This window comes from Limnobacter sp., from assembly GCF_043511195.1.
Classification (GTDB): Bacteria; Pseudomonadota; Gammaproteobacteria; order Burkholderiales; family Burkholderiaceae_B; genus Limnobacter.
Window position 1 is genome coordinate 2869058 of sequence record NZ_CP121330.1, and the last position, 57671, is coordinate 2926728.

Sequence of the window (57671 nt, forward strand, 5' to 3'; positions counted from 1 at the left end):
ACTGGACCAGGTTGTTTCCTCACTGGAAACAACCAGCGCCAACTTGAGTTCTGCCCGTGGCCGAATCATGGACGCCGACTTCGCCAAGGAAACTGCAAACCTGACCCGTTCGCAGATTCTTCAGCAGGCTGGTACCGCCATGTTGGCCCAGGCCAACCAGCTGCCCAACAACGTGTTGAGCTTGCTGCGTTAATTAAAGGTTTACTCCGAGCGACCCCTGGTTTGAAGGTGCAACAAGCAGCAAGCACCGGACTAACCGGGGGAAGTTTTCAAAAAAGCCCCCAATTACGGCAGTAAGAAATAAAACTTTAGGGCTCATGAAAATTCTCTTGCAAAAGCGAATTTTTTTGTATTTTTTTCTAAAGTTCCAGTGTTTCCAAGCGTTAATGAATCATAAGGCGGCGCACAAGATGACGCAGCCAACTTGAAATCAACAAATTGCTTGGAGAAATATCATGCTAGGAATCAACACCAACGTAGCCTCACTGACCGCCCAAAAGAACCTGTCTGGTTCAGGCATGGGTTTGAATAACGCGATTGCCCGCCTGTCCTCAGGCCTTCGTGTAAACAGCGCCAAAGACGACGCAGCAGGCCTGGCCATTGCCGAGCGCATGCAAGCCCAAATCAAGGGCTACGATGTGGCCGCCCGCAACGCCAACGACGGTATTTCACTGTTGCAAGTGGCCGACGGCGCCATGGGCAAGATCAGCGACAACCTGCAACGGATGCGTGAACTCGCAGTGCAGGCCAAAAACGGCACCCTGAACGACACCGACCGTGTAAACCTGAACCGCGAATACGCGGAGCTGGCCAACGAAGTGGATCGCATTGTGACCGGCAGCACCTTCAACGGCAACAACATGTTTGATGCCGCCAACAAAACACTGAGCTTCCAGGTGGGCACCGGCAACGCGGTTTCCGACACCCTGGCACTGAATTTGACTGACGATGGTCTGGCTGCAGGCAATGACCTGAGCACCATCATGGCCAACGGCGCTGCAAGCATTCAGGCCAACCTCAATGGTGTGGACACGGTAGCGAACGCCACCACCGCGATCACCACGCTGGACGCCTCGATTGACGCCATCACCGGCATTCGTGCTGTGGTGGGTGCAGGCCAAAGCCGACTGGAGCAGGTGGCCTCGTTTGCCGACTTGTCCAGCACCAACTTGCAGGCCGCACGTGGACGGATCATGGATGCAGACTTTGCCAAGGAAACGGCAGCACTGACCCGCTCACAGATCTTGCAGCAGGCTGGCACCGCCATGCTCGCCCAGGCCAACCAGTTGCCCAACAACGTGCTGAGCCTGTTGCAGTAATGAAATAAAAAAACAGCCCATCATAATTAGCACCGGATTATCCTGCCTTTCTGGCAGGATAATCCTTTCGCATTTTAAACAGCATTAAAAATCATTTAAATTATTTAATTAATTTATTTAAGTTTGACTAAAAACCTCCGTTAATCGAATTGTCAGTAAAAGAAACTGCACAAGGGTTAATTAACCCAAAGCGACAAACCCCTTCACAAAGGATTTGTCAATTCAACCGCTAGGAGGTCCTAAATGTTAGGTATCAACACAAATACGCCATCACTTGGCGCACAAAACAATCTGAGCAAGTCTGCCAGTTCCCTTGAAACTTCAATTGCCCGTCTGTCATCCGGTTTGCGTGTTAACAGCGCCAAAGACGATGCTGCCGGCCTGGCCATTGCAGAACGCATGACCGCACAAATCCGCGGCTTTGATGTAGCTGCACGCAATGCCAACGATGGCGTTTCACTGTTGCAAGTGGCCGATGGCGCACTGGGCAAAATCGGTGACAACCTGCAGCGTATGCGTGAATTGGGTGTTCAAGCCAAAAACGGCACATTGAATGACACCGACCGCGCCAACCTGAACCGCGAATACACCGAACTGGCCAACGAAGTGGGTCGTGTTGCCACAGGCACCACATTCAACGGCAACAACGTGTTTGAAGCAGCCAACAAAACCGTGGACCTGCAAATTGGTTCGGGCAACGTGGCCTCCGACACCCTGAGCGTGAACCTGACCGACACCGGTACAGCCGCAGGCAATGATTTGCAAACCACCCTGGGTGGCGCAACTCAGGCTGCAATCGTGACCGCATTCGGTGGCGTGGACACCGTGGCCAACGCCACAACCGCGATTACGGAAATCGACACCGCAATCAACGACATCACCAACCTGCGTGCCACAACCGGTGCTGGCTTAAGCCGACTGGACCAGGTTGTTTCCTCACTGGAAACAACCAGCGCCAACTTGAGCTCTGCCCGTGGCCGAATCATGGACGCCGACTTCGCCAAGGAAACTGCAAACCTGACCCGTGCGCAGATTCTTCAGCAGGCTGGTACCGCCATGTTGGCCCAGGCCAACCAGCTGCCCAACAACGTGTTGAGCTTGCTGCGTTAATTCAGACCTAGTCTGACCACTGACCAGAATCCACCAAAAGTGGGTTCAAATCAAATAAAAAGCCCGGTGAACCAAGCTCACCGGGCTTTTTAACGCTAAAGAAAACCCCGAAACCTGCCGTTAATCAAGACATGGGGGCTTGTCTTGGCCTCGTAAAATTCGCAAAGGTGACGAAAATGAATATTTCAAACATGGTTGATTACGCAACAGCCCTGCAAAAACCGCAGGACGCAATGAACACCAAACCGGTTCAAAACACGGAGGTCAAGCCGCCAATGGGCGGGCAGGCCGAGCTAAGCGTGGGTGAATTGATTGAAGTGGTTCAGAAAGCAAATGCGGCCCTGGCGAGCAACCAGTCCAATCTGAAATTTCTTGTTGACAGCGACAATGGCAAACCGATCGTTCAAATCGTCGATCGGGAAACCCAGGAAATATTGAAACAAATTCCATCGGTTGAAATGCTTAAAATCGCAAAAGCCATCGAAAAAATGCACGGCGTTTTAATGTCTCGCGAAGCATAGAACGCAATAAGGGGAACAAGTCATGGTTGGAATTTCATCCGCAGGTATCGGTTCGGGACTCGACATTGAGGGCATTATTCGCTCCCTGATGGCCGCCGAGCGAATTCCACTGACCAAGGTCACACAAGAACGCACAGCGATCAACACCAAAATTTCGATCTACGGCATCATCAAAAATTCGTTTGCAGATCTAAAAGCGTCCGCTGACAAACTAAGCAACTTGAGCAACCTGAATCCGCTGAAAACAACGTCAAGTGACGACAAAGTTGTTTCCGCCACCGCCAGTTCGTCCGCCGCCAAGGGCAGCTACAGCATCCAGGTCAGCCAGCTTGCCAAAGCACAAAGCGTGGCAGCACCCAGCGTGGCCACATCAGACAGCGTTGTAGGCACCGGCAGCCTTACCCTGACTTTGGGCAGCTACGATTCCGCCACAAACACCTTTACCGACAATGCCGCAAACACGCCGGTAACAATCAACATTGGTGAGGGTCAGCAAACGCTGGATGGCATCAAACAAGCAATTAACGATGCCAATGCGGGAGTGACCGCATCCATCGTCAATGACGGCACAGGGTCACGCTTGGTGTTAACCAGTAAAGAGACTGGCGCAGTCAATGGCTTCAAGCTGGAAGTGAGCGATGCCGACGGCACCAACACCGACGCCGCTGGCTTGTCCATGCTGGCCTATGACCCAACCGCCGCAGCGGGTGCTGGCAAGAATGCAGAATCATTGCAAGTGGCGCAGAACGCCAACTTCACGATCAACAACCTGGCTGTGAGCAAGGCCAGCAACACAGTGACCGATGCGGTAGCAGGCCTGACACTGAACCTGAAAGCAATCACCACCGCCCCTGTGAACATTGAAGTGGCCCTGGACGATGGTGCCCTGAAAACCACGCTCGACGGCTTTGTTGCTGCTTACAATAAAATTCGCGGCAATCTGAAAGACCAGCAACAAAAAGACGCCACCCTGTCGAAAGAAACCACACCATCGACACTGGAACGCGGCATGCGAAACATTCTGCGTGAACAGGTGGCCCAATACGGAATCGGCTTGAGCGACATTGGTTTGAACTTCGACAAAGACGGCGTGCTGTCGTTGGACAAAACCAAACTTGACGCAGCCGTGGCGGCCAATCCATCCATTCTGGAAAAAGTATTTACCAACACGGCCACAACAACGGATGCACGGATCAAATTTGTAGGGGCCAATACAAAAACACTGGAAGGCACCTACGCCATCAACATCAGCACCGCATACGATGGGAGCAACACCGTGGCGGGCACCATCAACGGCGTAGCGGGCACAGGCATCGGTAACTTGCTGACGGGTGCCACCGGTGAAGCCAGCGAGGGCTTGCAATTCTCGGTGGCACAAGGTGCCACCGGCGACATGGGCACAATTACATTCAGCAAGGGCTTGGCCGAAAGGTTAAGCGACTGGATCGGCAGCCTGTCCGATGAAGGCGGCGCACTGGTTTCCCGCACCGACGGCTTGAACAGCCGAAAAAAGCGTCTCGACACTCAGGAAGACCGAATCAATCTTCGGCTTGAACAGGTTGAAAAGCGCTACCGCGCGCAATTTACAGCACTGGACACCATGCTGGCCAGCATGCAGCAAACCAGTGCTTACCTAAGCCAGCAACTGGCTGCACTTGCACAACAGCGGTAAGCGAGGAACTGTGCCCTAAAACCCCTGTTTTTAGTCAGATCAAACAGGGGGCACAGACCCTACTATTTGTTTAAGACAAATTACCAAGTGAACGCACCATGATGTACGGCGCAAAAGCATACGCACAAGTAGGACTGGAAACCGGCATCAACAGTGCCTCTCCACACGGCCTCATTGTAATGCTTTACGAAGGAGCCATCGAGGCTATTCGAAAGGCCAAAATTTATCTGGAAATGCAAAACATCGAGATGAAAACCAAATCGGTGGACAAAGCCCTGCGCATCATCAAAGACGGATTGACTGCCTCGCTAGACGTCAATGCCGGCGGTGCGTTGGCTGAGCAACTGCTTTCACTGTACGACTACATTGGCAAAGAACTGATTCTGGCAAACGTTCAGAACAGCCCGGAACGCATGGACACCTGCATTGCGTTGCTCGACGACCTGCGCAGTGCCTGGCTGGAAATCGGCCAAACTGCCTCCAAACCATAACAACCTACTTAGGACCGCTCTCGACCATGATCTTTGCGACAGACAACAACGGTGCAATCATGAAGCTGTACGCCGCCATCGCGAATCAAAGCCAAATCATGCTTGATTCAGCCAAGGCGGGCGATTGGGATGAATTGTGTGCTGCTGAAGAGCAGTGCTCAAGGCTGATCCATGAGCTACAAGTCATCAAGGAAGCACAACAAACCGAATTGAATGAAAAAGAACGCAGTCAGCACATTGGCTATCTGAAAAAGATTCTGGCCGACGACGCGGCAATTCGCGACATCACTGAACCCCGCCTTAAGCAGTTGGAAGAATTTCTTCGCGCAGCCAACAACTCGCAGAAACTCAGCAACTCTTACGGATCCAACTAAGCCATTGCGCTAAAGCAACGGGTGTGAGACATGACATTAACCCCGGTTAAATCGGCTCCACCCAACGTCAACTCCCTTCTCCAATCCAACCCGGGTGACCGGGTCAGTTCTGGCAAAGGCGAGATTGCGCCTGTGGTTGCCATACTGACCCGCCAGCTTCCCCTGCCCCAGGCCCAACAACTGGCCGGTCAAACCGCCCTGGTTCGTGTGGTCAAAGGTGGCCCCGGCAACTAGGCGGAACTTGAGTTTGCAGGGCAAAACATTCAAGTGAAGTTGCCACCGGGGCGTTCACTGACTGCTGGCGAAATGGTCACAGTCGCCTTTGCCTTGTCCAACAAAGGCGACGATTTATCGGCAGGTGGCACCAGTGGCGGCAAAAAAATAGCCGATGCCCGCAACCTGCTGACTACACTGCCAGCAACGGCAGACGATGGCGAGGCACAAGACTCACCCAGTTTTGTGGACCGGCTTTCAGGCACAGCACGATTGATTGGTTTGCTTGAACGATTGGGGCAAGGTTCGCCCACGCAAGTCTCTACCGCGGTGATGACCAGCCTGAAGCAGTTAAGCACCCAGTTTCCAACACAGACCACCATTGTGCCTGGCGCCTTGCTGGCCGAACCTGACAATGCAACGCCCAATACCCGTGCGCTGATTCCGAGTACAACCCAAGGCACAGTTCAGGGCGCAGCTCAGCCCCCCGCTCAACAAGCCCAAGCGGTGAACGCGGCAAACAACCTGAACAACAGCCTGGCTGGCGTGTTGGCCAAACAGGTCAGTGCTGCAGTTGAAAACAGCGGGCTGTTTTATGAATCGCATTTGCAGCAGTGGGCCAACGGGCAGCGCAGCACCGATCAAATTGCAAAAGAACCCCAGGCCCGGTTTGGACAAGACCAGGTCATTTCCGAAAAAGGCTTGAACCTGGCCGCAGTTGATCAATCCGTGAAACTGGTGACCGCACAACTTGCGGCACTCGAAAGCAACCGGATTTCATTGGCGCTGAGCGGTTTGCTGGGGCACCCGGTTCAAATTGACATTGAACCCGACACCGAGGAAGCGCCCGACAAAGACGAGCAAAGCAGCGAGGAAGCAGCCCGCCCCTGGGTTGCACGCCTGAAACTGGACATGGCTCATTTGGGTGAGCTGAATGTTCGGGTGCGCATGATAGGTTCACAATGCGATGTACAAATTACCGGGCCCGCACACAGCAAACAGGCGATTGATCCCCACTGGCAAACCTTCCGGCGCGCCATGGATGACAAAGGTTTGAAACTGGTTCACGGTCAGTTCATGGTACCCACGGGGCTCGAAATTGGCGAATAAACTGAGCCCCCAGCAGGCTGTTGCATTGGCCTACCTCGAACACTCTGGCGCACCCAAAGTGGTGGCCAAAGGCCAAGGCTTGATTGCAGAACAAATTATCCAGAAAGCGAAAGAATCGGGGGTTTTTGTTCATGAAAGCCGAGAACTGGTCTCGCTGTTAATGAATGTCGACCTGGATCAACAAATTCCTCCCGGCCTGTACCAGGCCATTGCAGAATTATTGGCCTGGGTGTATCAAATAGAAAACAAAGAATTTAGTACAGAGGGAAAGCCATGAGTCAAAACACCAGCATTGCACCAGAACGCGATCAAAAACTGCTTGAAGAATTCAGTTTGAGTGCAGAACCCACACTGCGAAAACTCCTCAACACCATTGAGGAGGACGAACATGAACTGTACGTTTACCTGCAATCAGATCACACACAGTTTGTCACCGAAATATTGAACATCGACTGGTCGGCTGGCCTGATCTGGTTGGGCACTCCGTATGAAAAATCACTCAGCGCCAATTGCAACGCGTCTACGGCTTATGTCATGGTCAGCTTTCCCGATGGCGTCAAAGGGCAGTTTGCCGGCATGGGAATTTTGCAAAGCCAGTATCAAGGTGCCGATGACTTGCGAATTGCCATACCCAAAACAATCGTTCGACTGCAACGTCGCAATTACTTCCGGGTGATGGCTGACGAAGAACTGAACGCACAAGTGAAACTTGAAATACCGGCAGTTGCTGGCCATGTCAGCCTGATCGACATCAGCCTGGCAGGCTGCGGCGTGTGCCTGCAAACAGCACCCAGCCTGCATCAGGCCGGAGATGTGATGAACGATGTTCGCCTGACCCTGCCCGATGGCCAAGGCAGCATGCTGGTGGACTTGGTGGTACGCAACATCAAGCCTTTGGCAGATCACCCCGAGATGGTGCAACTTGGATGTGAAATGAAAACCCTTGAGCGGGGCGCCGAGCGTCGCCTGCAACGGTTTCTATTGGCAACCGAACGCAGACAACGCGCGAACTTGCATTCGATCGACTAAACAATCAAGCACCGATCAACGGCGCTTGCTGCCCCCCAACAGGGAACCCAGAATACCGCGCATCAGCTCACGGCCTACCTGTGAACCGATGCTGCGGGCAGCACTCTTGGCCATGCTCTCAGCCACGCTTTGGCGCTTTCGCCCACCTGCGCCACTGGTGCCAAACAACATGTCACCCAAACCACTCAGCGTGCTTTTTTCCTCGGCGGTCTGAGTGCCTTTGGCAGCAGGTGTTTCAGCTGCATCCTGAGCTGCCATTGCTGTTTCTGTGCGCGCTTTCAGCATCTCAAATGCTGACTCACGATCAACTGTTTTTTCATACACACCCGCCACCAGTGAATTGGCAATCAATTCCTTGCACTGCTCCGGGCTGGCCGGGCCAAACTTGCTGGCGGGTGGATAAACCCAAGCGCGGCAAGTGGGGCTGGGGGTGCCCTTCGGGTCGAGAAAACTGACCAGCGCCTCGCCCACACCCAATTCGGTAATGGCAGCCTCAATGTCCAAACCTGCATTCGGGCGCATGGTTTCAGCGGCCACTTTCACTGCCTTTTGATCGCGCGGTGTGAATGCCCTCAAGGCATGCTGAACCCGGTTGCCCAGTTGCCCCAACACAGAATCGGGAACATCCAATGGATTTTGTGTCACGAAATAAACGCCCACGCCTTTGGAACGAATCAGGCGAACCACCAGCTCCACTTTCTCAATCAAGGGCTTGGGTGCGTCGGTAAACAGCAGGTGCGCCTCGTCAAAGAAAAACACCATTTTGGGTTTCTCGACATCACCCACTTCCGGCAAATTCTCAAACAACTCAGACAACAACCACAGCAAAAAGGTGGCGTACAACTTCGGTGAATTCATCAACTGATTGGCCGCCAGAATATTGATGATGCCGCGTCCATTCGAATCGGTTTGCATCAAGTCATCAATGTTCAGCATGGGTTCACCGAAAAACTTGTCGGCACCCTGCCCTTCCAGGGCCAGCAAGCCACGTTGAATCGCCCCCACAGAGGCTGAAGAAACATTGCCGTACTCCGTGGTGAACTGCTTGGCGTTTTCGCCCACGTACTGAAGCATGGCGCGCAGGTCTTTCAGATCAAGCAACAACATGCCGTTGTCGTCGCCATTTTTGAAAACCAGGTTCAGCACGCCTTCCTGAGTGTCATTCAAACCCAGCAAACGACCCAACAACAAAGGTCCCATGTCGGAAATGGTGGCCCGCACCGGGTGGCCCTGTTCGCCAAATACATCCCACAATGTCACGGGGCTGCCTGCAAACTCCGGCACGGGAATACCGGTCATTTTCATGCGTTCTTCGAATTTCGGAGAGGTTTTTCCAGGCTGGGAAATGCCGGTAAGGTCACCCTTCACATCGGCCATAAACACAGGTGTGCCAACGCGTGAAAACGCTTCAGCCAGCACCTGCAAGGTCACTGTTTTACCCGTACCGGTTGCACCTGTAATCAAACCATGCCGGTTGGCCAACTGAGGCAGCATGACCAGGTCGGCTGCTGTTTCAGCACGGTTGTCGCGGGCAATCGGAAAAGGTGAAATCATGGGCCGGGCTCCAATTCATGTGAGGATTCAATGAATTGGATTGTGCCACAGCCTGTCTGGAATTCAGAACATTACACAGGCATGTTCATGATGTCGTTGTAGGCTTGCAGAATTTTATTGCGGGTCTGAACCACCGCTGTGAACTGCAGCGATGACATATTCGATGCAATCACGGATTCTTCAATCGACGCAGTGGGGTCATCCATCTGCAAACGCTTGCCCAGTTCAGCCGCCTTGTCTGCTGACAGGCTCGCGCTTTCCAGGGCCTTGGCAATGGCATCAGCAAACGAGGCCTGATCCAGCGCCTGCGGCTTATTGGTCAGCGACGGGCTTTTGATCGCATCGGTTACCGCACTGCTTAACAGGCCACTTACGGCCCCCATTTTCTCGATCATGAAATACTCCAACGCGGAATTATTGTTTGTACCCTCTATTTGTACAGGCAAGTGGGGCAAGCCATTGCCGCGAACAGGGGGCAAAACCCCCCTTATTTTTTAAACACCACCCTCAAGTTTTTGAAATAGGTGCCGTTAAAGGCCCCTTTTTACCGAATTGCTTGCGCACCGGCCCAAGCACAATGCATGGGTAGAACAATATTTAACCCACATGCAGGTATTACATGGCAGAAGCTCTCAGCAGCCCCGAAGTGATCGGCCCGGTTGGCAACAACCCGATTACCAATATGCAGCAACGTTTCGCAACACTGCCCCAGAAAAACAAAATGGGTGTGCTGATCGGCGTGCCCCTGTTGATCGCGGTGCTGGCCTCGCTGCTGATGTGGGCCAACCAGAGCAGCTACCGCGTGCTGTTCAGTGGCCTGAACGACCAGGACGGTGGTGCCATAGTTGAAGCGCTGACCCAAATGAAGGTGCCCTACGAGTTCAACACGGCAGGTACCGCCATTCTGGTGCCTTCTGACAAGGTGTACGACACCCGCCTGGCCCTGGCCAGCCAAGGCCTGCCCAAAGGCAGCGTGAGCGGCTTCGAAGCCATGGACAACCAAAAGCTGGGTATCACCCAGTTTCAGGAACAAGTCAATTACCAACGCGCGCTGGAAGGCGAACTGGTTCGCTCCATTCAATCCATTTCAGCGGTGCAAAGTGCACGCGTGCATTTGGCCATTCCCAAGCCGTCTATTTTCATTCGTGAAAAACAAACCCCCAGCGCATCCATTGTGCTGAACTTGTTTGGCAGTCGCACCCTGTCTGAGCCCCAAATCAACGGCATTGTTCACCTGGTGGCCTCCAGCCTGCCCGGCATGAACCCGGAAGATGTCAGCATTGTTGACCAGTCAGGTCGCTTGCTAACCGGCAAAACACAACTTGAAAGCGGCTTGAACCCCACACAACTGGCCTACACCAACCAAATTGAACAAAGCCTGACCAGTCGAATTGTTGACATTTTGACCCCTGTATTCGGCAGCGAAAACGTACGCGCCACCGTAACCGCCAACATGGATTACTCCACGTCCGAGCGCACCGACGAAATTTACAAACCCAACGGCGATACCACGCAAGCCACCATTCGCAGCCAGCAAATCAGCGAGTCCAATGACGGCAGCAGCAACGCCAACCCGCAGGGCATTCCCGGCGTAATGGCAAACACCCCACCCGGGGAAGCCGCCGCCAATATTGGTCAGAACCCGCAACAAGCACTGGCCAATGGCAACAATGCACCAGCGCAAACCAACAACAGCAGCCGCAAAGACTCCACAGTGAATTACGAAGTGGACAAGTCGGTTCAGTACACCAAATCGCAGGTGGGCAAAATTGAACGCCTGTCAGCCGCTGTGGTGGTGAACTTCAAAACAATCACCGATCCAAAAGGGGAAACACGCCAGGTGCCTTTGACACCTGAAGAAATCACCCAGCTGGACAGTTTGGTGAAGCAGGCCATTGGCTTTGATGAACAACGCGGCGATGCCGTGAATGTGGTGAACCAGGCCTTCACCAAGGTTGAAGAAGCAAGTATCCCCATGTGGGCACAACAGGAAACCATGGACCTGGCGAAATCACTGGGCATGCCAATTGGTATTGCACTGATTGCAGCCATCCTGGTGTTCGGCCTGTTCCGCCCCATGATGAAACCAGCCGATGTTGATTTGTTCGACGAAGGCCCTGAACTGCTGCCAGGCCAGCGCATGCCTTTGCTTGCCAACCAGGTGGGCGGCGACAACGACGCCGAACTTCTGGAGCAACTGCAACGCGAAGGTTCCCTGCCCGGCATGAATCGTCAGGAAAAAATGGAAAAGCTGCGCCAGTTGGCCAAAGAGCACCCACAGATTGTGGCCAGCATCGTGAAAAACTGGGTCAACGGCGAAACACAGAACGGCTAAGGCCCGCCTGCAGAAGCACTACAAGGAATCAACACCATGGCAGAAAGCGAACTCGGCATTCAGAAAGGCGCAATCCTGATGCTCAGCTTGGGCGAGGAAGAAGCAGCTGAAGTATTCAAATACCTGGGCCCCAAAGAAGTTCAAAAGCTGGGTCAACAAATGTCGAAAACCAAGGATGTACCCATCGACCGCATTGAAGAAATTGCGGGGGAAGTGGTGCAAATTGCGCAAAGTCAAAGTGCATTGGGCCTGGACTCGGATGCTTACATTCGTAGCGTGTTGACTCGTGCCCTGGGTGAAGACAAGGCTGGCTTTTTGCTAGACCGGATTTTGCAGGGCAGCGACACATCCGGCATTGAAGGCCTGAAGTGGATGGACCCGGGCACAGTGGCCGAACTAATTAAAAACGAACACCCTCAAATTATTGCCACCATTCTGGTTCACCTTGAACGCGATTTTGCCGCGGCCATTTTGAACCTGTTTGTCGATCGACTGCGCAGTGATGTGGTGCTGCGAATTGCCACCATTGATGGCATTCAACCCAATGCATTGCTTGAACTGAACGATGTGCTGTCCAAGGTGCTGGCAGGCGGCGACAAGCTGAAGAAAACAACCCTGGGTGGCGTGCGGGCTGCGGCCGAGATTCTGAACTTTGTGGGTACAACCTCCGAGAAAACAGTGCTCGACACCATCCGCGAATACGACAACGAACTCAGCCAGCGCATTCAGGATGAGATGTTCACCTTCGACAACCTGCTCGACATTGATGACCGTGGCATGCAAAGCATTCTGCGCGATGTTCAAAGTGATTTGCTGGTCATTGCACTGAAAGGTGCCGACGAAGCCATTCGCGAAAAAGTATTCAAGAACATGTCCAGCCGTGCGGCAGAAGCACTGCGCGACGATCTCGAAAGTCGTGGTCCGGTTCGCCTCTCCGAGGTGGAAGCTGCGCAGAAAGATGTCTTGAAAGTGGCTCGCAAGTTGGCCGACGCTGGCGAAGTGGTACTGGGTGGAGGCGGAGATGATGCGTTCATCTAACCGCATTATTCGCGGCCTCGATGCAGCCGAATTGCCCAACTGGTCAGTCGAATTGATTGGCTCACGCTATGAAAATCCGGTTGACCGCATGATGGCGGAAATCGACCGACACCAGAAGGAAATCAGCGTACCGCCACCGGCCCCTACCGAAGAAGAACTGCGTTTGAAGGAATGGGAAGCAGCGCTGGCTCGCCGCGAGAAACAGCTGGAAGAACTCGAGAAAGACACCCTGAAACAGGCGGAGGAACGTGGTCAGCAACTGGGCTACGAGGCTGGCTGGAACGCGGCACACAACGAACGTGTGGTGCTGGTTCAAGCTGCCACCACCATGGAAGAAGAGTTCGAGCGCTTTAAGAGCGAACTCTCAGAAAAGCTGCTTGACCTGGCCGTGCTGGTCAGCAAAAAAGTCATTGGCGACACACTTGCGTTGCACCCCGAACAAGCAGCCCAATTATTGAATCAGGTGTTGGAAAGCATGCAGTTGCACGGCAAAGCAGTCAGCCTGCGTGCTCACCCCAACACGATTCGCGTGCTTGAAGCGCAGTTTGGCGATCAGCAAATGCTGGGTAACCTGCGCATGATCGAAGACCCCAAACAATTGCAAGGTGGCTTCCTGCTTCAACACCCGGAAGGCGAAGTCGACGCCACACTGCAAACCCGCTGGCTACGTGCCATTGAGGCCTTGGGCCGCGACGATCCACTGACGCCTGAGGACACAGAATAAATGGCCGACCTGCTGGAATGGATAGACGAATGCAAGTTTCTGGTTGAACACAGCCAACCCCAAATTGCCACGGGCAAACTGACCCGTGTGGCTGGCTTGGTGATGGAAGCAGTGGGCTTGAAATTGCCGGTGGGCAGCGTGTGCACCGTGATGCAAAAAGGCGCCCCACCCCTTGAGGCTGAAGTGGTCGGCTTTAACGGCGACAAACTGTTTTTAATGCCTGCCACCGACGTACACGGGATGACACCCGGTGCCAAAGTCGTTGCACAGGAACCACCCCCCATCGCCCCCAAACTGGGTGTGAAAGCCCACCCTTGGCGCAGGCCTGAAGACAAAACCAAACACCTGCCTGTGGGCGACAGCTTGCTGGGCCGAGTGGTTGACAGCAATGGCCGCCCGCTTGATACCTTGGGCGAACTGAAATTCGAAAAACGCAGCCCGTTGGCGGCACGCCCAATCAACCCGCTGGAACGCGAACCCATTACCGAACCGATGGACGTGGGCGTGCGTGCAATCAACGCACTACTTACCGTAGGGCGTGGCCAGCGAATTGGCCTGATGGCCGGTTCCGGTGTGGGTAAATCGGTGTTGCTGGGCATGATGGCCCGCTACACCAAAGCCGACCGTGTGGTGGTTGGCCTGATCGGCGAACGTGGCCGTGAAGTAAAGGAATTCATTGAACAGATTCTGGGTGAAGAAGGCTTGAAACGCAGCGTGGTAATTGCTGCACCTGCCGATGTCAGCCCCCTGCTTCGCATGCAGGGCGCAGCCTACACCCAGGTGGTGGCCGAGCATTTCCGTGACCAAGGGCACAACGTGCTAATGATCATGGACTCACTAACCCGCTACGCCATGGCACAACGTGAAATTGCACTGGCCATTGGCGAACCCCCTGCCACCAAAGGCTACCCGCCCAGCGTATTTGCCAAACTGCCTACACTGGTTGAACGGGCAGGCAATGGTCGAAAAGGCGGCGGTTCCATTACCGCCTTTTACACAGTACTGACCGAAGGCGACGACCAGCAAGACCCGATTGCCGACGCGGCCCGAGCCATTCTGGACGGCCACATTGTGCTGTCGCGCCAACTGGCCGAAAGCGGCCACTACCCTGCCATCGACATTGAACAGTCCATTTCAAGGGCAATGCACAACATTGTGCCCGCAGGCCACCTGAACGCCGCCCGAGGGCTGAAAGCTGCCTTCTCGAAAGTGCAGCGCAACCGCGACCTGATCACCGTGGGCGCTTACGCTCCGGGGGCAGACCCGCAATTGGACCATTCTTTGGCCCTTTATCCAAAGATTGAAAACCTGCTGCAACAGTCAATGTTAGAGAGTGCAAGTTTCGATGAAGCGCTGGCAGGCCTTCAATCGTTATTTCCGAACGAATTTAAAAACGACAAACACTAAACCGCTTGGATGCCCATGAGCAATGTGCTGCAAATCCTGATTGAACAGGCCAGCGAAAAGGCCGACAACCTGGCCAGAAACATGGCCAACACCCAGCAAAAGCTGGTGCAGGGCCAAGACAAACTGAACATGCTGCAAACCTACCGCGACGAATGCGAGGGTGGCATGCACAACAAAGCCAGTACTGGCATGACAGGGCAACAATTGCGCAACCAATTGGCCTTTGTCGGAAAAATTGGTGAGGCCGTGGCCCAGCAAACCCGTGAAATCGAATTCCTGAACACCACCCTGGCCCACCAGCGCACCCAATGGCAAGAAGCCCTGGCCGAACAGCGCAAATTTGAAGCCTTGGTGGAACGTGAAAAAGTGAAACAGGCAAAACTTGAAAACAAACGTGATCAAAAAATGAATGACGAATTTGCTGCGCGAATTTACCGGGTTCACACCGCAGGGGAACCCTCATGACCACGAGCACTCAAGCCATGAACAATGTCAACAAGGTTCAAACCCCCACAGCGGGTAACAAGCCCAAGCAGGGCAAACAAGAATCCGAATTGAATTTCAACGACCTGTTCAGTTCAGCAATGGGCCAATCTGCGCCCAACGCCCAGCTAAACAGCATTGAAAACCAATTGCGGGAAAGTTTGTACAAACAGGACAAACCGAAAAAAAGCAGTGACAGCACGGCCAACGCAGAAGCAGCACAGGCCGCTCAGACAGCTGTGTGGGCACAGCGCAACTGGATGCAAACCACCCCGGTGCAACAAGCCGCACCGCCCGCTGCTGTTATGAACACTGAACCCGTGAAACAGGCTGCCGCACCTGAAAGCGCTCCGCGCGCGACAGAAAAAACAGCAGACAAAATCACAGAAAAAGTTACCGAAAACAAAACCGAAAGCAAGGCAAGCACCAGCGACACAACCAAGACAGCTGACGCACCCACAACAGCGCAGAACAGCACGGCCCCGGAAACAGCAAATGAAGCAGCGAATGAAGCGGCCAACAAAGCAGCTTCCGGCAGCAAGCAAGACACGCAAATCTCATTGGTCAGCAACACCATCCCGTCTGCTGCCCAGGAAAAGCCACTGGACGGAAAAACCGGCCTTGCCGCTGAACTGCCCTTAAGCACATCGACAGGCAGCAAGCCAGCCGATTTGCCAGCCACAACGCCTGGCACCGAGCAAAACACCTTGACTGAGCAAGCCGGCGCCGACAAAACACGCCCAGACATCAAAACCACAGCCCAGCTGAAAGCAGAGGCTGCGCTGTCCAACAGCACGGTACAAGTACGCAATGATTCTGCAGCCACGGCCAACGTCGCCGCCGCTACAGGCAACTCCAATGCGGTGGCTGCGCAACTTGCACCACAAATTGCACCCCAAATTGCCCAACAGGCACAAGCCATGGGCGAAGGCTTCGGGGACGAAGGCTTGAAAGTGGGCCAGAAAATTCTGGCGGCTGGCAGCTTGCAATCTTCGAACACAGGCACTGGCATTGCGGCAGGTACCAATGGGCTCACTAGCGCCACGGGTATTGCGCAGCAGGCCTTGATCAAAACACCCGTGAATCAGCCAGGCTTTGCCAAAGAACTTGGACAAACCGTGCAATGGGCCATTGGCAAAAACTTGTCAACCGTGGACATTCGCGTGAATCCCGAAAGTTTTGGGCCCATGAACATGCGCCTGGTGCAAAAAGGCCAGCAGGTTCAACTGGTCATTCGCACGCAAGATGAAGCATCGGCCAACCTGTTAACGCAAGCCCTGGGCGGACTGAAAGAAGTTTTGGCCCAAAACGGTTTGCAACTGAACCAGGTCCAGATCCAACATGGCAACACGCCAACCCCGCAAGGCCAAGGTAACCAAGGTCAAGCGCAATTTGAGCAAAACCGCCAGCAAGGCCAAAACAACGGCCAGCGCAGCGGTGGTGGCGACAATGAGCAACAAGATTCAGGGACACCTGCTGCTGCAAGCAGAAAACCTGAAGGCAAGCTCGACCTGTTTGCCTGACCAACAAAGCCTGATTAATGAATTGGGTCCAAACAACACGGCTTTTCGGGGGTTTGCTCGGAAACCTTTCAGACACAATAGAGTTTGAAAGTGACACACAACAGCATTTGAACTTACGGAGTTAAGCACATGGCCAGAGTCGCCCCGGCACCCGCTGCAGCAGCCCCTGAGGCTGCAGCGCCCGAAAAAGGATCCAAGAAAAAACTGATCCTGATTCTCGCAATCGTATTGACCCTGCTGGCCGCAGGCGGTGCAGCAGCATTCTTTCTGCTAAGTGGCAAAAGTGCTGACGGTGCCGCTGAAGAAAAAGTACAAGAACCCCTTGGCCCGCCCACTTTTGTCGTAATGGATCAGTTTGTCGTCAACCTGGCCGAACCAGACACCACACGCTATCTTCAAATTGGCATCACTTACGAAGTAAATGGCCCGGCGCAAGCCGAGGAAATCAAGAACTACACCCCGGTTATTCGCAGCCGAATCCTGTTGGTGTTGTCTGGCAAGAATGTTGGCAACCTGACTTCGATCGAGGGCAAACAACGGTTGATGGATGAGTTGGTGGATCTGGCCCGTGTCACGATCAAAGGCGATCCACAAGACCCCACCCGCGGCATTCGCGACGTGCATTTTTCCAGCTTTGTGATTCAGTAACAGGAAGCCTTGCGCCATGCCCGGAGAATTTCTTTCACAAGACGAAGTCGATGCCCTGCTCAGAGGTGTCAACGGCGAAGAAGAAACGAAAGACGCTTCTGAAACCCATGAAGGCGTTCGCCCTTACAACCTGGCCACGCAAGAACGGATCGTTCGCGGCCGCATGCCCACGCTTGAAATTATCAACGAGCGTTTTGCGCGTTTAATTCGAATCGGCTTGTTCAACTTCATGCGTCGCAGCCCGGAAATTTCTGTCGGCCCCGTGAAAGTATTGAAGTACAACGAATTCATTCGCAACCTGGTGGTACCCACCAACCTGAACATCATGGCCATGAAGCCTTTGCGCGGCAATGCCTTGTTCATTTTTGACCCCAGCCTGGTGTTTGCGTTGATCGACAACCTGTTTGGTGGCGACGGCCGTTTCCACACCCGTGTGGAAGGTCGCGATTTCACTCAAACCGAACAGCGGATCATTGCCCGCATGCTCGAGGTCATTCGGGAAGAATTTGTCAAAGCATGGGCACCGGTTTTTCCGTTAAAGCCTGAATACCTGCGCTCGGAAATGCACACGCAGTTTGCCAATATTGCAACGCCATCTGAAATTGTAGTGACCACCTCGTTTTCAATTGAACTGGGTGCCGGCGGCGGCTCGCTGCACATTTGTATTCCCTACTCCACCATGGAGCCGATTCGCGATCTGCTGTATTCCAGCATGCAAGGCGATCAGGCTGAGCCCGACAAACGTTGGGTCACCATGCTGAAAAAGCAGGTACAAATGGCTGAAGTGGATTTGGTCGCAGGTCTGGCCAGCACTCAGCTGACTGTGGCCGACATCATGGAACTGCGCATTGGCGATGTGATTCCGATCGAAATTGACAAAGTCATTGAAGCACGTGTGGACAATGTGCCCGTGTTCAATTGCAGCTACGGCACCAGTGGTGGCCAGTACGCACTCAAAGTTGAAGAAGTATTGGCGGTCAGTAATGAATCCCATGCCGACGCGCTGAACCTGGAGGCCTTGCTGAGCAAGGAAGCCAAGCAGCCTGAAAAAACACACGAATAGCGATCAAGATAAGGAACACACCATGTCTGAACAGCAAGTAGATACCATGACCGACGCCACCGACGCAGCCGACGACTGGGCCGCAGCACTGGCTGAACAAGCCAGTACCACCGCCACCAGCACCAGCGACACCGACAACCTGTTTGCGCAGGCCAGCGACGCAAAGCCTGCCTCTGGCCTGTTCCAGCCATTTGCCGGAAGTGTGGCTTCAGGCACGCAGAACGACATTGACATGATTCTCGACATCCCGGTTCAGTTGACTGTTGAGCTGGGTCGGACGAAGATACCGATTAAGCACATTCTGCAACTGGCTCAGGGCTCCGTGATTGAACTGGACGGCCTGGCTGGCGAACCCATGGATGTGCTGGTGAACGGCTACCTGATCGCACAGGGCGAAGTGGTCGTCGTGAATGACAAATTTGGTATCCGATTGACCGACATCATTACGCCATCTGAGCGTCTGAGATAGCTCAACCGTTGATATCCCTTTGCAGTACAAAGGCATGCAACTACAACAAAAAAACACAAATACGGTGGGAACATTGATCACAAGGCGCAACCCTTTTTCAAAAGGCATGCGCCTTTTGTTCTTGTCAGGGGCATGGCTGGTTCATGGCGCAGTCCGCGCACAAGAAGCAGCTCCTCCTGCAGCAACAAGCGCAGCCGACAACCCAATGACAGGCCACCTGCTGCAAACCACACTGGGCTTGCTGTTTGTGGTGGTCTTGTTGCTTGCGCTGGTTTGGTTATTGAAACGCATGGGCATTGGCAACCAGCAACGTCGTGGAGGCTTTTACAAGGTACTGGCCAGCTCAGCCTTGGGGCCACGCGAAAAAATTGTACTGGTCGAAATCGGCGACACCTGGCTGGTACTGGGCATGACCAGCAGCAGCATCAACACCTTGCACAGCATGCCTGCGGGCAGCATTGAACTGGATGAAATCCAGAACCCTGCAGCCAACTTTGCAAAAATGCTCGAACGTGTGAAATCAGGCAAGGTGAAATCACAATGAACACCTTCGCAGGTAAATTCACGGTCCTCGGTCTGCTGCTATTGCTGCTAGTCATGGCAATGCCCGAGGCGGCACAAGCCCAACAAGTACTGCCCGGCGTTACCGCAAGCCCAGGTGCCAACGGCACCACCAATTACAGTGTGCCCATTCAAACGCTGCTGTTCTTCACCTTCCTCAGCTTTCTGCCCGCATTGCTATTGATGATGACGGGCTTCACCCGCATTGTGATCGTCATGTCGCTGTTGCGCATGGCTTTGGGCACACAAAACTCGCCACCCAACCAAGTCATCATCGGCTTGAGCATGTTCCTGACCTTTTTCATCATGGCCCCGGTGTTTGACCGCGTGTATGAAAACGCCTACCTGCCGTTTTCCAACAATGAAATCGAGTTTCAGGAAATGACCGAGCGGGCCAGCGTGCCCATGAAAGACTTCATGCTCAAACAAACCCGCGAACCCGACCTGGCGCTTTTCATGCGCCTGGGCAAAGTGGAAAATGTAGAGAATCCCCAAGACGTGCCCTTGCGCGTATTGATCCCCGCCTTTGTCACCAGCGAATTGAAAACAGCCTTCCAAATTGGCTTCATGATCTTTCTGCCCTTTCTGGTCATCGACCTGATTGTCGCCAGTGTGCTGATGTCCATGGGTATGATGATGCTGTCGCCCATGTTGATTTCACTGCCTTTCAAAATCATGCTGTTTGTGCTGGTCGATGGATGGACCCTGCTGGTTGGCTCACTGGTGGCCAGCTTTGAAACCTGAACTGAATTGAGTGCACGCACATGAACAGTCAAACCGTATTGAATTTGGGACAGGCCGCACTGGAAACCATGCTGATGGTGTCGGGCCCCTTGTTGCTCGTGGCCCTGGTGGTGGGTTTGCTGGTCAGTATTTTGCAGGCTGCCACACAAATCATTGAAATGACCCTGTCATTCATTCCGAAAATTCTGGGTATTTTTGCCACGCTGTTGCTGCTCGGCCCCTGGATGCTGGCCACCCTGGTGGACTACACACAGCGTTTGATCATGAGCATACCCACCGTGATCGGCTAAACATGGTCCCCATCAACGGCGAACAACTTGAAATCTGGATCGCCAGTTTTTTGTGGCCATTTATTCGCATTCTGGCCATGCTGGCCACAGCCCCCGTGTTCGACAACCGCACTGTACAGCGCCGCACTCGCGTGGGGCTGGCCGCACTGATTGCCATTGTGATGATGCCCCTGTTGCCCGCACCACCGGTGTTGAGTTCGACGCAGGCCATTCCCGTTTTGATACAACAAATACTGATCGGTGTGGCCATGGGCTTTTCCATGCGCCTGGTGTTTGCAGCGTTCGAAATGGCAGGCGATTTGCTGGGCCTGCAAATGGGTTTGGCCTTTGCCCAATTCATTGACCCTGCCCGCGGCACACAAACGCCACTGATCGGCAGTTTTCTGGGCGTGCTGGCCAGTCTTGTATTTCTGGTCATTGATGGTCACCTGTTGGTGATCGCAGCGGTGGTTCAAAGCTTCGAGTTGATCCCGATCAGTGCAAACCTTTCGGTGGTCAACACCCAGAACATTGCCATGGCGGGCAGCATCATGTTCATGCTCGCGCTGCAAATTGCCCTGCCTGTGTTGGCGGCGGTGTTGATCAGCAACATTGTCATGGGCATTTTGGCGCGTGCTGCGCCTCAGTTGAACGTGATGTCGATCGGTTTCTCAATCACGATTGGTGTCGGCCTTTGGATACTGTGGGTCAGCCTGCCCTATTTCATTGCCGGAATCGACAGCGCCATTGGTCGCCTGTTGAGTATTTCTGTACTCAAAACGGGCTGATTATTCCAGAAAAAAGTCGCTGTCTACCGTGCAGTCTTTTCCTGCCAAAGTTCCTTTCTTGCGATCCACAGCGTTCGACAGGTGATACCGAATCACCTCCATCAACTGATCCACCTCAAAGGGTTTGATCAAGTAATCGTTGGCCCCCAAAGCAAACGCCTGCTGCAGATCGCTCGCATCACTTCGGGCACTCAACAACACAAAGGGAAGCTTCTTGAAATGCGAATCGCCTCGCACGGCCCGCAGCAAATCAAAGCCGTCCATATTGGGCATCATCAAGTCACTGACAATCATTCTGGGCAAAGCGGTATCGTGCACACGGCATTCCAGCAGCAAGCGAAGTGCCTCTTGCCCATCGTGTGCTTCCATGACATCGAGCCCGCTGAGTTGCAGCAACTGAGAGAGATTACTGAGAATGGTCAAGTCATCCTCTACGATCATGACACGCGGCATGCTTCCTCCTTCAGGGACGGCAAATCGACACACAAGTAATGACGATTACGCCGGTTTTTGATCATAATGCGGCCATTGATTAACCGTATCACCCGCTTGGTGAGCAACAAGGTGAATGGCAAATGCTCACCTTTGAAAGGCACCACAGTTTCTTCATCGTGCATGGGTTCAAGCTGTCCAGCCTTGACCATCCAGACAGGCCACTCCAGCAATTCTATGCACAGGTTCAGGGTATTCTCATTGGGCATTGTGATGGTCAATTTGCCAGCATGTGAGTCTTTGCCCTCAGCAAACGACAACATCTGCCTCATCGCCTGGGTGAACACGTACTCATCCGAATAAAAACAGAATTGATCAACACTGGGGTGCAACTCATATTCCAGCCAGTGTTGACCATGCCTGCGCCTTTGCTCAAACGAGGAAAACTGGCAAAACACTTTCCGGATATCCAGCTGTGCAATGTTCAAATGATTCCGCGTGAAACTTGCCCCCATAAACATCAATGTTTCATCGACCAGTGCCCGCAATGAACGCAAGGCACCGCCAATTTGATCGATGTAATGCAAGGCCGACTCCATGTTCACCGGCTCCTTTTGCAGCGAACTTTCCAGCAACGCTTTGGCTGAACCTATCACTGTCATCGGTGTTCGGATTTCATGTGACAGGTACGACACAAACTGGGACTTTCTGGAAGACAACAGCGACTCTTCATTCAATTCCTCCCGAATGGAAAGCTCAAGGTCCATTTCCTCGGTTCGGTCATGAATAATTCCCACCGCCTTGCTGGGCAAGCCATAGGCATTTTTAACCGCGACCAAGTGAATTTCAAGCTTCAACAACGAGCCATAGGCTGTTGCATAACGCACCTGCACAGCAGTGCTGGGCAAGATGGCTGTCAGGCAGGATTGCAGGGCTGCATCAAGCCCCTTGATGTCTTCACTCAAAATACCGGCACGCCATGCATTGGCTGATATGGTGGATTGTGCCTGCTCATCAAAGCCAAACAATCGACGCCAGGTTGAACTGAAGGCGACTGTTTCTTGCTCAATATCCCATTCAAAAACACCGTCTTCGAGTGTTGCTACAGCGGCCACCAAACTATCGACCGACATTTCATGGTCGTGCTGCACCAGTTCAATGGAACGCTCCAATTGCTCAATGCGGGTTCGTTCCAGTTCAAGTTTTTCTGATGCATTGGCCACTTGCGCCAAGGCATCTTGCTTCATCACCTGAAGTTTCTGATTGTCTGCGCGCAAGATTTGAACAGACTTGTCGAGCAGAACATAGACGTAACACATCAGCACAGAAATCATCAGCAAGGCAAAAAAGCTGACGAATATCTCGAACCCTGCCCAGCCAGTCCACAGTCCATACCAGGTGGTGTGTTCGGGGCCATCGGTCACATGCACAAAACCAATCAGGCTCAGCGCGATCATTTGGTTCAAACCCACAATGCCGAATATGTAGATCATCCGGCTTTGCAATGGCTTTGATTTACCCACCGAGGTTTCATGCGCAAAGCGGCTCAGCAAACCCATGCACACAAACAGGAACACATACATGGCGATCAGGCCGGGCCAACGCACCTGCACAACCTGGTAATTGTTGGGTATGAAAATAAAAGCCATGTGAATCAGGTATTGAATCAGAATACCCAAGGAAGTGAACAACAACATGAACAGCTTGGCAGCCGCTTTGGCCGACTGAACCAGATAATCCACATAAATAAACACTGCAATGCACACGAAAAACGTGAGCACCGTGCCTGAAATACTGAACAATGCCCCTTTGGCTGAGGGCAAGGTTAGCCCCACAAAGGCCGAGGCAAAAAACATGGAAATGACGTAGAGGGTAATGAGCACCCCCCGACGAATCAGGTAGTGACTGTTGGCAATCAAGGGGGGGTTTTTGATTCGGACTTCGACGCCCACTGTCATGGCCAAAAGAGAGGCGAAAAAACCAAATGCCAAGCCGGAAAGGTTGGCCTCTGAAATTGCAGCTGCTGCGAATGCAAAATCCTCCACTAGCCAATTCATGAATTGCACCGCCCCTGATTCGATTTATCCAGCTTGATGCTGATTTAATTATTGAGTATTGATACCTGACAAGAACTTGCAGGTCGTTTACACAATTTAACAACTTGGGGTGATACACCTATCCCCCCAATCGGGGTAGCTAGGGGTGAAACCGGCTGCGGATAGTACTTATTGCGAAAAAGGCGCCCAAAACAAAAGCACTGAACATGCCCACAGCACCTTCATACACGGTATTGGGAAAACCATAAAACTTCCAGACCACAGTAATCAACACACCCGTACTCGACATGCAAAGCATGGCCAGCGAGTTTAATTGGGCCCCCATGACCTGCCAAATCAGAATAGGTACAAACGCGGCGCCCAGGGTACCCCACGCCCACACCACCAGCGAGAACACGCTTTGCTCACTCCACAGGCCAATGCCCAAGGCGAACAAGGTGGTCAAGCCCGTGGCGGCTTTCAGAACCCACCTGTTTTCAGAAGGTCGGGACGGTAAATCCTGGGTCAGGGCTGACGAGCACGACAGCACCAGCGAATCGGCTGTGGACATGGTCGCGGCAAAAATACCCGCCAGCATGAGCCCGGCCAACCAGGGCGGCAGCAGGTCACGTGCCATAGTGGGCAAAGCCATTTCTGGATCGAAACCAGCACTTTCGCCAAAGTACAAGCGACTCAGCAAACCCACCGCCGTGGCAAAACAATAGAACAGCAGGTAGTAGCTGTAATACCACCAGCGTACCTGGTTCATTTGGCGGGTATTTTGCAAAGCTAGAAAACGGCTGACAATGTGTGGTTGCCCCAGCGCTGCCGCGCCGGCAAACATCCAGCCCACCACAAACGCAATTGGGCCAACAAAACCGGGAATGTCCAGATCGGTGGGGCTTGGATCCAGAAAACCTTCAATGGTACCGGCTTGCTGAAATACAGCCTGCAAACCACCCAGGTGAGTCACTGCAGCGAACAACAGCACCACCATGGAAACAACCATGAGCAGCGATTGCATGGCATCGGTCCAGATGGATGCGCGCATGCCGCCTGCAATGCTGTAGGCAATCACCACCACCGCCACCATGCCCATGCCAATGGCCATGGGGATATCCAGCATGCCTTCCAGTGCCTTGCCGCCAGCCGAAATTTGCGCGGCGGCATAGGTGCTCAAAAAAGCCACACTGACCAGCGCAGCCAATACTTGCCATGATCTGTTTCGGGTGCCGCCCCAGCGCGCCAACAAACTGATGATGCCGTTGGCATGCACACGCTCGGCCTCGTCGCGCATGCGTTCATGTGCAATTTTTGAGGCCATCAGGTCGCCCGCAATCCAGCCGACCATGAGCCAAACCGATTGAATGCCCACGGCATAGGTGTAGCCGATCAGGCCGATGAACATGTAACCTGAATTGTTGGTGGCCACTGCCGACAAGCCCACCAGCCACGGAGGCACGCTGCGGCTGGCTACGAAGTAATCAGCCGCACTGGCCTTGGCCTGCCTGGCTGAACTTAAGCCAACCAGCAGCACCAGGCCCAAGCAAATGAAAAAACTTGCGCCCAAATTAAGCAGGCACCTGCAGGGTCAAGGCCTCAACAGTGCGTGCGGCAAGAAACTCAGGCCTTGGCGCATCCGCAGCGTAAGGCGAATGCAGGGCGTTGCTGATTGCGTTGTACACATAAAACAGGTTGGCACGCAGGTGGTCACTGGTGTTTTTGCCTGCGCCGTGCATCACGTTGCAATCAAACAGCAACACTGAACCGGCCGGCGCCACCACTTCCTGAACTCCCCCGTTTTCCTCCAGCAAATCGAGAAACAGTGCAGGCGGTTTGCCCACGGCCTGCTTTTTGAATGCTTCACGATAGCCATCGGTGTCTGGTGTTTCGCCAGGACAGGCCACGAATGTTTTGTGGCTGCGCGGCATGAACTTCAAGGAACCATCGGCTGAAATTTCATCGGTCAGCAGCACCGTGGCGCTAATCGCGCGCATGCCGGGCATGCCGTCCTCGGCGTGCCAGGTTTCAAAGTCGCTGTGCCACTCGAACCCGCTGCCATACTGCGGGCTTTTGAAATTCAGGCGTGACTGGTGGATATACACCGCGTCGTTGAGCAGAAATTGCACCACTTCAAGCATGCGTGGGTTGCTGGCAGTCTCTTTCAACAAACCTTCCATGCCATGCACACCAAACAGGGTACGGAGCCGATCGCCATCGGCTTCCTTGATCAGCTGCCCTGCATGGGTTTGTGCGCAATTCTTGCTCACACGCTCGGCGGCAGCACGCAACTCGTCCAGCTCATGCGCTGAAAATACATCGGTCAATACCAGGTAACCGTCGCGTTCGAACTGTTCTACTTGCGCCTGGGTCAACGGCGAATCTTCGGTCCACTCACCGTGCACCACAGGTTCGGCGCGTCGAATCAAAGCGCCTTCAGATTTGTCACGTGTGGGGTATGGGTCTCTTACGGCTGAAACAATCATTGTGTTTTGCCTCCTGTTTTATTTATTCGGCCAACGCGGGATACGCGCCGGTTTCGTCGTGCACTTCCGCACCGGTTACGGGCGGATTAAACACGCAAGCCATGATCATGGGCTCGTCAAAGGCACGCAGAATATGCGGATCGTGCAAGTTCAAGGCGTACATGGTGCCCGCCTCAATTGGATACACCTTGCCATCGATCTTGCTTTCAATTTCGCCCTTGCCACTGACGCAATACACGCTCTCCAGGTGGTTCTTGTAGTGCATGTGCAATTCAGCCTTGGCATGAATGGTCGTGATGTGAAAGGAAAAGCCCATGTCGTCGTCGCGCAGCAGCATGCGAACACTGTCCCAACCTTTGGAATGAATGTGCTTTTCCGTGCCTTGTACTTCGCTGAGTTTTCGGACAATCATGCTTTCACCTTTTTGCTGTTGGCTTCCTTCTCAGCCTTGGCGCTTACTACGGCCACCGCTTTTTCCAGAAGGGTCAAACCTTTCTTCAAGTCTTCCATTTCAATGTTCAGGGCAGCGAACACCTTCACCACCTGGCCTTCATTTCCACAGGTCTCGATAATCATGTGGTGCTTGAAACATTCGGCCACCACTTCATCGGCCAGCGCACCGTTTTGCATTTCAATGCCCTGCATCATGCCGCGGCCTTTCACCTGCACCGTGATGTTGTCATTGGCTTTCAAAATGCGGTTCAAGCTTTGGTTCACCACGTCTGCACGCTGCGCAATGCCGCGCTCGAATGCAGGGTTGGCCCAATACTTTTCCAGCGAAGCTGCCGCGGTAATGAACGCATGGTTATTGCCTCGGAAGGTGCCGTTGTGCTCGCCCGGCTTCCAGAAATCAAGGTCGGGGCGAATCAGCGTAACGGCCATGGGCAAGCCCATGCCTGAAAGCGACTTGGACAGGCAGATCAGGTCGGGCTCAATACCGGCTTCTTCAAAACTGAAGAAAGAACCTGCACGGCCTACACCGGCCTGAATTTCATCAAGAATCAGCATGGCACCGGCTTTGCGGGTGATCTTGGCCAAATTTTTCAACCACTTCATCGACGCAGGGTTCAAACCACCCTCGCCTTGCACGCCTTCCACAATTACAGCGGCGGGTGCGTCTTGACCGCTTGATTTGTCGGTCAGCATTTTTTCAAGGTACTCGGTGGTGTCCACGCCCTCGCCCATGTAACCGTCGTAGGGGTAACGGTCCACGCCGCACAAAGTCGATGCCGAGGGGCTGCGGTGGTGGGTATTGGCTGTACACGCCAGTGCACCCTGGGTAACACCGTGAAAACCATTGGTGAAGGCAATAATCTGCTTGCGCCCGGTAATTTTGCGCGCCAGCTTGATGGCCGCTTCCACCGAGTTCGTACCGGTTGGGCCAGTGAACTGGATGCGGTACTGCATGCCGCGCGGCTTCAAGATATGACGATTGAACGCATCAATGAACTTGGCTTTTGCAGCGCTGTGCATGTCAAGGCTGTGGCCAATGCCGTCATCCGTAATGTAGTCAAGCAATGCCGATTTCATCTCTGGATCGTTGTGCCCGTACTTCACCGAGCCTGCCCCAGACAGGAAATCGAGATAATCCTGACCATTCATGTCGGTCATGTAGCTGCCCTTGGCGCGAACAAACAGGGTTGGAAAGCTGCGGCAGTAGCTGCGCGCTTCCGACTCGTTTTTCTGGAATGTGCGAATTTTGCTCAGGGTTTGAAAGTCGATTGACTTGCTTGAGTCACTCATTGTTGTACTCCTTGAGTTTGTAGGAATGTCGCCAGTGGCGTAGTTGGCAAAGCGATTTCCACCAATACTTCGGTGTTGTGCCGCCCGCCAAAATGAGACTGTTCTTCGAACCAGTCTTGTGAAGACAAATCGCTGCCCCAGTCGCGAGCCAGTGATTTGAAAAGCCCCCAAGACGCCGCGTTGTCAGGCGTAATGGATGTGTGAATTTTGTTGATGCCGTTTTGCTGTGCAAGCACCCAGTTGATCAAGTGCTTGCCCAAACCAAGACCGCGGGCTTTTTCGCCCACTGCCACCTGCCAAACAAAAAATGTGTCGGTTTGCTTGGGTGGAATGTAGCCCGATACCCAGGCAACCACCTCGCCATGCAAGGCGGCCACTACGCAGGTGGGCGCAAAATGGCTGCACTGCAATAAGTACAAATAATGGGAATTCAGGTCGAGAGGTTTGCAAGCGTCCACAAGATCAAAAACGGAAGTACCGTCTTCGAGCACGGGATGTCGCAAAACGACATCAGTGTTTGACATTTGGATGAGATGGCTCTGTTATTGGCAGACCCATTTGTTATTAACAAATTAACTACTTCTCATCCTTTCGTAAAAGCTCCTTAAATCAAATCAACAATTTAAAGAGTTTTTATGAAAGAACAAATCCATAATAGTTTATTTTATGAACGATTGCAAATCGTCTTGTACAAACCCCGAACAAACCCCGGATTGTTAAATTTGGTGGGATCGCTCTAAGCGCTGGAATTTTCAACTCACAGCGCCTGTTAATCACTACAATTCATCAAACTGAATTAAATCACCGGGTTAGCGCACATGGACAGCACCTTACAAAATTCACTCATTTCGCTCCGCCGAATCATTCGTGCCACCGAATCGGGCGCCCGCGAATTGGCCAAAAAAGCCGACATGGCAACCTCTGAACTACTGACTTTGCAATCCGTGGCAGACAACCCGGGTATATCACCAGGCGAACTGGCCAGATCGCTGAGCCTTTCTCCAGTCACTTCCACGGTCATTCTTCAAAAACTGGAAAGCCGGGGTTTGATCGAAAAAATTCGAAGCAAGGTGGACAAGCGCAGGCTTGAAGTGGTGCTGACCGAGAAGGGCAAACACGAGGTCAATGACGCCCCGTCCAGCCTTCAAACCCGCTTTGCCGAGCGCTTCGGTCAACTGCAAAGCTGGGAACAGCATTTGATTGCGTCGGTACTGGGCCGTGTTACCACACTGCTGGGCGCAGAGACCATTGACGCTTCGCCAATTCTTGATGTGGGCGAGATCGACAAACCAACGAAATAAGCTGAACAAGGCTGTCAAATAAGAATTGACTTATTGTTTATAATTTTTAATAATTGTCACGAATTTACAACAATTCACACTTTCGGGGTTTTACTGGTCTCCATGCTTGATTTAGGCGCATTTTTTAGACGCAACAGAAAAGTTCTGTGGTTCGCAATTGCAGCATTCATGGTGACCTTCGTATCAATACAGGTCAGCAAAGCCTTGGCCACTCGCGATTCCAACTACGGTGAAATTGCCGAATGCACTTATGTGCACCAAGCCCCCGAACTGCAAACCCCACTTAACCAGCAAGAACCGATAAGCAAGTACTGCGCCAAAAAGGGTTGAACCCAAGCGCTTAAAGTGTCGCAACCAGAACCTGGTCCTTTCCGGTTTTTTTGGCTTCGTACATGAGCTCGTCCGCCCGGGCCAACAGCTTCTCAAGGCTTGTCTCTTCAAACGTTGTAACCTGCAACACCCCAACACTGGCGGAAACCGGCAGATTCGGGCAGGTGTAGTCAATGGCCTCGGCAATGGCCGCCTTAATGCGTTGCCCCAAATTTTCTGCCATGTCTGGCCGAATGGTTCCCAAACTCAACACCACAAACTCATCGCCCGCCAAACGGTACACCTTGTCTTCGGATCGCAGGCGAACAGACAACTTGCTGCTGATACGCTTGAGCAACTTATCGCCCATGGCGTGACCCAGGCTGTCGTTGACCATCTTGAAATTGTCCAGATCGAGAAAGGACAAAACGAAAGGTTCTTTGGCATTCAGGGTCCGCCACACTGCGGCCTCAAGTGCCTTGCGATTCAAGCTGCGGGTCAGGGGGTCGGTCAGGTTTTCCTGACGCAAGGATTTTGAACTGGCCTGAATTTTTACACTGACCCCATAAAACTGAATGGGCAACACCAACAACAAAAACAGATTGGCATACACCAGTTCGGTGTTCGCCTGCCAATAAGGTACAAACGCGCCCAAACCCAATACGATCAGGATGCCCAAGCCAATGTGACACGCCAGCATGCAGGGGCCATAACGAATACCCCGAATCAGCGCGACCACAGCGATCAAGGGCGACAGGGGTGCCAGGTAGTCTGCAGAAACCACCAAGCCCCAACCAATCAATGGCAGATCAATACAATAACTGGGTAGTTCGATTTTTTCCCAATGGCGTTCGCGATTGGAGATGAGCCAGGCCTGCACCAAGGCAAAGAGAAAATAAAGGCCCACCACAACCATGAAGGCCATGCGGGCGCTGTTACCAGTGATCGCGCCTCCCGGCGCGAAAAAGAAAACGATCAGAAAGGAAAGCCCGGCAAAGGCCATTCGTTGCCGCGCGCGCGAGGCACTGTCTGAAATATCGAGAACGTATTTTAGTTTTAACATGCGGTTGAGATATCTCATGGTGCCCCACCGGGAGAATATCCCCCCAGTGGGTGTGTCAGCTCATGATCTCAGTGACGCATCACCGCCTGCCGGTTCCAAGTAATTGCTTTAAGCAAGTACGGCCGAAGCAACTTCCTCAAGGTTGGTTGGAATGTCGAAGTCAAGCAGGCGCTCAACGTTCAACACCAACACAAACTCTTCATCCACTTTGCCGATACCACGCAGGAAGTCTGTTCGCACACCCGCGCCAAACTGCGGAGGCGGTGCAATAAACTCGGCCCCAATGTCGACCACGGCGTTTACCGCATCGACCATGAAGCCAACCACCTGTGTTTCTTCGGCCATTTGACATTCAAGAATCACAATGCAGGTGCGTCGGTTGATTTCAGTTTTGCCCTGTCCAAACCTGGCACTCAAATCCACCACCGGCACCACGGAGCCCCGCAGGTTGATCACACCACTAATACATTGCTGCATCATTGGCACCACCGTAATACGCCCAAACTCGATGATCTCTTTGATCCGGAGAATTTCCACCGCCAGCTTTTGCCCATGTACCTGAAACGTCAGGTACTGGTGGCTGGCGCTGTCACTCTCCATGGCCTTGGCCAATTGCTCATTGATATTGCTCATGGTGAGTGCCCCTGTTAGAAGTCGTCAAAATTATCAAAACTGTCTGCACTGCCTTGGCTGCCAGCTTTGGGTGATGTCGGCTTGCGTTCAGCGTGGCTTGAGGCCCGAGCGCTTGAGCGACCAGTGCCGGTATCGAAGAAGCTCATGGCCGTGTTCAGCATGCTGGCCTGACCACTCATTTCTTCGGCAGTTGCCGCCAACTCTTCAGAAGCTGCAGCATTCTGCTGGGTTTGCTGGTTCAAGCTCATCATGGCCTGGTTGATTTGCGCCACGCCGTTGGTTTGCTCATTCGATGCAGCTGTAATTTCCTGAACCAGGTCGGATGTGCGGTTAATCGCCGGCACCATTTCTTGCAACAAGCTACCAGCACGCTCAGCCTGCTTCACGCTGCTGCTGGCCAGGTCACCAATTTCCTGAGCAGCCACCTGGCTGCGTTCGGCCAGTTTGCGCACCTCTGCTGCCACCACAGCGAAACCCTTGCCGTGTTCACCGGCGCGGGCTGCTTCAATTGCAGCGTTCAAGGCCAACAAATTGGTCTGATAAGCAATGTCGTCCACAATGCCGATTTTGTCGGCAATCGCCTTCATCGCGTTCACAGTTTCAGTCACAGCGCGACCACCCTCTTTCGCTTCTTCAGCGGCTTTGGTTGCGATCTGATCGGTCACGCGGCTGTTCTCACTGTTCTGCTTGATCGAACCCGCCATTTCTTCAATGCTGGCTGACACTTCTTCAACACCTGCGGCCTGGCTGCTTGCACCCTGCGACAGGCTTTGTGATGTTTTGGAAATTTCACGTGCCGCGTTGGTCAATGAATCTGCATTGCCACGCACTTCCCGAATCACATCGCTCAGGCGGTCAATGGTGGTGTTCACATCGTCTTTCACTTCACCAAACAGCCCGTTGTAGGTGGCTGTAATTTTCTGGGTCATGTTGCCGCTGGCCAGTAGTTTCAATACACGGCCCACGTCTTCTAGACCCACCGATGTGGTGGTCAACAAGCCGTTCACGTTCTGTGCCAATGTTTTCAGGAAACCTTCCTTGTCATCTTCACGAATGCGACTGCTGAAATCACCATCGGAGGCACGGCCCACAATGCCGGAAATCTCGTTTTCAATTGCAACTTCACCAGTGCGATCGCTCCACTCCACCACAGTACCCAAACGCTCACCCGCCTCGTTGATCACTGGTGAAGCGATCAAACGGAAGCTGAGGTCACCCACTTTAATTCCCGTCTTCAAAGGTGAATTCAGGGCAGACAGCATGCCGCGCTGGTGTGCCGGATTTTTGTGGAACACATCAATGTTTGCACCGATAAGTTTGCGCACGTTGAAGTTGGGCAGACTCTTGCGAATCATGTCCTCGTTGCGCGTCATCATGGTGTTCAAGGAGTTATTCAAGTAAGTGATGTGATTCTGGTTGTCAGCAATCATCACGTTGGTAGTCACAGAGTCCAAGGCAATGCGAATGGCCAGGTTCTCCAGCGCAGTTTTGCGCTCTTTCTCGGCACGCTCTTCTTCGCGCTTGGCCATGGCCACTTCGCCGGTGCGGTCTTTCCATTCCACCACAGTACCCACGCGGGTGCCCGAGGCATCAAACACGGGAGTCACCAACAAGTTGAAATGGCGCTCACCAATGGTCAGGTTGGTGCTGTATGAATCGCGCAGACGGGCCAACATGCCACGCTGGTGGCTGGGCACCTTGTGAAAGCTGTCAATGTTCGCACCCAGAATTTTGCGGGCATCAAATTGGGGCAGGTCTTTCTTGATGTCAGTTTCCGCTTCCACCAACATTTTCGACAGTGAGTTGTTCACGTACACAATGTTGTAATCAGCATCGGCAATCATCACGTTGGTGGCCACGCTTTCCAGCGCTTGTACCTGGCGTTGCGCAAACATGGCTTCCGCTTCCAGTTTTTTCATTGCGTCGCGAATCACCGCGGGCAACTCATCGGCAGCGCCTTTCAATGTTTCTTTTTTCCACAACTGGTGAATGCTGCGCACGGCAGTTTCTTCAATTCTGCGTGAACGCTCATTCACGTTGGCAATCATCTCGTTGATCTTGGTCACAACGGACAGAACGTCACCGCTCAGGTCTTTGGTGGGCAATGCCTGCAAAGGCTTTTCCAGGTTGGTTTTCAAGCCGGAAATTTCCACTTCAAGGTTATCAGCCACTGCTGCCAACTGACCGCTTTTCAAAAAATCAAATGCACCCATGTTCGTTTTCCTTTGTAAAATTACGCGTTGGCCTGCTCAAGGCTTTTGCTTGGAACTGCCGGTTGTTCAATGGCATGCCGGCTGAATTCCAGCTCCGCCGTTTTTGCTGTAATACTGCTGACTTCTGTAATCAATTTCGGCACATCAATGATCAAGGCCACATCACCGTTGCCCATAATGGTGGCACCGCTGATTGCCCGGTTTTGCTCAAACAGATTGCCCAGCGGTTTAATCACTGTTTGTGATTCGCCGTGGAGTTGATCGGCCACAATGCCGGCCTTCATGCCGCCAAAGCTGACCACAATGATGTTTTCGCGCTTGGGGCGCTTAGCATCGGGATGAAACACTTTGCGCAATCGCACTGCCGGCAGAAACTCGCCACGCAGGTCGTAATGAATGTCCATGCGATCGTCGGTGCCCAAAGCATCGACAGGCAGTTCAAGGCACTCGCGCACATAGGAAAGCGGGATCACATACACCGAACCACCGACACCAATCATGAATCCATCGATGATGGCCAGGGTCAGCGGCAGGCGAATCTCGAATGTGCAACCATTGCCCGGGCGTGAACGCACCTGAACAGAACCACGCAATGCTTCAATGTTGCGCTTCACCACGTCCATGCCCACACCGCGACCGGAAATGTCGGTCACCTTGTCAGCCGTAGAAAAACCTGGCGCAAAAATCAGCATGTTCACTTCGGCGTCGGTCAGCATTTGGTCGGGCGTTACGATGCCCTTCTCAATCGCTTTCTTCAGGATTTTTTCGCGTGCCAGCCCACGACCATCGTCATTGACCTCAATCACAATGTGCCCGCTGTCATGGTAGGCATTCAATTGCAAGCGACCCGTAGCAGGCTTTCCGGCAGCCACGCGTTCTTCCGGAGTTTCCAGACCATGGTCCAACGCATTGCGCACCAGGTGCATCAAAGGATCACCAATTTTTTCAACCACCGACTTGTCAAGCTCGGTGTCTTCGCCTGAAATTTCAAGCTGAATCTGTTTGCCCAGGCCCATGGCGGTGTCACGCACCACGCGCTGAAAGCGTTGAAATGTTTCGCCAATTTGCACCATGCGCAAACCCAGTGCGCCGTCTCGAATTTCCTCGATCAGACCTGCCACTGCGCTGGTCGATTCCAGCATGGCGGTGTGGTTCAAATGTTTGGCCTGCTCCACCGTGCCTGCATTGGCAATGACCAGTTCGCCCACCAAGTTGATCAGTGCATCCAGTTTGTCGGAAGGCACGCGAATAAATGAACTGGTCGGTGTGGCTTTGCCTGCGGCTTTGACTTTGCCCGGTGCCGCACTCACAACGCTGCCCTGAACTTCTAGCTCCTCGGGCAACTCTTCCTCGACTGGTCTGCGAAAGCCCGCTTCGTGCAACAACTCGGTGGCGCGCACAGCACCTTCCGGCAGCGCATTGACCAAGTCGTCCCACTGCTCGGGTGTGCAGTTGTGGGCGAGTATTCGAACCTTGCTTTCCTCGGTCAAAAACTCAAAGGCATCCTCAATACCGGCCTGGCCTTTGTCAGTGACAAAACGCAGCTCGAACCCCAGGTAGCAGGTCTCGGAATCCAGGTCTGCAAAACTGGGCAGTGCATCCAGCACTGGCATCACAGCCTGCAATTCGCCGAAGCTTTCCATGTACGAAAAAATGGGAGCCGGGTCAAATCCATCGCACAATGTACTGCGACCCAAGCGCACCGACACATGCCAGGTTTGCTGCCCTTGATCGGCCTCAACACCCTTGCCTGGCCTGCTGGGTGCAGGTTGGTCTTCCTGCAGCAAGTAAGCTTTTAGCCGGGCAGTCAGGCCAGCCTGCCCACCTGCCATTTCGGGGCTAACACTTTCCGCATCGCCACCAGCCTCAATGCAATCCACCAAATCTGAAATGTGGTCACGGCATTCAAGCACCAAGGTGCTCATATTCGCGTCAAAGCCGATTTCAGAATTGCGCACACGATCCAGCACAGTTTCAAGGTTGTGCACAAAGTGTGTAATCACCATCAAACCAAAAACACCTGCACTGCCTTTGATGGTGTGCGCCGCGCGAAAGGCGGCATTCAGTACTTCGGTGTCGTTGGGGTTTTGCTCCAGCTGCAGCACATAGCTTTCCACTTCAGCCAGCAGTTGCCTGGCCTCGGTGAAAAATATGCCGCGCGAAGCATCAAGATCCAGTTCAAAGGCCATGCCTTAGTTCTCCAGAAAACCAGCGTTGATCCAGGACTGCACACCCAGGCGTGCGGCTTTCATGGCCACCACTTCCGAGGGCTTGCTCCAGTGCACGCGAAGGTTCACAGCAGGGTCGTTTTGAATGGTCACCAGCAGTTGCATGCCCGCCGTGTCCACTTCATGACAGTGAGTCAAATCAAGCACCACTGAAATCCCCTGACTCAAAGACTGACGAATCACTTCAACCAGCCCTGCGCAATCCGCAATCGTCAGGGTGTCCAATGCCACTTGGGTGTGCCTGGTGGATGCAATACTGTTTTCCATTTCGTTTTCAAGGTCTTCTTGCATAATCAGTTCGCTGTGCATGTGCATCCTCCCTGTGGCGTTAAGCCACCAATTTGTTCACTGCTGCAATCATTTGTTCAGGCTTGAATGGCTTGACCATCCACGCTTTCAGGCCCGCAGCCTGCCCTTCGCTTTTCAGTTTGTCGTCCGATTCCGTGGTCAGCATGATGATGGGAACAAACTTGTACGCTGCCATTTTTTTGACTTCACGCACAAAGGTGAGTCCGTCCATGTTCGGCATGTTCAAGTCACTCACGATCAGGTTGATTTTTCGGCCATCCAGTTTGGTTAGTGCGTCCTTGCCATCGCAACCTTCCACCACATCAAAGCCCTGGCTTTTCAGGGTCATCGACACCACTTGGCGCAAGGAGGTGGAGTCGTCCACGATCAATACGGTTTTGCTCATACAGGTTCTCGTTCCTGGTGTTTAGAAAAAGGTCAGTTCATCGCTGCTTGCACTGGGCTTGGCTACAGCATTGCCACCACTTTTACCGGTGTGGTTTACGCGCTCCTCAGCCATCGTGTACTTGCGTTCAAGTTCGTGCATCAAAGTGGCCACGTCCAAGGCCTCAAGGCCTGTGTGCAATTGACTTTTCATCTGGGTCAGGCTGTCTTGTACATGCCCAAGAATCTGCGACACCCGGTCCTGAAACTGAAAGTGAACTACCGCATTGTTCAAGCTCGAAGACACTTGATTGGTGTTGGCAATAATCTGCTCGCTGGCCTGGTGAAGTGGCCCGGTAACCTGCTCAAATTGATCGACCACACCACTTAAGGTTTCACTGGCCTGGCTCAATACTTTCTCGTCGCTGGTCTCCATGCGCGCGGCACCGTCACCAGCCTTTTTGGCGGCTGCGGCAATCAACTGAACCCGTTCGCGAATCTTGACGCCGGTTTCTGCAGAGAGCATCGAGAGCTTGCGCACCTCATCGGCCACAATCGAAAAACCGCGTCCTTCTTCGCCAGCGCGGGCTGCTTCAATGGCGGCATTCAGCGCCAGCAGATTGGTGCGTGCAGCAAGGTTTTCAACCGACACGGCCATCTTGGCCAACTCCTCTGTCGAGGAGATAAAGCCCTTCACCTCTTGCATGATCATGGCTTTTTCATCGAAGGAATTGCGAATGCTGCTCAACATGCCGTTGAGACTTTGCGCAACATGATCGGCCAATCCGTTACTGCCACCAGAGGTGTTGCCCAGCACTTGGGCTGCGCCAGTGGCCGCACTCACTGTGTCGTTCAATTTGCTGTGAATTTCTGAAAACGCTTCAGCCAAATTCACGATTCCCAATTCCATTTGCGAGTTGGCCGTACTCAACTGGCTATTCAGTGTGGGCACCCACAGGTCTGCCAACTGAACCAGCTCCACTTTCTCCGTGTCGGACTGACTCAGGTCATTCACAGTGCTCAGCAAGGAATCAATTTCTGCCTGCAAGGTCTGTTGGCGTTGTTTGCCGATTTCAAAAATTGCAAGGCCACACAAAACCACGGCAACAGCGCCCGCGGCAAATGGCCAAACGCTGCGCTGTGCCACAGCAACAAACACCAGAATGCCCACAGACGCAGCAATCATGACCAGTGGCAACCAGTTCCTGGTTTGTTGTGTATTTTTATTGTGTTTTTTCATGAACCGATATTCCTATCAATTGTTTGACTGGGCACACTGCAGTTTCAAGAGGAGCGGGGGCATGCTCAAAGGCCTCGTACCATCCATTGGAAAAAGCGCCATGAACCGTGAGGTAGCCCGTTGCTACCCAACGATGGAGAACTTGCAGAAATTCAATTGGAGTGCTGCGCATCAAGTCCCCCGTTGGACCACTTTGTTAAATGCAATGAATTTATATATTTTACGCTTAATGAAAGTTTGCGCTGATACCCATGTGCTCAATAGGGAGAAAAGAAATGGAAAAGGGGGCCAATATTGGGTTAATGCGTTTGGGGGAATGCAAGAGAAGGTTAACTGTGTGAACAAATGTAAAAAAACCCACTACTGGAGCGGGTTTCGGGGTAGTACAGACTCGAATTTATTTGCTTGTTTCGGGCTTTAAAGTCATGCCGAGAGGCCCTTTAATTGTCCCGTCCTCGTTGAGGTCATAAATGGTGGTTTCACCATCGCTGGTGATTTTCACTTTTTTGTCTTCCACCACATAGGCCGCTTCACGGGTTACACCCATGGTTGACACATACACCGTGCCATCACCCTGAAACTCATACTTTTGCAAACCCAGGTCGTCTTTGTAAACACCATCCAGCTTGTTACCGCATGCTGTCAACAAACCGAGCAAACCCAGCATGATGCATGCTTTACGAATATTCATGCTTCGAATCCCCTATCAAGATCAGGCCGTCCAAAACTCCTGCAGGGCCTTGGCCGTGCGGATCGGAATTTCAACCATGGGCAAGTGGCCCACGCCGTCAAAAAGTAACACATCCGCATGAGGAATGATGGCTTGGTAGGTGTAAGCGCCGGTGTAATGTACCAGTCGGTCTTCTTTGCCCCACATGATCAGGGTTGGAGCCTGTGTGGCGGACATGCCCGGACCATTCGGATTGGGCGCATTGACAAACATTTGATGAAACAGGTGCCGATTGACATGCCGGCGGCTGATCAGGTCTTGTGCCATCACCGGGGCAAGTGCCAAAGCAATTGCACGGTTGTGTACGGCCAGGCTCATAAGGGTGTGCGCGCCCGCAAGGCTTTCCACGATCATTGGGTTACGGCCTTCTTTCAGACCCGCTTCAAAACGGGTGTGGTCCCTGCCCTTTCCACCAGCCGGGTTCATCAGGCACAGTGTTTGTATCAAATGGCCATGCCGACCGGCCAACAAAGCCGACACCAAGCCACCCACGGAATTGCCCACCAAATGGGCTTTGCCCGGCACATGGTTTTCAATCCAGGCTGCAACACGGGCCACCTGGTCATCCAGCCCATAAGGCACATTGGCATTGAACTGGCTTTCACCCCAACCGGGCAAATCCAGCACAAACAAACGATGCTGCTTCAACAAAAAAGGCACCAGCGACAACCAGTTTTCCTTGTTGGACGCAAAACCATGCAGCAGCACCACAGGCGTGCCTTCGGGATTGCCACCTTCAAGCCACACCAATTGGTGGTCAAGCACAGTGGCCTGATTGCGCTTCAGGCCTGAAAGGCCTGCATGCAATTTATTGATCAGGGGCACCGCGCTGCGGTTTTTCCATTGGCGAATCTTCAAGCCATGCGGCGGGCGGGCCAGGTTGAGGTAGTTCGGTGCAACATCGTCAAGAAATGCAAGCTCAAGATGATGCATGCTGGCTAATTCTGTGCCAGTGCTTACATTGCCCATGAATCATTACCTCCAGTGGAAATCAAACGTTTGTTTTTTTTATAGACTGTAACATCGCTTGATGTAACGGTATGGGCATGATGACTTGCTGTCAACGATAAAAATAGAGGGGTTTTTACTAATTCAGTCGCTAGCTCACTCGTCGTAAGGCTGTATGCCTGTGGCGGTCAGCAAATAGGCAGCGTCGCCCAATTCACTGCTGAACTTGCTGGCAGTGAGTTCTCCCCACACCCAGTACGCCTGCATGGCGCCCACGGCGGGTTGGGGTTCGCTGAGTTTGACATGAATGATTTGATTGGCGGGCGGTGGCGGTGTGTGAATACAGGCCCCGAAATACGGCACCAACAACAGCTCATCCACGCCCTTCTCGCTTTGTTCGATCGGAATTGCAAATCCGGGAATGCGTATTTTTTTCCCGGTGTAAGACATATTGACTGGCGCATCGTTCCAGGCTTTTCGCATTTTCTCCAACGCCTCTTGGGCTTTCGGATCGTTGTCCTGCAGTTCTGCGATATTCATGCCACGAAACGCAGCCATCGGGTCCCAATCGGCTGGCATCAAGTTGTCCCACTGCAACTCTGGAAATGCAGGATCGAACTCGGTTGCTTTCTTGGCGGGCTGGCCAGCCAAGCGATCACCTACTGCATACTCGCCATCGGTAGTTGCCGTTTCGCTTGAAAGTTGGGCCAGTGTTTGTTCCAGTTGGGTCGCGCCTTCTGCGTTTTGGGCAGGCTTGCCGAGAAACCAGGAGGCAAGGCCATAGCCCAGTACAGTAAGCACCACCACGGCCACAACCATCACGATTACTTTGCCAATTTTCATGAACAATACACCTGCACGTTACTTCACTGTTGAATCAATTTGTTTTGGGGTTTAAACCATCCTGCAACTGGTTTCGGTAGGCCTGAAATGCGGGCACCAGGCCCAGCAAGCTGCCAAATGCGGCAAAAGCGACCACCGCCAACAAGCCCGCGCCAAGTTCGCGCAGCCCCACCAGTTGTAAACCAAATTGTGCCTGAACCCAGGGCGCAAGTGCAGCACTGGCCAACACAAGCACTATCACACCCAGTGCAACACCGATCCACATCACCAGCGCGCTTTCAAGGAATAACAAGCCAAACACGGTGCGCGGCCCGGCGCCGGTTGAACGCAACACCGCCAGTTCTCGCCTGCGCTGCCCCAGCGTAACCAGCATGACGCTGGTCAACCCCAGCGCACTGACCACAGCCACCAGCGCAGCCACAAACAACAACACCCGCTCAACCACACCCACGGTTTGCCACAAAGTGCTTAAGGCCACACCGGGCAAAATTGCACTGAGTGCTGCATTGGGTCGGTTTTCAAGTTCACGCTGCATGCGAAAAACACCGGCCCGGTTGTTCAAACCCAGCAACACGGCAGTTACTGACTTGGGCTGTAAATTGAACTTGGTGACATATTCAGCAGGAATTTCCGCACCAGGCACCGGTACACCGGCGGCCCAGTCCACATGAATGGCCTCCATGCCCGCAAGGCTAATGTGTACGCTTTGGTCCACAGGGGTTCCTGTCGGCTCCAGAACACCCACCACAACAAAAGGTTTGTCCGCATGGCTGGGTTCGGTCTGCTGAATTTGCATGCCATGGCTCAGTGCGATTTTGTCGCCCACCTTGTGCTTCAGGCGCTTGGCCACTTCCGCGCCCAACACAGCTTCAAACAACACGGTTGCAGGTTTGCCAACACTGTAATCTTCGAAAGCGCGGCCATGTTTAAATTGCAGGTTTTGCCGTGCCCCGTACAAAAACTGCTCGAAATAAATTGCCTTGGTACCCACCACGGCAAAGCCTTGGTAGGAATCGCCAAGTGCAATGGGCAAGGCCGACTTCACGCGGGGGTCTTGTTCCAACCTCTCAAAGTCGGCATAGGGCACATTGCGCGTGGCCTGGCCAATTCGGAAAACGCTGTAGAGCAACAGGGAAACCGGGCTTGTTTGTGCACCGACAATTAAATCCGTACCCGCCACTGCATTGGAAAAACTGGCCTTGGCACTTTGCCGCGCCAAATCAATGCCCAACAACAGGCATGTGGAAGTGATCACACTGAGCAACAACAGCAACAGGCTGCCTTTGCGGCTCCAGGCACTTCGACTGGCCAACAAAAACAGGGTTTGGATCATGCCTGCCACTGCTCCATGCGCTGTCGCCTGTCACAGTGTGGTGCCAAGGCAGGGTCATGGCTGACCAGCAGCACAGCCGTGTTTTGCTGAGCGGCCTGTGCAAGCAACAATTGAACAAACTGGGCTTGGTGACCCGCATCGAGTGCAGAGGTGGGTTCGTCAGCAATGATCAAATCGGGCTGACCAATCAAAGCCCGGGCGGCGGCCACGCGCTGTTGCTGACCAACAGACAAGGTCGACACCGATTGATTCAGGAATTTGTCCATACCCAAAGCACCCAACAGTTGCTTTGCGGCCTGATTCACCGAACCAGAATGCTTCAATGCGTTTTGTTTGCGGCGCTTTGAAAACTTGCAGGGCAAGTTCACGTTATCAAGCACACTTAAATAACTGAGCAAATTGAATTGCTGAAACAAAAAGCCAATGTGATCGACCCGAAGTGCATCGCATTGGCTGGCCGACAAAGCGCTCAGGTTTTTCCCCATCAAACTGACATGGCCGCTTTGTGGCAACAAAACACCCGCCATCAAATTAAGCAAAGTGCTTTTGCCGCTGCCGCTGTCGCCTTCAAGAAATACCGTGTCCCCGGCTTGCATCGAGAACTCGGGGATTTTCAACTCAAATCCGCTGCTGGCGTATTTGAATGCAATGTTGTTGCAGTGAAGTACTGCTGCGGTCATTGAACCACCAAGGTGCTCTGTTTGGGCGTAAGGCTTGCACCAACCTGGCCCTTTGGAAACAAGGCCTGCACTTCAATTTTCTCGAAACCCGGAAACTGGCGAAACACGCGCACATCGATTACCTTGAGTTTTGCAGGCTCTGCACATTCAAACTCATAGGCAACACGAAAATCGGAATGCCCGCTTTCAGATTCATGGTGTTGATGATCATCACTGGGACCATGACTGTGCGGATTCAACACCTCGGAATACAGTTTGTAAGAAGTCCGTTTGCACTGCGCATCGGGCGAGAATGCAAACATGCCATTGGCCTGCAACAGTGATTTCACCCTGCGTGCCTTGACTTTTTCTGCGTCGGTTTTCGGACTGCGCTCAAACCCAAGCACGTTTTCCAAAGGCGAGTACAAACTGATGAAAAGGCCGTTGCCATCTTGCACCACCTCAAGCTCGCCAACTCCATGAACATGGGCCGCATCGTTGTGGCGGGAGTGGCTGTGACCGCCGGCTGCCAACACTGCGCCACCAAACAAACCGGAGCAGGTCAACAGGATCAGCTTGTTAAGCCAGGATTGATGCGCAAACTGTGTCATTGATGTCCCTTTGTTGTTTTTTGCATGGCTTGATAGACACCAACCCGTACCAAGAGGTTCCCTGGGGTAAGGGTCAGTTAAACCGGTCCAAATTCTCGCCAGAAACCTTTGTAAATTGCCTGTTCTGCATCGCCCCGCTTTTCCAGCGGGCAAGCCAGGCGAACAATCATTTTATGCGCCAGCTCATTGTAGGCCTGCCAGAACACCTCTGGCTTTGCGCCGGGTAAATCCACAAACTCCGACACTTCGATGCGATCGAAATACTGGTCCGCCTCCTCAAGCCAACTGGCAGAGACCGCATTGGCCACTTGCAAGGCCACTTCTTCAGCCCTCACGGTGTCGGCCTTGAAGGGCAAGATGATGTCAATGGTGTACAGGCTGAATTTGCCCAACATGGACATGTGTTTGATGGTTTGCGTCAACACCATGGCGTTGGGCACCGCCAGGCGCCGCCCGGTGTATTTGCCTGACATGCCGATTTCAAACAGCTTGGTACTGAGCAGATCAATACCGATCACCCGGCCATTTTGTGTACCAATTTCAATGTAGTCGCCAATCCGGAAGGGCTTGGACAGCGAAATATTGACATAACCCAACAGACTCAACACCACTTCCTTGCCGGTGATGATCATGGCACCCGCAATGGCCACCACACTGAGAAAAGCGCCGGTAATTTGCGAAGCCCACACCGAAATCAACAGGAAAAACACTGACATGCGCACCAGGTTTTTCAGAAAAACCAGTTGCGAGCGAGCCTTTTCAGGGTGGTAGGGATGAAGTTTGCGAAGCGACCAGGACAAGGCCCTGTTCACGAAGAACCCACTGGCCATCAACCCGAAGGTGATGGCCAGTTTGATCAAAAACAAGGTGGTGGGATCTTTGAGTAATTCCATGCCTGCTATGGTAACAGGGGAAGGCCTCCGATCAATGGCAATCCACCGCCCGAATTGCTGCCATCTTGGCAGGCATCGGCATTTTCATAGCTTGAATCAATCACCTGATCAATCCACTGATTGATCAACGCCACGCCTTCGGTGTGAACCACACTGCGGGCCAGTGGCGGCATTTTCGCTGCCAGTTCCACGGCTTCCGGCCCCATGCGGTACGGCACAATCGAATCGCCCGACACGGCTGGGTGAATGTCGTAAGTGCGAGTGCCCCGCCCTTCTGAACCACTGGCAGTCGGTTTTTTACAAATGCCGTAAGTGCTGTCCACGGCCCGGAATACGTCCACATAGAAACCTGTATTCGAGGCCTGTCCATTCACGTTGTGGCAATGGGCACAATTGACTTCCAGGTAAGCGCGGGCGCGGGCCTCGATATCGCCTTTTGAATTGGCAGCCATACCCGAGTCGCCCGGGCTATTGAACTTCGGAATGTGGTTCACATTGGTGGCCACCTGGCGCTGATCCAGATTAAAGCTGCTCGGGCAGCCATTCATCAAACCGGTTTCGCACATGAATTTCAACTGGTTTTTGCCGTTGACCGGGTGCTGTGCCTGCCCGGTGAACATGGGCGATTCATTCACATAGGCCCGGTTCAAATTGCGTGGCTTGGGACCAATCGGTGCCGAACCAGGATCCACATCGTTGTTGCTGTGGCAAATTGCACATTGGCTGGCATTGGGGAACATGTAGGCATTGGTGCTTCCGGTTTGACGCTTGCCGGAATCCACGTCCACGTAATCCCAAGACGCTGCTGCACTGCCGCCAAACTGGGTCAGCACGGCCTTGCGTTTGCCATTGCCTGCGTCTTGCCAAATGTACTCCAGCGCTTCCCAATAATTTTGACCATCGGTGCGTTGGCGCTTGATCAACAAGCGGGTTTCATAAGGTGTTTCACGCGCTGCAGGTTGATCAACAAACGAGAATGTTTTGGCGATAATGGTACCCACCGGGAACTCAATGGTGGAATTGACCCGGCTTGATTCATCTTCCAGGAAACGCGCCTGCTTGCTTTCAGGAATAAACATCACCCTGTGCTTGATCGAATAGTCACTGAATAACTTGCTGTTCAACACATAGGGCATGCCTTGCCCGTTGGGTCGGCTTGCCGGGTTTTGATCATCCGCAAACAGGTTGTACTGAGCCAGGTCCGGGCAGTTCACCACAGCGGCAGGCTGATTGACCACCCCGGCCTTCAAGGGCACTTCACACAAGGCTTTCACAGCTTCCGCAGTGGGCTCGGGTGCAAACTGGCCACTGGGCTCAAACGGCTCGAACTCGAAATCGGGCAGGCGTGGCAGGTCCGAACCGAAGCGCGCCACACAATCGTGCTTGCTCAAGTCAAATTCAGAGGGAAACAAGGGGATACCGCTGCCCACCGCCGTCAAATAATCCAGCGACAAATTGGCAGCCGGGTCATTGGTGTTCAAGTTAATCACCGCATCCAGACCACGGGTGCCGTGGAAATTGGCAAACGCCAGGCTGTCGGTTCCGAAATTGTTATTCGGATTGATACAACTGAACCACCAGGCTGGCACCTTGCGCTGACCATTGGACTCGAATTTGTATTTGTTGTAGCGGCAGCTTGGGTTGGGGTTTTGGTTGCCCTGAATGGGCTTGCCATCGGCATCCACCGCCACGGGGTTGCCATTGCGGTCTTTGGGCAATTCACAACTGCTGTTCAAGTTGTCGGTATACCCATCCCAAACAATGTGCGCTCCGCGATAACCACCGCCACCGGCTGCATTTTTCAAACCCACCACTGCGGGAAAGGCACTGGTTACTTGCCCACCCTGAGTCGCCAAAATGGTCGCAAAATCAGGTTGGGGCAAATCATTGCCGTTGTTAACGAAGGTGTTGTCGAAAATATTCACCGCTTCGGAATACACGTCCATGCGGCGGTCGCCGTTTTCACCCAGCAAATCGTAACTGGTCAAAATAATGCCGGCAGTGCCGTTGTTCTCGAACACGTTGTCGTAAATATCGATTTTGTCGTAGGCCAGCGTGATCAAGCCCGAACCACGCGGCACGTTGGCCACGATTGAACCGGGTACCGCAAAGTTGTAGGTGTTGTTGTTGCGGGAAATGTTGTTGAACACTCGCGAGCGCGAACCATATTGGGTCAGGTTGTCCAGGTCGTAAACCAGAAAACCACCCGAGTTACATTCAGCCAGATTTTCGGAGTATTCCCCATCCTGAACGTTCTCAATCTCGAAGCCGAACACATTGAATGCCGCGCGGCTTTTGCGGATTTTTGCAATATTGGTTTGGCCCACATAAATACCGGCATCCGAGGCACCAATACTTTCAGTTTCTTCCACCAGAATATTGCGGCTTTCAACCGGGTAAATGCCGTAACGCCCTGAGGCGGTACTCACCGTGTAGTCGGGCGAGGTGTTGTCGGTTTCCAGCGGATTGGGGTTGGCCGGGTTGTGGCGTGCGGGGTCGGTACAGGCCACCTTGATTTCATCGCGGAAATTGGCTGCAGTAATTGGGCGCTCCTCGGGCAGCTTGCGACCACTACTCCAAATGGCGCGCACCTTTTTCAAGGTGCCATGGTTCACGCCTTTCATTTTGAAGGCATCGCCGGGTGAGTCGCCAATGGTCAGGTTGCGTATGGTGACACCGCGCACATTCGAGGCCAGAAAACCCTCTTGCGAAGTACTGTCCCGAAAGGACAGGAACGTTTCATCCATGCCACAGCCTTCAATAATCACGTCCTCAGTGGTCGTAATCTGAATACCCGTTTTCAAATCGAAGAAACCGCAATCAAACCGCAAAATGTCCTTGGGCTTGAGTTGAACCATGGCCTTGACCATTTCCTCAGTCGCATTGGGCCCGGGCTGGATCAAAAACACCCGGCCGTTGGATTCGGCAGGATTGACCGCCGACCCGCCACCCGAAGTGCTTGTGGGGTCATCTCCGCCTGACGACAAACACGCGCCAAGTACCAGTGTGGACAGGGAAAGGAGTACTGCTTGCAGTGCATGTTTGGAGTGAGCCACGCCAACCTCGATCTTGTTATATGCGTATGAGAAAAAACTGCTTGCCTGTACCTGTTACCACGCTAGAATCAGATTGGATTTCGAATTGTGTCGGCTAATTGACACTGCATGCGTGATGATTCATATTCGATTCACAATGCTGGAGACAAGCATTCATACATACAAGAACTGGAGGGACAGCAATGACTGATTTGAAACAACACGCCACGCGCCTGCTGATGAGCATGGCCTTGGCTGGCAGCGGCCTGCTGCTGGGCACTGGCGCCCTAGCCAATGAACTGACACCCGAAAAGAAACTGCAAGCGGCCAGCCTGGCTGCCACCTGCGCGAATTGCCACGGCACCAACGGCGTGGGTGTGCAAGGCAGCGCAGTCACCGGGCTTGCCAACCTGAGTGTGGAATACATCAAAACCAACATGATCTGGTTTAAAACCGGGCAGCGCCCCGCCACTGTGATGCATCAACTTGCCAAGGGCTACACCGACGAGCAAATCGACATCATCGCCAACTACCTCGGCAAAAAAGACTAAGGAGCGCACCATGCAAAGACGACAATTTTTACAAACCAGCGCGCTGGCCTCTGCCCTGTTGGGCGGCATGCCCCTGTCTGCAACCGCAAAAAGTGCCAAAGGCAAAGTGGTCGTGATTGGTGGCGGTTACGGTGGCGCCACGGCAGCCAAATACCTGCGCATGCTTTCCGGTAACCAGCTCGATGTCACTTTGGTTGAACCCAATTCCACATTTATTTCTTGCCCCATGAGCAACCTGGTGGTGGGCGGTATTCGCCAAATCAGTGAAATCAGCACACCCTACACGGGCTTGAGCCGCAACCACGGCGTGAAAATGGTGAAAGACTGCGTGACTGCCATTGACGTTGAAAAACGCACCGTGAAATTGAAAAGCGGCAAAACCCTGCCCTACGACAAACTGGTGCTGTCACCTGGCATTGACTTGCAACTGGACAAAATCGAAGGCCTGGTTGCAGCCAATGCCAACGGGCAAATTTTTCACGCCTGGAAAGCCGGCCCTGAAACCGTGGGTTTGCGCAAGCAACTGGAAGCCATGCCCAATGGCGGCACCTACATTTTGAACGTGCCACTGGCCCCCTACCGCTGCCCCCCCGGGCCCTACGAGCGCGCCAGCATGGTGGCCAACTACTTCAAGCAGTACAAACCGAAATCGAAAGTGCTGCTGCTAGACGCCAATGCCGACGTAACATCGAAAGGCAAGCTGTTCAAAGGTGTGTGGGAAAGCGAGTACAAAGGCATTCTGGAATACCGCCCCAATATGAAAGTAACGGGTGTCGACGGCGCCACGAAAACGGTTCGCTTTGAATTTGAAGAGCCCATCAAGGGCGATGTGCTGAATATTTTGCCGGAGCAGCGCGCCGGCAAACTGGCAGTCGATTCCGGCATTGCCAACCTGAACAATCGGTGGGCCGAGGTGAACTACATGACCTTTGAGTCCACTGTGGCACCCAATGTGCACGTGATTGGCGACTCGGTACAAGGTGCACCGCAAATGCCAAAAAGTGGTCACATGGCCAACAGCCAGGCCAAAGTGGTGGCAGCAGCCATTGTTGCGCAGCTTAGCGGCTGGGAACCCAATGCCACACCATTGACCAACAACACCTGCTACAGCTATGTAACCACCAACAACGTGATTCACGTGGCCAGTGTGCATGTGTTCAACGCCGAGAAGAAAACCTTCTTGACCGTTGAGGGCTCGGGCGGCGTATCGGCAGCCCCCAACGAACTTGAAGGCACTTACGCCTGGAACTGGGCCCAGAATATTTGGGCTGACACCTTGGTGTAGCACGCGTTCAGGCGTCAGTTCAAATTGGAAAGGCCAGCAATTGCTGGCCTTTTTTTCATCGACTGAATCCCCGTGTTTACCCTGTGTAGTGTTCTATTTACTCAACAGGACACTTTTTTGACCGTTAATTGAATTGTAGTCAATGCGCATACAAGCGTAATTTAAACAAAACGAGCCAGCAATCCTGAAAGTGTTTTTAAAAGGGACAATAAAATGGCCAGTCAAACACCTGTCAATGGTCACCCAAAATTGGGCATGGCCGAAGTGGCCAAACTTGCAGCCCGCGAGGGTTATCTGTTTGGCTTAAGCTTTCTGTTTCGCCAACGTGTGGCGCAATTTGTTCCTGAATTCAGCCCCAACTTTCACAACCGCCAGTTGCCCATTGTGTTCATGGTGCCCGGCTACATGGAAAAACCCGGTTGTTTTGCCGCCCTGTATGAAGAACTGCTGTGGAGCGGCGTACGCGTGGCCCTGTATCAACCGCGCTATCTATTGGCCTCGGTACACGACATGGCGCACGATTTCGGGCATTACATGGACACGGTGCTTGGCCAGCCTGAATGCGAAGGTGCCAACACCTACCTGGTTGGACATTCCATGGGTGGGTTGATCGTGCGCAAAGCCATGAGCCAGCGCTGGCATAGTCATTCACAGGTGCAACACCTGTTCACCCTGGCTTCGCCCAACAATGGCACGCGCATGGCCCACCTTGGCGTTGGCGAGTGTGCCGCAGACATGCTGCCCAACAGTGACTTTTTGAATCAACTGAATGTGGAAGACGACTCGCATCGGCAAAAAATGAGCAGTGTGATTGCCATTCCCGATGCCTTGATATTGCATCATCGATACGCCCACTTGGAAGGTGCAGCCAACCACGTGATCGACCGCACTGGCCACATGGCCTTGCTGGATGAACCCCGGCTAATTGAACTGTTGAAACGAAAAATGCAGGGACAAAACCCGCATCAATTGTTGGGTGCCTGATTCACCAGGCTTTCAGTTGCGCTTGCTGACCGATTTGAAATACAGCTCGGACTGCATTTCACGCACATGCACACTGATTTGAGTCTGCAAGCCATCGGATTGAAGGCAAGTGCGTTCCAGTACCCTGAGCAACACTTGGCCCAAATGCTCTTGAATGGAAAATTCCCGCCCGCTGAGCAACTCCACCGTGGCCGCCACAAAGGCATGCGCTCCAGTTTCAGCGGCAGCCACCCCCATGCGATAAGCGCGCAAACAATGGATTCGGGTTTTGATGTCGGCGTCCATAAAAATACCCAAACCCATCAAGGCTTTATTGACCTGAAGCAGCACCCAGGACTCGTCCAGATCGCGCAGGTTGTCACTGTATTCAATCGTAATGTGGGGCATGAAGAAAGCCTGTGTATGTGACAAAGCCGTGAAAGTTCATGGTTTTGTCTAGTATAAATTACCTACAAATCTGCTTGCCGATCCGAAAGCTTAGCGCGAGAATGTTTACATTGAGTGCTGTAACAGTGCTCAACCTCATGTCTCCTCTTCTCCGCAAGTGAGAAAGGTTAAGCCGGCTTCCCAGGAAGTCGGCTTTTTTTTATCCTTTTTCAATGTGGCTTTCAATCAGCTGCGCCAAAACCTCGGGCTGATCGTGGTGAACCATGTGCCCGGCGTTGTCCACAATCACTGATTCCCACTTCGGGACACAATCAAACCGCGTACGGAACGCATCAAAATCCACCGGCTCGCCCGCTCGGCTCAACCACAGCCCAGCTTCGGTTTGTTTGGCCTCAACATGCAATACAGGTGCAGCAATATTGCGCCAACACGCTTGGGCTTCAGCCAGCCGGTAGCCAATCGGGTTCATGATTTTGTGTGCGGCATCGCCCAGCAAACTGTAACCGTCGTTGTCCACCTTGCTCCAGAATTGCGCCAGGTACATCGCCTTTTCATCGCTTAGCCTGTGGTTGGTTTTTTGCAAGCGCCTGGCCACCGCTTCCAGGCTGCCGTAGGTTCGCAATTGCTTCGGTACCTTGATCTCATCAAGCCAGTTGCCGTAACGTTTGGGCGCCTTTTCCGCCGAGGAGTCGAGCATGCCAAATCCCTCAAGATTGACCACGCTGCGAATGCGCTGTGGCCGAACACCGGCATACATCATGGCAATGTTGCCACCCATGCTGTGGCCCACCAGGTTGACAGGGTTGTTGGGCGAGAAATGGTCCAGCAAGGCGTCCAGGTCGGCCAGGTAATCCGGAAACCAATAGGAACGTATGCCGGGCGCACCGTCTGCAACGGGCCATTCGCTCAAACCAAACCCTCGCCAGTCGGGCGCCACAACCCGGTAATCATTTTTCAGGGCATCCACCACGAACTGGTAGCTGGCACCCACGTCCATCCAGCCATGCACCATCGCCAACAGTGGCGCATTTTCAGGACCCCAGCAATGCAAATGGGTGCGCAAACCACGCAAGTCGACAAAACACGATTCATGCTGCTTCAAAGGCTGATAAATATTCACTGCTTGCTCACTTTGCTGGCCAATGTTTGGTTGACCACGGTTTGTTTATGCTGAGTGAAAGTGTATGCGATCTGCACCCCTGCTGAATTTGACCCTGCCCTCTAAACGGGAAAGAAAAACTGTCGAATTTAAAAAATCAACTTATCATTCAGCAAAACCTAACAAAACAGGAGACAAGCATGCCCAAACTGGATGCCGCATTGATCGATGCATTGGGAGAACCAATGCCTGAGCTTGAACAGCTTAGCGCCGCCAACCAAAAGAAACTGGCCGCAGACCTGGCCGCTGCCCACCAGGCTCACGATGCTTTTTTAAAAGAAAGCATGGACAACGCGCTTGAACACATTCCACGCCTGTTGCGCGGCACTGTTAAAAAAATTCTGGGACTTTGAATCATGGACCGAAACACTGAACTGCGCCGCCTGGCGCAAGCCTTGCACAAGTCTGCCGACGATTTGGCTTATCTGGACAAACTCGACGCCCTAGCGCTGCAAAAGCTGCGCACCAATTTTCAAAACAGCCTGCTGAACAAATTTGGCCCCGTGTTTGAAAAAATTGCAGGCGCCGGCAAACTGGCCCCCGACTCAATTAGCGCAACCTTGTGCACCAAGGTTTTTGGCCCGGCGATTACGGCCAATATGTCGTACTTCACCCCCATGAGCAAAGCTGTAAGCCTGTGCAAACTGTTCGACGCAGACTTCATGGCTGAAGTCGCCCGCGAGCAAATTCCTGAGCGTGCCGTGAACATGCTGGCTGAATTGCCTGTTGAGCAGTTGAAAAAAGTAACGGCCAAGCTGGTTGAACATGGCGACTTTCATGTGCTGGGTGGCTTTACTGACTACATCCCCGAGAAAAAAGCCATCGAGATCATGGAAGTGATCAAGGACCCGGCAGCCAACCTGCACATTTCGTTTTATGCGCAGCGCAAAGACCGTATTGCGAAACTGGCCAATTTGCTGAGTGATGAAAAACTGCTTGAACTGATTGCCGCCGCCTTCACCGAGGACAACTTATTGGTTGGGGTGGGTTTAATCACCGCCGAAATGGACGAGAAAGCGCAGGTTCGAATGGCCAAACTAACGGACAAGGTGAACAAGACTTACCGGGCCAAGGCCAAGGCCAAAGCAGAAGAAATGGGTTATGCCAATCGTTTGACCGCCTTTTTTCAGGCCTGAAGCCCGACAAACTGACAACAATTGTAAACGGGATGATTTAACTATCTTAATCATTCGATACAAGCGGACGCTGGAAGACTACTCTTGGCCCAAACCAATGAGTCTTTCCAGCCATGCCTTTGTCGAAAACGCCTGCGAATAACAACGACCACCAGTCTTCCCTGGGTTTATTGCCTTGGCTGATCGGTATTGCCTTGTCTGCGTGCCTTCTCAGCCTGGCCCTGTTCAACTCCATACAGGTTGAAAGCGAAACCCAGCGTGTCAAGGCAGAAGTTCGCTACACCCTGGACCACTACGCCAACACGCTTGAAAAAATTATTGGCAAAGCCAGCGCCAGCCTTCATGCCATTGAAGTGTTCGTGCGGCAAACGCCCCAACTGGACCAATCCAGTTTTGAACAGTTCTCTACCCTGCTTGCTGTCGACAACCCCGCCATTCGCAGCTTGCAATATGCACCCGATGGCATCCTGCGGTTTTTAACCAACCCAGCCCTGAATCAAAGTGCGATCGGACTAAACCTTTACAAAGCGGAGCTCACCGCCCCTTTTCTTGAAGAAGCGGCACTGACCGGAAAAACCATCATGGAAGGCCCGCGCGAACTGCTGCAAGGTGGCCATGCATTGATTCTTCGCTATCCGGTTTTTCGGCAACGCAACCCGAACAACAATCAGGACCTGATGGGTTTTGCAGCGGTGCTGATCGACTTTGAACACCTCAAGCAAAAAGTAATTGAACCCTTGGAGCAACAAGGGCTGCTGGTGCACGTGCAACAAAAAAGCCCGATGGATGCCAACTGGCAAATCGTGCATGGAAACCCGGCTTCCACGCTGATCGACCCGATCTCATCCACTGTGTTTTTTCCTTACGGCGAATGGGCAATTGAAGTGGCTCCCAAACAGGGGTGGAGCAAACCCATGGGGCTGCATCCCTACCTGGTGCTGTTGGCCTTGATCACAATGACCATTGTGGTCTGGATGTCGCTGTACGAATACCGGTCACGCAGAGCCATACAGGCCGCTTTCGAATCAGCACGATCGGCCAATGAGTTAAAAGACAAACTGATTGCCAATGTGTCGCATGAAATTCGAACACCGCTGACTTCGATCAACAGCATCGCCATCTTGCTGGATGCGCCGGGCTACTCTGCCGAAGTTCAGGAACTGGGCAAAGCCATCAAACAATCCAGCGAATCAGTGCACGCCATTGTGAATGATCTGCTGGACCTGTCGAAAATACGCCAGGGTTTCTTTCGCCTCAACAACAATGATTTTAATATCGATGACTTGATCGACAACACGGCAAACATGCTTCAACAGCAATGGATTCAAAAACCAGGCATTGAACCCTTTTTGCTGGAACCCCAGTCAAGCCAGACGAGTTACTTCGGCGACAAGGGGCGAATTGAACAGGTCATTCAAAATCTGATTTCCAATGCATTCAAGTTCACCCTGTTTGGCCGCGTCACTGTGCGCATTCAGGTTGTGACCGAGAGCAGAGAGCGGGATCAACTGATTGTTGAAGTATCCGACACCGGCGTTGGCATACCAGAACAAGAGATAGAACGGGTGTTCGATGCGTTCTATCAAGTGGATTCATCGCTTCAGAAACGCTACAACGGCGCGGGGCTGGGCCTTGCGATTTGCAGGCAGATCATTGAAGTGATGGGCGGCACCATCCATGTGCGTAGCAAACTCAATATGGGAACCCAGTTTGAGTTTCGCCTGCCACTGTCGCATGGCAACTTGAACCAAGCTCGAACCAACCCAGTCGTCAATAAAAGCGGTCGGATTTTGCTGCAAATTGGTGAAACGGCTTTGGAGCCACGCCTTGTTCAAACACTGGAACCCGATTGGCAAGTTCAGTTTCTTCACCACAGCACCACCCACGAAAAAATATTGCCTGTTCACAACAATGCGCGGGTTCTGCTTGACCTGCCTGGCCCATTGACTGCGTCCAAAGCCGAGTGGCTCAGCCAGTTTCTCGACAAGCAAGCCAGTTTGGGACAAGACATTGTCTGGCTTGGCACTGATCTGCCTGCAATCGCCGAAAAACACAAGCTTCGCCTGTTGATGAAACCGCTGACTCGGGACCGCTTGAGCCGCGCCTACAAACACCGCAAGCAAGAATCGCCGGTTGCACCAGAGCAGTCTCAAGATGCCCCACTTCGCTTGTTGCTGGCCGAGGACAATGCCTTGAACGCCAAGGTGTTTAAAAAGCTCCTGGAGAACCGGGGCGTTTCAGTGAGTTGCGTGAGCAACGGGGCAGATGCACTTGCATTGCTGACCAGCGGCAATGCGCATTTCGATGCGGTGCTCATGGACCTGCAAATGCCCGTAATGGACGGGCTGGAGGCCACACGGTTGATACGCAAGCGCGAAGAACTTCAGAGCTTGCTGGTGTACGCCGTCTCGGGACATGTCAGCAACAGCATGAGAAACGAATGCATCAACATTGGTTTCACCAATTTCATTACCAAACCTTTTGATCCGGACCTGTTGATTGAAGACATTCAGGCTCGCCTAAAAGAACAGAGTCATACACACTGACATGCGAGAAATGGATCAATCATTTACAAATTGGGCTTATGCCACACTGGTGGGTGTACTCGGCGCAAGCCTGTGCATCGCAATGGGGTTGCACCTGCAAAGAAATGCCGAGGCCACTGAAGCCCTTGCATTTGAACACTTGCTGGACCGACGAACTGCGGACCTGCAACACACGATCAATGAATACAAGCAGAACCTTCAAAACACCGCCAGCCTGATCACTGCGTTTGGGCAAGACGAACTGACACCTGAACGATTCCGCAATTATGTGGACAGCCTGAATTTGCGAAAGGAGTTTCCTGGTGCTTTGGGGCTTGCATTTGCCAGAAAGGTTCCGCTGGACAAAGAGGCTGAATTTATTCAGGAAATGAGAATGAAGGGTCTGCGCGACTTTCAGATCCGCTTTATCAGCCCTTCCTCTCAAGACCGTTTTGTGATGCAGTACATTGAACCCATTGAGGAAAACCACTCCGCGCAGGGTCTGGATCTGGGCTCTGAAAACGTTCGACGTGAAAACTGCCTCAGCGCATTCTCGCGAGCTGGATTAGCTGTATCAAAGCCGATCACCATGATTCAGAATGCGCATGTTGGACGACTGGGTTTTACCATGCTGATGCCAGTGTTCAACAAGGCGGTGCCGTCCAGTGACCTGGGGGCTCGTTACGAAGAATTGGTGGGCTGGGTGTCCTTTCCCATCTCGATCGACCGGTTCCTGAAAGCCTGGCTGGCGCAAGATCAAACACTGCAACTTCGAATTTCAGTGCTTGAGGAAAAACAAACACCCGCTCTTTTTTTTGACAATGTCGAACCCCAAAATGTCACCCTGTACCCTCACGCCGCGGCGAGCCGGGATTTGCAGTTGGGTAACCGGCGCTGGCGTTTGGAATTCTGGCCAAGCCAACCTGACAACAACACGCCATTGAACCCCGTTTATTTGGCATTGACCCTGCTGGGTATTGCCTTGAGTGGATTGGCTGCTTACCAGGTCAAACGGATGCTGGATCGTCGTGACGAATTGAGACTGCACAAACAGTTGGTCAACAATTCCTCCGAGGCCTTGATTGCTGAGGACACCCGGGGCCGCATTCTGGTGTGGAACCATGCAGCAGAGGAATTATTTGGCCTGGACTCCGCCAGCGTTTTGTACGACCAAGAACAAAACCTCACCATACCGGACGAGTTGCTGAACTCTGAGAAAAGACTTCACGAACGGGCTGCGCAGGGCGAAACACTTAAAAACATTCAAACGCTGCGGATCAGCGATTCTGCCAAGCGCATTCACCTTCGCATGAATCTTGCGCCCATCTACAGTCACAATCGCAAACTGGTGGGCTACACCAAATCATTCAGGGATGAAACCGAAGCACGGATGGTCTGGAAAGACATTCACTCGCTGGAGGAATTGATCGCCCATGCGCCAGACGGTGTGATTACGATGGATCGATCGCGCAAAATAAAACTGGCCAATCCAGCGGCACTGCTGTTGCTTCAGGGGGCCAACGTCAAATCCACACTGATTGGTCAACAGCTCACCGAGTTGCTTGCACCCGACGTGCTGCTTGAGTTTGAAAACGAGGTATTGAATCCACTCTATAAAAACAGTCGTGTTCAGGTCGTGTTCAACTGGCCCGCTCCTGGCCATGTTGAACACATGCCCTTGTTTTTCAGGGGTTTTGCACTGACTTACCCAGAACTTGGGGAATCGATCTGGGCACTTCGTTTTGAAAAAACAAATAAACCGTACACACCAAGCTATGATTAAAATATATTATTAATCAATTATTTACGATTTTAGAAAGATATTTCTAACAAAATAATTTGATTTTCAGTGCACAAGTGTGCACAATTAATTCCAAGCAGAACAAACAAAGTGTCTGCCGGGTTAAAGCGAAAGCCCCAATTTCGCATCAAATGAAAAGGGATACCAAAATGAAAAACTTTATCGACTCAGTCGTTCGCACACCAGGCATGTTGTTCATGGCCATGTTGACCACAGGCTTCACCATCAACGCAGGTGTACATTACATCAATGGCACCGGCCTTGAAGGCCCTAACCTGTTGGCTGCTGGTTGCTTGGTTGTAGGTCAAGTCGCCTTGGCAGTGGTTCATCAAATGCGCCGTTTCAGCCAAAACAACAAACTGACTTTGCAATAATGCGGGCGGTGAACAGGCGGCAAGCACTGCCGCCTTCGCCGAACCTGTACCGCAACCTTACATCCTCTGCAGTTCCCCCTTCCGCTGTCACAATCCAGTCTTAAATCTGTCAAACGCAGGCAACACTGCCACAACACACTGCTCGCATTGATCACTCATCAAAGCAAAGCACATGCGCGTTTCTATTATTGGCAGTGGATATGTAGGCCTTGTTACGGCCGCCTGTTTGGCCGAAGTCGGCAACAAAGTTTTGTGTTGCGACATTGACGACGCCAAGATTGCCCAACTTACAAACGGTCAAAGCCCGATTTACGAACCTGGCCTGGATGAACTGCTCGAGCGCAATATTCGTGAGCAACGCCTGGAGTTCACCACCCAGATTGCAGATGCCGTTAACCACGCTGAACTGATTTTCATCTGCGTGGGCACCCCACCCCGCGAAGACGGCAGTGCCGACCTGCGCCACGTGGTCAAAGTGGCACAGCAAATTGCCATGCACATGAATGGCTTCAAGGTTGTCATCAACAAGTCGACAGTGCCCGTGGGTACGGGTGAACGTGTAACCGACGAAGTGCGCCGCGTGCTGGTGCAGCGCAATGCCCTGCATGCATTCACA

At 52.9% G+C, this 57671-nt stretch carries 61 protein-coding genes (2 of these 61 running past the window's edge); 35 read left to right on the forward strand and 26 right to left on the reverse strand.

The genetic code is table 11. The features are described from left to right. The 11 genes from P0D43_RS13625 to P0D43_RS13675 form a co-directional block, all read left to right on the forward strand. Window positions 1–193 carry the end of a flagellin gene (locus P0D43_RS13625; RefSeq protein WP_394672675.1) on the forward strand. 428 nt of this gene lie to the left of the window's left edge, so only the last 193 of its 621 coding nucleotides appear in the window; its start codon lies beyond the left edge, outside the window; its stop codon occupies window positions 191–193. A 262-nt stretch (window positions 194–455) separates the two neighbouring features. Beyond that, window positions 456–1319 carry a flagellin gene (locus P0D43_RS13630; RefSeq protein WP_394672674.1) on the forward strand — a complete coding sequence of 288 codons (864 nt, stop codon included), beginning with the start codon at window positions 456–458 and terminating at the stop codon, window positions 1317–1319. A 243-nt stretch (window positions 1320–1562) separates the two neighbouring features. Beyond that, window positions 1563–2429 (forward strand): flagellin, encoded by an 867-nt coding sequence (locus P0D43_RS13635; protein ID WP_159569869.1) that lies wholly within the window; start codon window positions 1563–1565, stop codon window positions 2427–2429. A 176-nt stretch (window positions 2430–2605) separates the two neighbouring features. Further along, entirely contained in the window at window positions 2606–2950 is a 345-nt protein-coding gene (locus P0D43_RS13640; RefSeq protein ID WP_394672676.1) for a flagellar protein FlaG, read from the forward strand. 22 nt (window positions 2951–2972) lie between these two features. Then, window positions 2973–4622: a flagellar filament capping protein FliD gene (gene fliD / locus P0D43_RS13645; RefSeq protein WP_394672677.1), complete on the forward strand. Its 1650-nt coding sequence runs from the start codon at window positions 2973–2975 to the stop codon at window positions 4620–4622. A 98-nt stretch (window positions 4623–4720) separates the two neighbouring features. Then, window positions 4721–5113 carry a flagellar export chaperone FliS gene (gene fliS, locus P0D43_RS13650; RefSeq protein WP_159569863.1) on the forward strand — a complete coding sequence of 131 codons (393 nt, stop codon included), beginning with the start codon at window positions 4721–4723 and terminating at the stop codon, window positions 5111–5113. A gap of 26 nt (window positions 5114–5139) precedes the next feature. Further along, window positions 5140–5487, forward strand: a complete 348-nt coding sequence (locus tag P0D43_RS13655; RefSeq protein ID WP_159569861.1) for a flagellar protein FliT — start codon at window positions 5140–5142, stop codon at window positions 5485–5487. A gap of 30 nt (window positions 5488–5517) precedes the next feature. After that, window positions 5518–5721: a hypothetical protein gene (locus P0D43_RS13660; protein WP_394672678.1), complete on the forward strand. Its 204-nt coding sequence runs from the start codon at window positions 5518–5520 to the stop codon at window positions 5719–5721. 33 nt (window positions 5722–5754) lie between these two features. Beyond that, a complete protein-coding gene (locus tag P0D43_RS13665; RefSeq protein WP_394672679.1) occupies window positions 5755–6810 on the forward strand; it encodes a flagellar hook-length control protein FliK in 1056 nt (351 codons plus the stop codon). Beyond that, a complete protein-coding gene (locus P0D43_RS13670) occupies window positions 6800–7087 on the forward strand; it encodes an EscU/YscU/HrcU family type III secretion system export apparatus switch protein (protein ID WP_159569857.1) in 288 nt (95 codons plus the stop codon). The genes P0D43_RS13665 and P0D43_RS13670 overlap by 11 nt, the downstream gene beginning before the upstream one ends. Beyond that, window positions 7084–7839 carry a flagellar brake protein gene (locus P0D43_RS13675; protein ID WP_394672680.1) on the forward strand — a complete coding sequence of 252 codons (756 nt, stop codon included), beginning with the start codon at window positions 7084–7086 and terminating at the stop codon, window positions 7837–7839. Before P0D43_RS13670 ends, P0D43_RS13675 begins: the two co-directional genes overlap by 4 nt. Window positions 7840–7854: 15 nt before the next feature. On the opposite strand, the gene P0D43_RS13680 is transcribed toward P0D43_RS13675, so the two are convergent. Continuing rightward, window positions 7855–9393: a helicase HerA-like domain-containing protein gene (locus P0D43_RS13680; protein WP_394672681.1), complete on the reverse strand. Its 1539-nt coding sequence runs from the start codon at window positions 9391–9393 to the stop codon at window positions 7855–7857. Window positions 9394–9464: 71 nt separating this feature from the next. Further along, on the reverse strand, window positions 9465–9788 hold the full coding sequence (locus P0D43_RS13685) for a flagellar hook-basal body complex protein FliE (protein WP_159569851.1): 324 nt from the start codon (window positions 9786–9788) through the stop codon (window positions 9465–9467). Window positions 9789–10012: 224 nt separating this feature from the next. Between P0D43_RS13685 and fliF the strand changes: the two genes are divergently transcribed. From fliF to fliR, 13 genes are all read left to right on the forward strand, one after another. After that, on the forward strand, window positions 10013–11728 hold the full coding sequence (fliF, locus tag P0D43_RS13690; protein ID WP_236550853.1) for a flagellar basal-body MS-ring/collar protein FliF: 1716 nt from the start codon (window positions 10013–10015) through the stop codon (window positions 11726–11728). Between the two features lie 36 nt (window positions 11729–11764). Further along, the gene (fliG, locus tag P0D43_RS13695; protein ID WP_159569849.1) at window positions 11765–12766 is read left to right on the forward strand and encodes a flagellar motor switch protein FliG; all 1002 of its coding nucleotides are present in this window, start codon (window positions 11765–11767) and stop codon (window positions 12764–12766) included. Beyond that, window positions 12750–13490: a FliH/SctL family protein gene (locus P0D43_RS13700; RefSeq protein ID WP_159569847.1), complete on the forward strand. Its 741-nt coding sequence runs from the start codon at window positions 12750–12752 to the stop codon at window positions 13488–13490. The genes fliG and P0D43_RS13700 overlap by 17 nt, the downstream gene beginning before the upstream one ends. Next, window positions 13491–14897, forward strand: coding sequence for a flagellar protein export ATPase FliI (fliI, locus tag P0D43_RS13705; RefSeq protein ID WP_159569845.1), 1407 nt, complete (start codon window positions 13491–13493; stop codon window positions 14895–14897). A 15-nt stretch (window positions 14898–14912) separates the two neighbouring features. Further along, window positions 14913–15362 (forward strand): flagellar export protein FliJ, encoded by a 450-nt coding sequence (fliJ, locus tag P0D43_RS13710; protein ID WP_159569843.1) that lies wholly within the window; start codon window positions 14913–14915, stop codon window positions 15360–15362. Further along, window positions 15359–16903, forward strand: a complete 1545-nt coding sequence (locus tag P0D43_RS13715) for a flagellar hook-length control protein FliK (RefSeq protein WP_394672682.1) — start codon at window positions 15359–15361, stop codon at window positions 16901–16903. The genes fliJ and P0D43_RS13715 overlap by 4 nt, the downstream gene beginning before the upstream one ends. Window positions 16904–17032: 129 nt before the next feature. Continuing rightward, window positions 17033–17551 carry a flagellar basal body-associated FliL family protein gene (locus tag P0D43_RS13720; RefSeq protein ID WP_341237580.1) on the forward strand — a complete coding sequence of 173 codons (519 nt, stop codon included), beginning with the start codon at window positions 17033–17035 and terminating at the stop codon, window positions 17549–17551. A gap of 16 nt (window positions 17552–17567) precedes the next feature. Beyond that, complete coding sequence (gene fliM, locus P0D43_RS13725; protein ID WP_394672683.1) at window positions 17568–18614, forward strand: flagellar motor switch protein FliM; 1047 nt, start codon at window positions 17568–17570, stop codon at window positions 18612–18614. 46 nt (window positions 18615–18660) lie between these two features. Next, window positions 18661–19083, forward strand: coding sequence for a flagellar motor switch protein FliN (fliN, locus tag P0D43_RS13730; protein WP_394673731.1), 423 nt, complete (start codon window positions 18661–18663; stop codon window positions 19081–19083). A gap of 34 nt (window positions 19084–19117) precedes the next feature. After that, window positions 19118–19627 carry a flagellar biosynthetic protein FliO gene (gene fliO, locus P0D43_RS13735; protein WP_159569833.1) on the forward strand — a complete coding sequence of 170 codons (510 nt, stop codon included), beginning with the start codon at window positions 19118–19120 and terminating at the stop codon, window positions 19625–19627. Continuing rightward, on the forward strand, window positions 19624–20388 hold the full coding sequence (gene fliP, locus P0D43_RS13740) for a flagellar type III secretion system pore protein FliP (protein WP_305773822.1): 765 nt from the start codon (window positions 19624–19626) through the stop codon (window positions 20386–20388). Before fliO ends, fliP begins: the two co-directional genes overlap by 4 nt. Before the next feature lie 20 nt (window positions 20389–20408). Further along, the gene (gene fliQ, locus P0D43_RS13745; protein WP_394672684.1) at window positions 20409–20678 is read left to right on the forward strand and encodes a flagellar biosynthesis protein FliQ; all 270 of its coding nucleotides are present in this window, start codon (window positions 20409–20411) and stop codon (window positions 20676–20678) included. A 2-nt stretch (window positions 20679–20680) separates the two neighbouring features. Then, window positions 20681–21445, forward strand: a complete 765-nt coding sequence (fliR, locus tag P0D43_RS13750) for a flagellar biosynthetic protein FliR (RefSeq protein WP_159569829.1) — start codon at window positions 20681–20683, stop codon at window positions 21443–21445. Here fliR and P0D43_RS13755 read toward each other — a convergent pair whose 3' ends face one another. The 7 genes from P0D43_RS13755 to ectA form a co-directional block, all read right to left on the reverse strand. Continuing rightward, on the reverse strand, window positions 21446–21898 hold the full coding sequence (locus P0D43_RS13755; protein WP_341237582.1) for a response regulator: 453 nt from the start codon (window positions 21896–21898) through the stop codon (window positions 21446–21448). Further along, window positions 21883–23934 carry a histidine kinase dimerization/phospho-acceptor domain-containing protein gene (locus P0D43_RS13760; RefSeq protein ID WP_394672685.1) on the reverse strand — a complete coding sequence of 684 codons (2052 nt, stop codon included), beginning with the start codon at window positions 23932–23934 and terminating at the stop codon, window positions 21883–21885. The genes P0D43_RS13755 and P0D43_RS13760 overlap by 16 nt, the downstream gene beginning before the upstream one ends. Before the next feature lie 139 nt (window positions 23935–24073). Beyond that, window positions 24074–25483 carry a sodium/proline symporter gene (locus P0D43_RS13765; protein ID WP_394672686.1) on the reverse strand — a complete coding sequence of 470 codons (1410 nt, stop codon included), beginning with the start codon at window positions 25481–25483 and terminating at the stop codon, window positions 24074–24076. Window position 25484: 1 nt separating this feature from the next. Further along, entirely contained in the window at window positions 25485–26399 is a 915-nt protein-coding gene (locus tag P0D43_RS13770; protein ID WP_394672687.1) for a phytanoyl-CoA dioxygenase family protein, read from the reverse strand. Window positions 26400–26421: 22 nt separating this feature from the next. Further along, window positions 26422–26811, reverse strand: a complete 390-nt coding sequence (locus P0D43_RS13775) for an ectoine synthase (RefSeq protein ID WP_159569819.1) — start codon at window positions 26809–26811, stop codon at window positions 26422–26424. Beyond that, window positions 26808–28142 (reverse strand): diaminobutyrate--2-oxoglutarate transaminase, encoded by a 1335-nt coding sequence (ectB, locus tag P0D43_RS13780; protein WP_394672688.1) that lies wholly within the window; start codon window positions 28140–28142, stop codon window positions 26808–26810. The genes P0D43_RS13775 and ectB overlap by 4 nt, the downstream gene beginning before the upstream one ends. After that, a complete protein-coding gene (ectA, locus tag P0D43_RS13785) occupies window positions 28139–28666 on the reverse strand; it encodes a diaminobutyrate acetyltransferase (RefSeq protein ID WP_394672689.1) in 528 nt (175 codons plus the stop codon). Before ectA ends, ectB begins: the two co-directional genes overlap by 4 nt. A gap of 294 nt (window positions 28667–28960) precedes the next feature. Between ectA and P0D43_RS13790 the strand changes: the two genes are divergently transcribed. Then, a complete protein-coding gene (locus tag P0D43_RS13790; protein WP_341237588.1) occupies window positions 28961–29443 on the forward strand; it encodes a MarR family transcriptional regulator in 483 nt (160 codons plus the stop codon). A 168-nt stretch (window positions 29444–29611) separates the two neighbouring features. Further along, window positions 29612–29773 carry a hypothetical protein gene (locus tag P0D43_RS13795; RefSeq protein ID WP_159569810.1) on the forward strand — a complete coding sequence of 54 codons (162 nt, stop codon included), beginning with the start codon at window positions 29612–29614 and terminating at the stop codon, window positions 29771–29773. A 10-nt stretch (window positions 29774–29783) separates the two neighbouring features. Here P0D43_RS13795 and P0D43_RS13800 read toward each other — a convergent pair whose 3' ends face one another. The 15 genes from P0D43_RS13800 to P0D43_RS13870 form a co-directional block, all read right to left on the reverse strand. After that, window positions 29784–30833, reverse strand: a complete 1050-nt coding sequence (locus tag P0D43_RS13800) for a GGDEF domain-containing protein (protein WP_341237589.1) — start codon at window positions 30831–30833, stop codon at window positions 29784–29786. Between the two features lie 90 nt (window positions 30834–30923). Continuing rightward, window positions 30924–31448, reverse strand: coding sequence for a chemotaxis protein CheW (locus P0D43_RS13805; protein WP_394672690.1), 525 nt, complete (start codon window positions 31446–31448; stop codon window positions 30924–30926). Between the two features lie 14 nt (window positions 31449–31462). Next, window positions 31463–33661, reverse strand: a complete 2199-nt coding sequence (locus P0D43_RS13810) for a methyl-accepting chemotaxis protein (protein ID WP_341237590.1) — start codon at window positions 33659–33661, stop codon at window positions 31463–31465. A gap of 20 nt (window positions 33662–33681) precedes the next feature. Next, window positions 33682–35850 (reverse strand): chemotaxis protein CheA, encoded by a 2169-nt coding sequence (locus P0D43_RS13815; RefSeq protein WP_159569804.1) that lies wholly within the window; start codon window positions 35848–35850, stop codon window positions 33682–33684. A 3-nt stretch (window positions 35851–35853) separates the two neighbouring features. Next, on the reverse strand, window positions 35854–36198 hold the full coding sequence (locus P0D43_RS13820; protein ID WP_394672691.1) for a hypothetical protein: 345 nt from the start codon (window positions 36196–36198) through the stop codon (window positions 35854–35856). A gap of 19 nt (window positions 36199–36217) precedes the next feature. Then, on the reverse strand, window positions 36218–36583 hold the full coding sequence (locus tag P0D43_RS13825) for a response regulator (protein ID WP_008252462.1): 366 nt from the start codon (window positions 36581–36583) through the stop codon (window positions 36218–36220). 21 nt (window positions 36584–36604) lie between these two features. Beyond that, window positions 36605–37801, reverse strand: a complete 1197-nt coding sequence (locus P0D43_RS13830) for a methyl-accepting chemotaxis protein (RefSeq protein ID WP_394672692.1) — start codon at window positions 37799–37801, stop codon at window positions 36605–36607. Between the two features lie 397 nt (window positions 37802–38198). Further along, on the reverse strand, window positions 38199–38492 hold the full coding sequence (locus P0D43_RS13835; RefSeq protein WP_341237876.1) for a hypothetical protein: 294 nt from the start codon (window positions 38490–38492) through the stop codon (window positions 38199–38201). A gap of 21 nt (window positions 38493–38513) precedes the next feature. Further along, window positions 38514–39500, reverse strand: coding sequence for an alpha/beta fold hydrolase (locus tag P0D43_RS13840; protein WP_394672693.1), 987 nt, complete (start codon window positions 39498–39500; stop codon window positions 38514–38516). 135 nt (window positions 39501–39635) lie between these two features. Then, on the reverse strand, window positions 39636–40322 hold the full coding sequence (locus tag P0D43_RS13845; protein WP_394672694.1) for a DUF3299 domain-containing protein: 687 nt from the start codon (window positions 40320–40322) through the stop codon (window positions 39636–39638). A 34-nt stretch (window positions 40323–40356) separates the two neighbouring features. Next, the gene (locus tag P0D43_RS13850; protein ID WP_159569790.1) at window positions 40357–41655 is read right to left on the reverse strand and encodes an ABC transporter permease; all 1299 of its coding nucleotides are present in this window, start codon (window positions 41653–41655) and stop codon (window positions 40357–40359) included. After that, entirely contained in the window at window positions 41652–42335 is a 684-nt protein-coding gene (locus tag P0D43_RS13855; protein WP_341237879.1) for an ABC transporter ATP-binding protein, read from the reverse strand. The genes P0D43_RS13850 and P0D43_RS13855 overlap by 4 nt, the downstream gene beginning before the upstream one ends. Continuing rightward, window positions 42332–42925 (reverse strand): DUF2796 domain-containing protein, encoded by a 594-nt coding sequence (locus P0D43_RS13860; RefSeq protein WP_159569786.1) that lies wholly within the window; start codon window positions 42923–42925, stop codon window positions 42332–42334. Before P0D43_RS13860 ends, P0D43_RS13855 begins: the two co-directional genes overlap by 4 nt. Window positions 42926–43002: 77 nt before the next feature. Continuing rightward, the gene (locus P0D43_RS13865; protein WP_394672695.1) at window positions 43003–43818 is read right to left on the reverse strand and encodes a mechanosensitive ion channel family protein; all 816 of its coding nucleotides are present in this window, start codon (window positions 43816–43818) and stop codon (window positions 43003–43005) included. Window positions 43819–43823: 5 nt separating this feature from the next. After that, window positions 43824–46874, reverse strand: a complete 3051-nt coding sequence (locus P0D43_RS13870) for a parallel beta-helix domain-containing protein (RefSeq protein ID WP_394672696.1) — start codon at window positions 46872–46874, stop codon at window positions 43824–43826. A gap of 182 nt (window positions 46875–47056) precedes the next feature. On the opposite strand from P0D43_RS13870, the gene P0D43_RS13875 reads away from it, so the two are divergent. The 3 genes from P0D43_RS13875 to P0D43_RS13885 all read left to right on the forward strand — a co-directional run bounded on the left by P0D43_RS13875 (window position 47057) and on the right by P0D43_RS13885 (window position 49673). Continuing rightward, complete coding sequence (locus P0D43_RS13875) at window positions 47057–47404, forward strand: c-type cytochrome (RefSeq protein WP_236550851.1); 348 nt, start codon at window positions 47057–47059, stop codon at window positions 47402–47404. 10 nt (window positions 47405–47414) lie between these two features. After that, complete coding sequence (locus P0D43_RS13880; protein ID WP_394672697.1) at window positions 47415–48689, forward strand: NAD(P)/FAD-dependent oxidoreductase; 1275 nt, start codon at window positions 47415–47417, stop codon at window positions 48687–48689. Between the two features lie 213 nt (window positions 48690–48902). Further along, a complete protein-coding gene (locus tag P0D43_RS13885) occupies window positions 48903–49673 on the forward strand; it encodes a serine aminopeptidase domain-containing protein (RefSeq protein WP_159569782.1) in 771 nt (256 codons plus the stop codon). Window positions 49674–49685: 12 nt separating this feature from the next. Here the strand turns inward: P0D43_RS13885 and P0D43_RS13890 are convergent, their stop codons facing one another. Together P0D43_RS13890 and P0D43_RS13895 are read right to left on the reverse strand one after the other, a co-directional pair. Next, entirely contained in the window at window positions 49686–50060 is a 375-nt protein-coding gene (locus tag P0D43_RS13890) for a 5-carboxymethyl-2-hydroxymuconate Delta-isomerase (RefSeq protein ID WP_159569780.1), read from the reverse strand. A 199-nt stretch (window positions 50061–50259) separates the two neighbouring features. After that, window positions 50260–51180, reverse strand: coding sequence for an alpha/beta fold hydrolase (locus tag P0D43_RS13895; RefSeq protein WP_394672698.1), 921 nt, complete (start codon window positions 51178–51180; stop codon window positions 50260–50262). 179 nt (window positions 51181–51359) lie between these two features. On the opposite strand from P0D43_RS13895, the gene P0D43_RS13900 reads away from it, so the two are divergent. From P0D43_RS13900 to P0D43_RS13925, 6 genes are all read left to right on the forward strand, one after another. Beyond that, the gene (locus P0D43_RS13900) at window positions 51360–51572 is read left to right on the forward strand and encodes a hypothetical protein (protein WP_341237441.1); all 213 of its coding nucleotides are present in this window, start codon (window positions 51360–51362) and stop codon (window positions 51570–51572) included. A 3-nt stretch (window positions 51573–51575) separates the two neighbouring features. Continuing rightward, the gene (locus P0D43_RS13905) at window positions 51576–52355 is read left to right on the forward strand and encodes a hypothetical protein (protein WP_394672699.1); all 780 of its coding nucleotides are present in this window, start codon (window positions 51576–51578) and stop codon (window positions 52353–52355) included. 113 nt (window positions 52356–52468) lie between these two features. Next, a complete protein-coding gene (locus tag P0D43_RS13910) occupies window positions 52469–54901 on the forward strand; it encodes an ATP-binding protein (RefSeq protein WP_394672700.1) in 2433 nt (810 codons plus the stop codon). 10 nt (window positions 54902–54911) lie between these two features. Then, entirely contained in the window at window positions 54912–56663 is a 1752-nt protein-coding gene (locus P0D43_RS13915; protein WP_394672701.1) for a CHASE domain-containing protein, read from the forward strand. A 167-nt stretch (window positions 56664–56830) separates the two neighbouring features. Next, entirely contained in the window at window positions 56831–57055 is a 225-nt protein-coding gene (locus P0D43_RS13920) for a hypothetical protein (protein ID WP_394672702.1), read from the forward strand. A gap of 172 nt (window positions 57056–57227) precedes the next feature. Then, window positions 57228–57671, forward strand: partial view of a UDP-glucose dehydrogenase family protein gene (locus P0D43_RS13925; protein ID WP_394672703.1) — the 5' end (the start) only. Its footprint extends 975 nt past the window's final position; the window shows 444 of its 1419 coding nt (coding positions 1–444); it begins with the start codon at window positions 57228–57230; its stop codon lies beyond the right edge, outside the window.

Coding starts and splice junctions, on each gene's coding strand:
- P0D43_RS13845 (WP_394672694.1), bottom strand. CDS start 40,322: ATGAAAATTGGCAAAGTAATCGTGATGGTTGTGGCCGTGGTGGTGCTT.
- fliM (WP_394672683.1), top strand. CDS start 17,568: ATGCCCGGAGAATTTCTTTCACAAGACGAAGTCGATGCCCTGCTCAGA.
- fliF (WP_236550853.1), top strand. CDS start 10,013: ATGGCAGAAGCTCTCAGCAGCCCCGAAGTGATCGGCCCGGTTGGCAAC.
- P0D43_RS13635 (WP_159569869.1), top strand. CDS start 1,563: ATGTTAGGTATCAACACAAATACGCCATCACTTGGCGCACAAAACAAT.
- fliQ (WP_394672684.1), top strand. CDS start 20,409: ATGAACAGTCAAACCGTATTGAATTTGGGACAGGCCGCACTGGAAACC.
- P0D43_RS13920 (WP_394672702.1), top strand. CDS start 56,831: ATGAAAAACTTTATCGACTCAGTCGTTCGCACACCAGGCATGTTGTTC.
- fliG (WP_159569849.1), top strand. CDS start 11,765: ATGGCAGAAAGCGAACTCGGCATTCAGAAAGGCGCAATCCTGATGCTC.
- P0D43_RS13820 (WP_394672691.1), bottom strand. CDS start 36,198: ATGCACAGCGAACTGATTATGCAAGAAGACCTTGAAAACGAAATGGAA.
- P0D43_RS13885 (WP_159569782.1), top strand. CDS start 48,903: ATGGCCAGTCAAACACCTGTCAATGGTCACCCAAAATTGGGCATGGCC.
- fliN (WP_394673731.1), top strand. CDS start 18,661: ATGACCGACGCCACCGACGCAGCCGACGACTGGGCCGCAGCACTGGCT.
- P0D43_RS13815 (WP_159569804.1), bottom strand. CDS start 35,850: ATGGCCTTTGAACTGGATCTTGATGCTTCGCGCGGCATATTTTTCACC.
- P0D43_RS13840 (WP_394672693.1), bottom strand. CDS start 39,500: ATGGGCAATGTAAGCACTGGCACAGAATTAGCCAGCATGCATCATCTT.
- fliJ (WP_159569843.1), top strand. CDS start 14,913: ATGAGCAATGTGCTGCAAATCCTGATTGAACAGGCCAGCGAAAAGGCC.
- fliD (WP_394672677.1), top strand. CDS start 2,973: ATGGTTGGAATTTCATCCGCAGGTATCGGTTCGGGACTCGACATTGAG.
- P0D43_RS13760 (WP_394672685.1), bottom strand. CDS start 23,934: ATGAATTGGCTAGTGGAGGATTTTGCATTCGCAGCAGCTGCAATTTCA.
- P0D43_RS13720 (WP_341237580.1), top strand. CDS start 17,033: ATGGCCAGAGTCGCCCCGGCACCCGCTGCAGCAGCCCCTGAGGCTGCA.
- P0D43_RS13715 (WP_394672682.1), top strand. CDS start 15,359: ATGACCACGAGCACTCAAGCCATGAACAATGTCAACAAGGTTCAAACC.
- P0D43_RS13910 (WP_394672700.1), top strand. CDS start 52,469: ATGCCTTTGTCGAAAACGCCTGCGAATAACAACGACCACCAGTCTTCC.
- P0D43_RS13835 (WP_341237876.1), bottom strand. CDS start 38,492: ATGAATATTCGTAAAGCATGCATCATGCTGGGTTTGCTCGGTTTGTTG.
- P0D43_RS13775 (WP_159569819.1), bottom strand. CDS start 26,811: ATGATTGTCCGAAAACTCAGCGAAGTACAAGGCACGGAAAAGCACATT.
- ectB (WP_394672688.1), bottom strand. CDS start 28,142: ATGAGTGACTCAAGCAAGTCAATCGACTTTCAAACCCTGAGCAAAATT.
- P0D43_RS13755 (WP_341237582.1), bottom strand. CDS start 21,898: ATGCCGCGTGTCATGATCGTAGAGGATGACTTGACCATTCTCAGTAAT.
- fliO (WP_159569833.1), top strand. CDS start 19,118: ATGCAACTACAACAAAAAAACACAAATACGGTGGGAACATTGATCACA.
- P0D43_RS13640 (WP_394672676.1), top strand. CDS start 2,606: ATGAATATTTCAAACATGGTTGATTACGCAACAGCCCTGCAAAAACCG.
- P0D43_RS13630 (WP_394672674.1), top strand. CDS start 456: ATGCTAGGAATCAACACCAACGTAGCCTCACTGACCGCCCAAAAGAAC.
- P0D43_RS13800 (WP_341237589.1), bottom strand. CDS start 30,833: ATGAGATATCTCAACCGCATGTTAAAACTAAAATACGTTCTCGATATT.
- P0D43_RS13905 (WP_394672699.1), top strand. CDS start 51,576: ATGGACCGAAACACTGAACTGCGCCGCCTGGCGCAAGCCTTGCACAAG.
- P0D43_RS13660 (WP_394672678.1), top strand. CDS start 5,518: ATGACATTAACCCCGGTTAAATCGGCTCCACCCAACGTCAACTCCCTT.
- P0D43_RS13850 (WP_159569790.1), bottom strand. CDS start 41,655: ATGATCCAAACCCTGTTTTTGTTGGCCAGTCGAAGTGCCTGGAGCCGC.
- P0D43_RS13865 (WP_394672695.1), bottom strand. CDS start 43,818: ATGGAATTACTCAAAGATCCCACCACCTTGTTTTTGATCAAACTGGCC.
- P0D43_RS13915 (WP_394672701.1), top strand. CDS start 54,912: ATGGATCAATCATTTACAAATTGGGCTTATGCCACACTGGTGGGTGTA.
- fliS (WP_159569863.1), top strand. CDS start 4,721: ATGATGTACGGCGCAAAAGCATACGCACAAGTAGGACTGGAAACCGGC.
- P0D43_RS13655 (WP_159569861.1), top strand. CDS start 5,140: ATGATCTTTGCGACAGACAACAACGGTGCAATCATGAAGCTGTACGCC.
- P0D43_RS13770 (WP_394672687.1), bottom strand. CDS start 26,399: ATGATTGTTTCAGCCGTAAGAGACCCATACCCCACACGTGACAAATCT.
- P0D43_RS13900 (WP_341237441.1), top strand. CDS start 51,360: ATGCCCAAACTGGATGCCGCATTGATCGATGCATTGGGAGAACCAATG.
- fliI (WP_159569845.1), top strand. CDS start 13,491: ATGGCCGACCTGCTGGAATGGATAGACGAATGCAAGTTTCTGGTTGAA.
- P0D43_RS13860 (WP_159569786.1), bottom strand. CDS start 42,925: ATGACACAGTTTGCGCATCAATCCTGGCTTAACAAGCTGATCCTGTTG.
- P0D43_RS13680 (WP_394672681.1), bottom strand. CDS start 9,393: ATGATTTCACCTTTTCCGATTGCCCGCGACAACCGTGCTGAAACAGCA.
- P0D43_RS13805 (WP_394672690.1), bottom strand. CDS start 31,448: ATGAGCAATATCAATGAGCAATTGGCCAAGGCCATGGAGAGTGACAGC.
- fliP (WP_305773822.1), top strand. CDS start 19,624: ATGAACACCTTCGCAGGTAAATTCACGGTCCTCGGTCTGCTGCTATTG.
- P0D43_RS13685 (WP_159569851.1), bottom strand. CDS start 9,788: ATGATCGAGAAAATGGGGGCCGTAAGTGGCCTGTTAAGCAGTGCGGTA.
- P0D43_RS13890 (WP_159569780.1), bottom strand. CDS start 50,060: ATGCCCCACATTACGATTGAATACAGTGACAACCTGCGCGATCTGGAC.
- P0D43_RS13790 (WP_341237588.1), top strand. CDS start 28,961: ATGGACAGCACCTTACAAAATTCACTCATTTCGCTCCGCCGAATCATT.
- P0D43_RS13700 (WP_159569847.1), top strand. CDS start 12,750: ATGATGCGTTCATCTAACCGCATTATTCGCGGCCTCGATGCAGCCGAA.
- P0D43_RS13795 (WP_159569810.1), top strand. CDS start 29,612: ATGGTGACCTTCGTATCAATACAGGTCAGCAAAGCCTTGGCCACTCGC.
- P0D43_RS13675 (WP_394672680.1), top strand. CDS start 7,084: ATGAGTCAAAACACCAGCATTGCACCAGAACGCGATCAAAAACTGCTT.
- P0D43_RS13810 (WP_341237590.1), bottom strand. CDS start 33,661: ATGGGTGCATTTGATTTTTTGAAAAGCGGTCAGTTGGCAGCAGTGGCT.
- P0D43_RS13880 (WP_394672697.1), top strand. CDS start 47,415: ATGCAAAGACGACAATTTTTACAAACCAGCGCGCTGGCCTCTGCCCTG.
- fliR (WP_159569829.1), top strand. CDS start 20,681: ATGGTCCCCATCAACGGCGAACAACTTGAAATCTGGATCGCCAGTTTT.
- P0D43_RS13855 (WP_341237879.1), bottom strand. CDS start 42,335: ATGACCGCAGCAGTACTTCACTGCAACAACATTGCATTCAAATACGCC.
- P0D43_RS13875 (WP_236550851.1), top strand. CDS start 47,057: ATGACTGATTTGAAACAACACGCCACGCGCCTGCTGATGAGCATGGCC.
- ectA (WP_394672689.1), bottom strand. CDS start 28,666: ATGTCAAACACTGATGTCGTTTTGCGACATCCCGTGCTCGAAGACGGT.
- P0D43_RS13825 (WP_008252462.1), bottom strand. CDS start 36,583: ATGAGCAAAACCGTATTGATCGTGGACGACTCCACCTCCTTGCGCCAA.
- P0D43_RS13830 (WP_394672692.1), bottom strand. CDS start 37,801: ATGAAAAAACACAATAAAAATACACAACAAACCAGGAACTGGTTGCCA.